This window comes from Streptomyces sp. NPDC058289 (assembly GCF_042880975.1).
In the GTDB taxonomy this organism is placed as follows: domain Bacteria; phylum Actinomycetota; class Actinomycetes; order Streptomycetales; family Streptomycetaceae; genus Streptomyces; species Streptomyces stoeckheimensis.
The window spans coordinates 1-54786 of record NZ_JBHVYI010000021.1; the positions used below are offsets into that span (position 1 = coordinate 1).

General features: G+C 73.0%; 54 protein-coding genes and 1 tRNA gene (1 of these 55 only partly in view). 24 read left to right on the top strand and 31 right to left on the bottom strand.

The annotated features are described in order from the left end of the window. Positions 1 to 55 precede the first annotated feature (55 nt). The 4 genes from mshC to ACFVX6_RS13285 all read right to left on the bottom strand — a co-directional run bounded on the left by mshC (position 56) and on the right by ACFVX6_RS13285 (position 3605). Positions 56 to 1285 (bottom strand): cysteine--1-D-myo-inosityl 2-amino-2-deoxy-alpha-D-glucopyranoside ligase, encoded by a 1230-nt coding sequence (gene mshC, locus ACFVX6_RS13270; RefSeq protein WP_389690836.1) that lies wholly within the window; start codon positions 1283 to 1285, stop codon positions 56 to 58. Between the two features lie 120 nt (positions 1286 to 1405). Then, on the bottom strand, positions 1406 to 2251 hold the full coding sequence (locus ACFVX6_RS13275; RefSeq protein WP_389690986.1) for an SCO1664 family protein: 846 nt from the start codon (positions 2249 to 2251) through the stop codon (positions 1406 to 1408). Next, positions 2215 to 2805, bottom strand: coding sequence for a DUF3090 domain-containing protein (locus ACFVX6_RS13280; RefSeq protein ID WP_243333987.1), 591 nt, complete (start codon positions 2803 to 2805; stop codon positions 2215 to 2217). Before ACFVX6_RS13280 ends, ACFVX6_RS13275 begins: the two co-directional genes overlap by 37 nt. A gap of 77 nt (positions 2806 to 2882) precedes the next feature. Further along, on the bottom strand, positions 2883 to 3605 hold the full coding sequence (locus tag ACFVX6_RS13285; RefSeq protein WP_389690838.1) for a histidine phosphatase family protein: 723 nt from the start codon (positions 3603 to 3605) through the stop codon (positions 2883 to 2885). Between the two features lie 62 nt (positions 3606 to 3667). Here ACFVX6_RS13285 and corA point away from each other — a divergent pair, with 62 nt between their 5' ends. Beyond that, entirely contained in the window at positions 3668 to 4651 is a 984-nt protein-coding gene (corA, locus tag ACFVX6_RS13290; RefSeq protein WP_389690840.1) for a magnesium/cobalt transporter CorA, read from the top strand. 58 nt (positions 4652 to 4709) lie between these two features. Here the strand turns inward: corA and ACFVX6_RS13295 are convergent, their stop codons facing one another. Then, positions 4710 to 5498, bottom strand: coding sequence for a ferritin-like domain-containing protein (locus ACFVX6_RS13295; RefSeq protein WP_389690842.1), 789 nt, complete (start codon positions 5496 to 5498; stop codon positions 4710 to 4712). A gap of 279 nt (positions 5499 to 5777) precedes the next feature. Then, positions 5778 to 6827, bottom strand: a complete 1050-nt coding sequence (locus tag ACFVX6_RS13300) for an LLM class F420-dependent oxidoreductase (RefSeq protein WP_243333982.1) — start codon at positions 6825 to 6827, stop codon at positions 5778 to 5780. 100 nt (positions 6828 to 6927) lie between these two features. Between ACFVX6_RS13300 and ACFVX6_RS13305 the strand changes: the two genes are divergently transcribed. Further along, a complete protein-coding gene (locus ACFVX6_RS13305) occupies positions 6928 to 7920 on the top strand; it encodes an aldo/keto reductase (protein ID WP_389690844.1) in 993 nt (330 codons plus the stop codon). Positions 7921 to 8084: 164 nt separating this feature from the next. Further along, on the top strand, positions 8085 to 10466 hold the full coding sequence (locus ACFVX6_RS13310) for a helix-hairpin-helix domain-containing protein (protein WP_389690988.1): 2382 nt from the start codon (positions 8085 to 8087) through the stop codon (positions 10464 to 10466). 77 nt (positions 10467 to 10543) lie between these two features. Here the strand turns inward: ACFVX6_RS13310 and ACFVX6_RS13315 are convergent, their stop codons facing one another. Further along, positions 10544 to 11248, bottom strand: a complete 705-nt coding sequence (locus ACFVX6_RS13315) for a hypothetical protein (RefSeq protein WP_389690846.1) — start codon at positions 11246 to 11248, stop codon at positions 10544 to 10546. Positions 11249 to 11357: 109 nt separating this feature from the next. Continuing rightward, positions 11358 to 11594, bottom strand: coding sequence for a hypothetical protein (locus tag ACFVX6_RS13320; RefSeq protein WP_389690848.1), 237 nt, complete (start codon positions 11592 to 11594; stop codon positions 11358 to 11360). Positions 11595 to 11835: 241 nt separating this feature from the next. Here ACFVX6_RS13320 and ACFVX6_RS13325 point away from each other — a divergent pair, with 241 nt between their 5' ends. Then, entirely contained in the window at positions 11836 to 12024 is a 189-nt protein-coding gene (locus ACFVX6_RS13325; protein WP_243333977.1) for a DUF5703 family protein, read from the top strand. 38 nt (positions 12025 to 12062) lie between these two features. On the opposite strand, the gene ACFVX6_RS13330 is transcribed toward ACFVX6_RS13325, so the two are convergent. The 3 genes from ACFVX6_RS13330 to ACFVX6_RS13340 all read right to left on the bottom strand — a co-directional run bounded on the left by ACFVX6_RS13330 (position 12063) and on the right by ACFVX6_RS13340 (position 14741). Beyond that, positions 12063 to 12836: a chaplin gene (locus ACFVX6_RS13330; RefSeq protein WP_389690850.1), complete on the bottom strand. Its 774-nt coding sequence runs from the start codon at positions 12834 to 12836 to the stop codon at positions 12063 to 12065. Between the two features lie 176 nt (positions 12837 to 13012). Next, a complete protein-coding gene (chpH, locus tag ACFVX6_RS13335; RefSeq protein WP_243333973.1) occupies positions 13013 to 13246 on the bottom strand; it encodes a chaplin ChpH in 234 nt (77 codons plus the stop codon). A gap of 169 nt (positions 13247 to 13415) precedes the next feature. Then, positions 13416 to 14741, bottom strand: a complete 1326-nt coding sequence (locus ACFVX6_RS13340) for a M20/M25/M40 family metallo-hydrolase (protein ID WP_266910084.1) — start codon at positions 14739 to 14741, stop codon at positions 13416 to 13418. A gap of 168 nt (positions 14742 to 14909) precedes the next feature. Here ACFVX6_RS13340 and ACFVX6_RS13345 point away from each other — a divergent pair. Beyond that, positions 14910 to 14997 (top strand) — tRNA-Leu (locus ACFVX6_RS13345). Between the two features lie 92 nt (positions 14998 to 15089). Next, complete coding sequence (locus ACFVX6_RS13350) at positions 15090 to 15449, top strand: zinc ribbon domain-containing protein YjdM (protein ID WP_389690853.1); 360 nt, start codon at positions 15090 to 15092, stop codon at positions 15447 to 15449. A 78-nt stretch (positions 15450 to 15527) separates the two neighbouring features. Here the strand turns inward: ACFVX6_RS13350 and ACFVX6_RS13355 are convergent, their stop codons facing one another. Together ACFVX6_RS13355 and ACFVX6_RS13360 are read right to left on the bottom strand one after the other, a co-directional pair. After that, positions 15528 to 17099: an APC family permease gene (locus ACFVX6_RS13355; RefSeq protein ID WP_389690855.1), complete on the bottom strand. Its 1572-nt coding sequence runs from the start codon at positions 17097 to 17099 to the stop codon at positions 15528 to 15530. A 119-nt stretch (positions 17100 to 17218) separates the two neighbouring features. Continuing rightward, the gene (locus ACFVX6_RS13360; RefSeq protein ID WP_389690857.1) at positions 17219 to 18166 is read right to left on the bottom strand and encodes a hypothetical protein; all 948 of its coding nucleotides are present in this window, start codon (positions 18164 to 18166) and stop codon (positions 17219 to 17221) included. Positions 18167 to 18393: 227 nt separating this feature from the next. On the opposite strand from ACFVX6_RS13360, the gene ACFVX6_RS13365 reads away from it, so the two are divergent. Further along, the gene (locus ACFVX6_RS13365; RefSeq protein WP_389690859.1) at positions 18394 to 18930 is read left to right on the top strand and encodes an ASCH domain-containing protein; all 537 of its coding nucleotides are present in this window, start codon (positions 18394 to 18396) and stop codon (positions 18928 to 18930) included. Here the strand turns inward: ACFVX6_RS13365 and ACFVX6_RS13370 are convergent. Beyond that, entirely contained in the window at positions 18843 to 20498 is a 1656-nt protein-coding gene (locus ACFVX6_RS13370; protein WP_389690861.1) for an FAD-binding dehydrogenase, read from the bottom strand. The two genes, ACFVX6_RS13365 and ACFVX6_RS13370, sit on opposite strands and share 88 nt — an antisense overlap. An 82-nt stretch (positions 20499 to 20580) precedes the next feature. Between ACFVX6_RS13370 and ACFVX6_RS13375 the strand changes: the two genes are divergently transcribed. The 8 genes from ACFVX6_RS13375 (at position 20581) to ACFVX6_RS13410 (ending at position 26512) form a co-directional block, all read left to right on the top strand. Beyond that, a complete protein-coding gene (locus ACFVX6_RS13375; protein ID WP_389690863.1) occupies positions 20581 to 21141 on the top strand; it encodes an NUDIX hydrolase in 561 nt (186 codons plus the stop codon). Between the two features lie 4 nt (positions 21142 to 21145). Continuing rightward, the gene (locus tag ACFVX6_RS13380) at positions 21146 to 21544 is read left to right on the top strand and encodes a YidH family protein (protein WP_383947544.1); all 399 of its coding nucleotides are present in this window, start codon (positions 21146 to 21148) and stop codon (positions 21542 to 21544) included. Further along, complete coding sequence (locus tag ACFVX6_RS13385) at positions 21541 to 21882, top strand: DUF202 domain-containing protein (RefSeq protein WP_389690865.1); 342 nt, start codon at positions 21541 to 21543, stop codon at positions 21880 to 21882. The genes ACFVX6_RS13380 and ACFVX6_RS13385 overlap by 4 nt, the downstream gene beginning before the upstream one ends. Before the next feature lie 92 nt (positions 21883 to 21974). Continuing rightward, positions 21975 to 22277 (top strand): hypothetical protein, encoded by a 303-nt coding sequence (locus tag ACFVX6_RS13390; RefSeq protein WP_389690867.1) that lies wholly within the window; start codon positions 21975 to 21977, stop codon positions 22275 to 22277. A 101-nt stretch (positions 22278 to 22378) separates the two neighbouring features. Then, positions 22379 to 23290 (top strand): MBL fold metallo-hydrolase, encoded by a 912-nt coding sequence (locus ACFVX6_RS13395; RefSeq protein WP_389690869.1) that lies wholly within the window; start codon positions 22379 to 22381, stop codon positions 23288 to 23290. A gap of 162 nt (positions 23291 to 23452) precedes the next feature. Continuing rightward, positions 23453 to 24529 carry a phosphotransferase family protein gene (locus ACFVX6_RS13400; protein ID WP_389690871.1) on the top strand — a complete coding sequence of 359 codons (1077 nt, stop codon included), beginning with the start codon at positions 23453 to 23455 and terminating at the stop codon, positions 24527 to 24529. Between the two features lie 10 nt (positions 24530 to 24539). After that, positions 24540 to 25760, top strand: a complete 1221-nt coding sequence (locus tag ACFVX6_RS13405) for an acyl-CoA dehydrogenase family protein (RefSeq protein ID WP_389690873.1) — start codon at positions 24540 to 24542, stop codon at positions 25758 to 25760. 116 nt (positions 25761 to 25876) lie between these two features. Further along, entirely contained in the window at positions 25877 to 26512 is a 636-nt protein-coding gene (locus tag ACFVX6_RS13410; RefSeq protein ID WP_389690875.1) for an acetate uptake transporter, read from the top strand. Here the strand turns inward: ACFVX6_RS13410 and ACFVX6_RS13415 are convergent. Next, entirely contained in the window at positions 26509 to 26907 is a 399-nt protein-coding gene (locus ACFVX6_RS13415) for a MerR family transcriptional regulator (RefSeq protein WP_389690877.1), read from the bottom strand. The genes ACFVX6_RS13410 and ACFVX6_RS13415 overlap by 4 nt on opposite strands. An 89-nt stretch (positions 26908 to 26996) precedes the next feature. On the opposite strand from ACFVX6_RS13415, the gene ACFVX6_RS13420 reads away from it, so the two are divergent. Beyond that, positions 26997 to 28178 carry an alkene reductase gene (locus ACFVX6_RS13420; RefSeq protein WP_389690879.1) on the top strand — a complete coding sequence of 394 codons (1182 nt, stop codon included), beginning with the start codon at positions 26997 to 26999 and terminating at the stop codon, positions 28176 to 28178. Here ACFVX6_RS13420 and ACFVX6_RS13425 read toward each other — a convergent pair. The 3 genes from ACFVX6_RS13425 to ACFVX6_RS13435 form a co-directional block, all read right to left on the bottom strand. After that, complete coding sequence (locus ACFVX6_RS13425) at positions 28117 to 28725, bottom strand: TetR/AcrR family transcriptional regulator (RefSeq protein WP_274552663.1); 609 nt, start codon at positions 28723 to 28725, stop codon at positions 28117 to 28119. The genes ACFVX6_RS13420 and ACFVX6_RS13425 overlap by 62 nt on opposite strands. A gap of 72 nt (positions 28726 to 28797) precedes the next feature. Continuing rightward, complete coding sequence (locus ACFVX6_RS13430; protein ID WP_389690990.1) at positions 28798 to 30420, bottom strand: class I adenylate-forming enzyme family protein; 1623 nt, start codon at positions 30418 to 30420, stop codon at positions 28798 to 28800. Between the two features lie 131 nt (positions 30421 to 30551). After that, positions 30552 to 31316 (bottom strand): SDR family oxidoreductase, encoded by a 765-nt coding sequence (locus tag ACFVX6_RS13435; RefSeq protein WP_389690881.1) that lies wholly within the window; start codon positions 31314 to 31316, stop codon positions 30552 to 30554. A gap of 124 nt (positions 31317 to 31440) precedes the next feature. On the opposite strand from ACFVX6_RS13435, the gene ACFVX6_RS13440 reads away from it, so the two are divergent. The 4 genes from ACFVX6_RS13440 to ACFVX6_RS13455 all read left to right on the top strand — a co-directional run bounded on the left by ACFVX6_RS13440 (position 31441) and on the right by ACFVX6_RS13455 (position 35875). Next, complete coding sequence (locus tag ACFVX6_RS13440; protein ID WP_389690883.1) at positions 31441 to 32727, top strand: exo-beta-N-acetylmuramidase NamZ domain-containing protein; 1287 nt, start codon at positions 31441 to 31443, stop codon at positions 32725 to 32727. A gap of 82 nt (positions 32728 to 32809) precedes the next feature. Next, on the top strand, positions 32810 to 34222 hold the full coding sequence (locus ACFVX6_RS13445; protein WP_389690885.1) for a serine-threonine protein kinase: 1413 nt from the start codon (positions 32810 to 32812) through the stop codon (positions 34220 to 34222). Between the two features lie 151 nt (positions 34223 to 34373). After that, positions 34374 to 35042, top strand: coding sequence for a hypothetical protein (locus tag ACFVX6_RS13450; RefSeq protein ID WP_389690887.1), 669 nt, complete (start codon positions 34374 to 34376; stop codon positions 35040 to 35042). Between the two features lie 77 nt (positions 35043 to 35119). Next, positions 35120 to 35875: a 3-keto-5-aminohexanoate cleavage protein gene (locus ACFVX6_RS13455; protein WP_389690889.1), complete on the top strand. Its 756-nt coding sequence runs from the start codon at positions 35120 to 35122 to the stop codon at positions 35873 to 35875. Here the strand turns inward: ACFVX6_RS13455 and soxR are convergent. Next, positions 35853 to 36299, bottom strand: coding sequence for a redox-sensitive transcriptional activator SoxR (soxR, locus tag ACFVX6_RS13460; protein WP_389690891.1), 447 nt, complete (start codon positions 36297 to 36299; stop codon positions 35853 to 35855). The two genes, ACFVX6_RS13455 and soxR, sit on opposite strands and share 23 nt — an antisense overlap. Before the next feature lie 121 nt (positions 36300 to 36420). Here soxR and ACFVX6_RS13465 point away from each other — a divergent pair, with 121 nt between their 5' ends. Then, complete coding sequence (locus ACFVX6_RS13465; RefSeq protein ID WP_389690893.1) at positions 36421 to 36882, top strand: MaoC family dehydratase; 462 nt, start codon at positions 36421 to 36423, stop codon at positions 36880 to 36882. A gap of 24 nt (positions 36883 to 36906) precedes the next feature. Here ACFVX6_RS13465 and ACFVX6_RS13470 read toward each other — a convergent pair whose 3' ends face one another. The 3 genes from ACFVX6_RS13470 to ACFVX6_RS13480 form a co-directional block, all read right to left on the bottom strand. Next, a complete protein-coding gene (locus ACFVX6_RS13470) occupies positions 36907 to 37554 on the bottom strand; it encodes a TetR/AcrR family transcriptional regulator (RefSeq protein ID WP_389690895.1) in 648 nt (215 codons plus the stop codon). Positions 37555 to 37617: 63 nt separating this feature from the next. Beyond that, the gene (locus tag ACFVX6_RS13475; protein ID WP_274552654.1) at positions 37618 to 37929 is read right to left on the bottom strand and encodes a YiaA/YiaB family inner membrane protein; all 312 of its coding nucleotides are present in this window, start codon (positions 37927 to 37929) and stop codon (positions 37618 to 37620) included. Positions 37930 to 38061: 132 nt separating this feature from the next. Then, positions 38062 to 39213 carry an acyl-CoA dehydrogenase family protein gene (locus ACFVX6_RS13480; RefSeq protein WP_389690897.1) on the bottom strand — a complete coding sequence of 384 codons (1152 nt, stop codon included), beginning with the start codon at positions 39211 to 39213 and terminating at the stop codon, positions 38062 to 38064. A gap of 81 nt (positions 39214 to 39294) precedes the next feature. Here ACFVX6_RS13480 and ACFVX6_RS13485 point away from each other — a divergent pair, with 81 nt between their 5' ends. Then, positions 39295 to 39942: a TetR/AcrR family transcriptional regulator gene (locus ACFVX6_RS13485; protein ID WP_389690899.1), complete on the top strand. Its 648-nt coding sequence runs from the start codon at positions 39295 to 39297 to the stop codon at positions 39940 to 39942. A gap of 49 nt (positions 39943 to 39991) precedes the next feature. Here the strand turns inward: ACFVX6_RS13485 and ACFVX6_RS13490 are convergent, their stop codons facing one another. From ACFVX6_RS13490 to ACFVX6_RS13505, 4 genes are all read right to left on the bottom strand, one after another. Beyond that, positions 39992 to 41071, bottom strand: a complete 1080-nt coding sequence (locus tag ACFVX6_RS13490; RefSeq protein WP_389690901.1) for a zinc-binding dehydrogenase — start codon at positions 41069 to 41071, stop codon at positions 39992 to 39994. A 53-nt stretch (positions 41072 to 41124) separates the two neighbouring features. Beyond that, positions 41125 to 42537 (bottom strand): aldehyde dehydrogenase family protein, encoded by a 1413-nt coding sequence (locus tag ACFVX6_RS13495; protein ID WP_389690903.1) that lies wholly within the window; start codon positions 42535 to 42537, stop codon positions 41125 to 41127. Between the two features lie 143 nt (positions 42538 to 42680). Beyond that, positions 42681 to 44159, bottom strand: coding sequence for a CitMHS family transporter (locus tag ACFVX6_RS13500; protein ID WP_389690905.1), 1479 nt, complete (start codon positions 44157 to 44159; stop codon positions 42681 to 42683). A 73-nt stretch (positions 44160 to 44232) separates the two neighbouring features. Further along, a complete protein-coding gene (locus ACFVX6_RS13505) occupies positions 44233 to 46560 on the bottom strand; it encodes a molybdopterin oxidoreductase family protein (protein WP_389690907.1) in 2328 nt (775 codons plus the stop codon). Between the two features lie 245 nt (positions 46561 to 46805). On the opposite strand from ACFVX6_RS13505, the gene ACFVX6_RS13510 reads away from it, so the two are divergent. After that, a complete protein-coding gene (locus ACFVX6_RS13510; RefSeq protein ID WP_389690909.1) occupies positions 46806 to 48215 on the top strand; it encodes an AMP-binding protein in 1410 nt (469 codons plus the stop codon). Between the two features lie 28 nt (positions 48216 to 48243). Here ACFVX6_RS13510 and ACFVX6_RS13515 read toward each other — a convergent pair whose 3' ends face one another. From ACFVX6_RS13515 to ACFVX6_RS13535, 5 genes are all read right to left on the bottom strand, one after another. After that, complete coding sequence (locus ACFVX6_RS13515; protein WP_389690992.1) at positions 48244 to 48864, bottom strand: TetR family transcriptional regulator; 621 nt, start codon at positions 48862 to 48864, stop codon at positions 48244 to 48246. Positions 48865 to 48913: 49 nt separating this feature from the next. Further along, on the bottom strand, positions 48914 to 50584 hold the full coding sequence (locus ACFVX6_RS13520; protein WP_389690911.1) for a hypothetical protein: 1671 nt from the start codon (positions 50582 to 50584) through the stop codon (positions 48914 to 48916). Beyond that, a complete protein-coding gene (locus ACFVX6_RS13525; protein WP_389690913.1) occupies positions 50581 to 51015 on the bottom strand; it encodes a hypothetical protein in 435 nt (144 codons plus the stop codon). The genes ACFVX6_RS13520 and ACFVX6_RS13525 overlap by 4 nt, the downstream gene beginning before the upstream one ends. Continuing rightward, the gene (locus ACFVX6_RS13530) at positions 51012 to 51854 is read right to left on the bottom strand and encodes a cupredoxin domain-containing protein (protein ID WP_389690994.1); all 843 of its coding nucleotides are present in this window, start codon (positions 51852 to 51854) and stop codon (positions 51012 to 51014) included. Before ACFVX6_RS13530 ends, ACFVX6_RS13525 begins: the two co-directional genes overlap by 4 nt. Before the next feature lie 83 nt (positions 51855 to 51937). Next, positions 51938 to 54085, bottom strand: a complete 2148-nt coding sequence (locus ACFVX6_RS13535; RefSeq protein WP_389690915.1) for a right-handed parallel beta-helix repeat-containing protein — start codon at positions 54083 to 54085, stop codon at positions 51938 to 51940. Positions 54086 to 54300: 215 nt separating this feature from the next. On the opposite strand from ACFVX6_RS13535, the gene hmgA reads away from it, so the two are divergent. Further along, a protein-coding gene (gene hmgA, locus ACFVX6_RS13540) for a homogentisate 1,2-dioxygenase (RefSeq protein ID WP_389690917.1) crosses the window boundary here: on the top strand, positions 54301 to 54786 show its beginning. The gene runs 837 nt beyond the window's last position; 486 of the gene's 1323 nt are visible here — the first part of the coding sequence; it begins with the start codon at positions 54301 to 54303; the stop codon falls past the right edge of the window.

Here is a 54786-nt window from a genome sequence, read left to right on the forward strand (position 1 = left end):
TCCGCGGGCTCCGCCCCGGACCCCCCTCCTCGAACGCCGGAGGGGCTGGATCGGCCTACAGGGCCACGCCGAGCAGTGCGTCCACCGTGCGGGAGACCACGCCCGGCGCCGATTCGTCGTCTCCGTCGGTGACGAGCTGGCGCTCGACCCAGCGGTCCACCGCTGCGAGGGCGGCAGGGGCGTTCAGGTCGTTGGAGAGGGCCTCGCGGACCTCCTCGACCAGGTCGTCGGCCGGGATGCCGTCGGGGCGGGAGACGGCCGCGCGCCAGCGCTCCAGGCGGGCCACCGCCTCGGCGAGGACCTCGTCGGTCCACTCCCAGTCCGCGCGGTAGTGGTGCGAGAGCAGGGCCAGGCGGATCGCCGCCGGGTCCACGCCGGCCCGGCGCAGCGCCGATACGAAGACCAGGTTGCCCTTGGACTTCGACATCTTCTCGCCGTGCAGGGCGACCATCCCGGCGTGTACGTACGCCTTGGCCATCGGGAACTCGCCCGTCAGGACCTGGGCGTGCGAGGCGCCCATCTCGTGGTGCGGGAAGGCCAGGTCGGAGCCGCCGCCCTGGATGTCGAAGGTCATCCCCAGGTGGTCCAGGGCGATGGCCACGCACTCGATGTGCCAGCCGGGCCGGCCGCGGCCCAGCGAGCCGCCGTCCCAGCTCGGCTCGCCCGGGCGGGCCGCCATCCACAGCATCGGGTCGAGCGGGTTCTTCTTGCCCGCCCGGTCCGGGTCGCCGCCCCGCTCGGCCGACAGCAGCCGCATGGCCTCGGCGTCCAGGTTGGACACCTTGCCGAAGTTCGGGTCGGACTCCACCGAGAAGTAGACGTCGCCGTCCAGCTCGTAGGCGGCGCCCGCGTCGCGCAGCCGCTCGACCAGCGGCACGATGCCGGGTATGGCCTCGACGGCGCCGATGTAGTGCTGCGGCGGCAGCATCCGCAGGGCGGTCATGTCCTCACGGAAGAGAGCCGTCTCGCGTTCGGCGAGCTCGGTCCAGTCCTGGTTGTCGCGCAGGGCCCGCTCCAGCAGTGGGTCGTCGACGTCCGTGACGTTCTGGACGTAGATGACCTGCCGCTTGGTGTCGAGCCACACGCGCTGCACGAGGTCGAACGCGTTGTAGGTCGCCGCGTGACCGATGTGCGTCGCGTCGTACGGGGTGATCCCGCAGACGTAGATACGGGCGACGGGACCGGGGGCGAGGGTGATCGTCCCTTGGGTCGCGGTGTCGTGGATCTGGAGGTCGCGGCCCTTGCCAGGCAGGGCGGGGACCTCAGAAGCGGGCCAGGCATGCATGTCTCGAGCCTAACCGGACGAGTGTTCCGAAAACTAACCGGACCTGCACTGTTGTCTTGATCGGCGCTCTTGCGCCATGGCCGGTTCTATGCGTGCGGGCGCGTACGGGCAGCGGCCCGGTCAGACGGGCGGCCACGGGATCGCGGGCCACTGCCCCGAGGGCTGCGGATGCTTCCCGGTGCGCAGCAGCAGGGCCACGCGGGCCCGTACGGCGGCCAGCTCGGCGGTGGTGACCAGTTCGGCCAGTCGGGTGGCGAGGGGCTGCCCGGCGGCCAGTGCGGCCTCCAGGGCGGTCAGGACGGACCCCGCTTCCTCCGTCAGCGGCTCCCCCGCCCAGCCCCAGAGCAGGGTGCGCAGTTTGTCCTCGGTGTGGAAGGTCACGCCGTGGTCGATGCCGTAGAGGCGTCCGTCGGGGGCGGGCAGCAGGTGGCCGCCCTTGCGGTCGCCGTTGTTGATCACGGCGTCGAGGACGGACATCCGGCGCAGCCGTGCGTCGTCGGCGTGTACGAGGAGCGCGGTGCGGCCCTCGCCGACCTCGGCGAAGGCGACGGGCTTCCAGCCCTCCCCCGGCTCCTCGCCGTCCACGAGCGCGAGCAGCTCCGCCTCCGGGGACTCCCCCGTCTCGATCCACTGCTGGACCATGCCCTCGCCGTACGGTCCGTCGCGCAGCACGGTCGGGGGCACCAGCCCCCAGCCGGTGGCCTCGGAGATCAGGTAGGCGGCGACTTCGCGCTGGGCGAGGTTGCCGTCGGGAAAGTCCCACAGCGGGCGTTCGCCCTTGACCGGTTTGTACACGCAGTCGCTGCTCAGGCCCCCGTGCGTGACGGTGCACAGCAGGACGGCGTTGGACGCCTCCCGGATCCGGCCGACGACGGAGAGTTCCCCGTGGGCCAGCAGCGCTTCCAATTCCGCCGTTCCCCCCGTTGCGTTCACGCCTGGCGCCGGTAGCCGTTCTGGCGCGGGCAGACGTGCCCTTCGGGGTCCAGCGGGAGGCTGCACAGGGGGCACGGCGGGCGGCCCGCGTTGACCACGTCCAGGGCCCGCTTGGTGAAGGCCCGGGCCTGGGCGCCGGTGAGGCGGACGCGGAGCATCGGCGGACCGTTCTCCTCGTCCTGGAGCAGCCGCTCCTCCGCCTCGGCGAGGTCCTCTTCCGAGTCGGCGTCGAGTTCCACCAGGGCCTGCGCCTCGACGATCATGCGCTGGTCCTCGCCGTCCCAGGCCAGGGCCATGGTGCCGACGCGGAACTCCTCCTCGACGGGGACGTCCAGGGGGGCGGTGTCGGTCGCCTCGGCGGGGGCCACGGCCGGGACGGGGGCATTGCCCCCGGTGCGCCGCACGACCTCGTCCAGCAGTTCTTCCATCCGCTCCGCGAGCGCCGCCACCTGGGTCTTCTCCAGGGAGACGGAGGTGACGCGGGGGCCGGTGGAGGCCTGCAGGAAGAACGTACGGCGTCCAGGCAGACCGACCGTGCCGGCCACGAAACGGTCCGGTGGGTCGTAGAGGAACACCTGACGGGGCACGTCCAGTCTCCAAGCGTCGGCAGCAGGGGCAGGGCTGCGCCCATGGGTTGGCCCGTCCACCCTACTGCGCCGTTCGATCACACCGCGCCCGCACCACCCCCTACGACCGCCTCGCCGCCCGCTTCCGTGTCGCCCCCGGCCGCCGCGGCGTCCGGCGAAGCGCTTTCGCGGGGTGCGAAGGAGGCGAAGTCGCCGGTGTCGCCGAGCCGGAGCAGGAAGGGCCGGGTCGGCGTGTAGCGGATCGCGGTGACCGAGCAGGGGTCGACGTGGATCCGCTGGAAGAGGTCCAGGTGCATGCCGAGGGCGTCCGCGACAAGGGACTTGATGATGTCGCCGTGCGAGCACATCAGGTACACGGCGTCGGCGCCGTGCTCCTCCTCGATCCGCGCGTTCCAGTCGCGGACGGCGTCCACGGCGCGGGCCTGCATGGCGCGCATGGACTCGCCGCCGGGGAAGGCGGCGGCCGAGGGGTGCTGCTGGACGATGCGCATCAGCGGTTCTTCGGACAGCTCGGAGAGTTTGCGGCCCGACCAGTCGCCGTAGTGGCACTCGCCGATCCGCTCGTCGGTGTGGAGCGCGAGTCCGGGCCGGGCCGCCAGCAGCGGGGCCAGGGTCTCGGCACACCGCTCCAGCGGGCTGGTGACGGCTGCGGCGAGGGGCACGGCGGCGAGCCGCCCGGGCAGCGCGGCGGCCTGTGCGGCTCCGTGCTCGTCGAGGGTCACCCCCGGGGTCCATCCGGCGAGCAGCCCTGCGGTGTTGGCGGTGGACCGCCCGTGTCGTACGAGGATCAGCGTGGCCATGGCAGAAGGGTATGCGGTGCCGCCGGCGTGCGGTCGGGGCCGGGGCAGGGAACAATGCGCGAGTGATTGTGGACTGCGCCATGTACCGCGAAGGCCGCCGCTCCGCGGCGCCCGACGACTTCTCCGATGCCCTCGACGAGGCGCGGGCCACCGGTGACGCCTTCCTCTGGGTGGGCATGCACGAGCCGACGGAGAAGGAATTCGAGCACGTCAGCCAGGAGTTCGGGCTGCACCCGCTGGCGGTGGAGGACGCGCTGACCGCGCACCAGCGGCCGAAGATGGAGGTCTACGACGATTCGCTGTTCGTGGTCCTCAAGCCGGTGATGTACGACGACTCCTCGGACACGGTGACCACGGGCGAGCTGATGGTGTTCATCGGCGACTCCTTCGTCGTCACGGTCCGGCACGGCGAGGGGGCCGCGCTGGCCGCCGTGCGCCACCGCCTGGAGCAGGATCCCGAGGTGCTCAAGCACGGCCCCACGGCGGTGCTGTACGCGGTCTCGGACGCGGTGGTGGACCACTACATCGAGGTGGCCGCCGAGCTCCAGGCTGATCTGGAGGAGCTGGAGGCGGAGGTCTTCTCGCCGAATCCCGCGGACAGCAAGAACACCGCCGCCCGGATCTACGGGTTCAAGCGGCAGGTCCTGGAGTTCCGCCGGGCCACGAGTCCGCTGCTCCAGCCGATGGACCGGCTCGCCTTCGGGAACGTGCCCTTCGTGCACGAGCACGCCCAGCCGTTCTTCCGCGACGTCGCCGACCACCTGACCAAGGCGAACGAGTACATCGAGGGCCTGGACCGGCTGCTGTCGGACGCGCTGGCGGCGCACCTGGCGCAGATGGGCGTCCGGCAGAACGACGACATGCGCAAGATCTCCGCCTGGGCGGCCATGGCGGCGGTGCCGACCATGGTGGCGGGAATCTACGGGATGAACTTCGAGCACATGCCGGAGCTCACGCACCGCTGGGGCTATCCGCTGGTGCTGCTGGTGATGGCGGTCATGTGCGTGGGCCTGCACCGGATGTTCAAGCGCCGCGGCTGGCTCTAGGACCTGTCGTCACCCGGCCGGGGCCCGAAGGGCGGCCTCGGGAGTTTGACGACAGGCCCTAGGCGAACTCGGGCGCCGCGGTCGGCGTCCCGCCCAGGGGGTTGCTCCGCTCCGGCGGGCGCAGGTCGACCATCCGGTGCCAGCCGCTGAACCGCTCGTACGCGTACATCCCGCGGATCCCGGCGGCCAGCGCGGCCGCCTTCGGCGCGGGCCAGCCCAGCAGCCGCCCCATGTGGCCCATGACGGCCAGGCCCACGTCCCGGTAGACGGCGATCTCGGCGAGCGCGCACTCGCGCAGCACCCGGTGGATGGTGCGGCCGTGGCCGGCGCGGGCCAGGCGGAGCAGTTCCTCGTGGCAGTAGGCCAGGTGGTTGTCCTCGTCCGCGCCGATCATGCGGATGGCCTTGCCGAGCTCGGGGTCGTCTCCGAAGTACCGGACGAGCATGATCATCTGGTCGGCGGCGCGCTGTTCGGTGACCCTGCTGTGCGCGAGGTAGACGACGATGTCCTCCTCGGTCAGGGACCGCTCGCCGCGCAGCTTCTCGTGGCTCAGGCCGATGCCGCGCCGCTCCAGCAGCATCGTGTAGTCGGTCTCCGGCGGGACCGGGACGGGGTCGAGGCGGCGTTTGCGGAGCAGGGCGTTGAAGATCCGGCCGTGCTTGTCCTCGTCGGCCCCGTGCCGGGTGATCTTGGGTGCGAGGTCGCGCATGGAGTCGGGCACCAGGGCCGCGATCCGGGCGTTCTCCCAGCCGCCCTGGGACTCGCCGCCGGCGGCGATGGAGCAGAACAGTTGGAAGGAGTCGTCGTGGTCGACGATCTCCCGGAACAGGCTGTGCGCAGAGAGCATGCGTCGAGTCAAGAGCCGATTCGCCGGCCGGGCAACCGGATGCGGCCCGGGGCTCGGCCGAATGAACGACTGCGACCGGTGGCTCCGGGGGCGTAACCCCACGGCCGTCCCGCGCGTTGTTGGCTGTGTCGGCCGTGGCGGGGAAGACCCCCCGAGCCCCCACCACGGCCGCAGACCTCTCTTCCCCCGCGCCGCCCGCGCACGATCCCCCAGACTCCGTCCGGGGGGGGACCCCAGGCAGGCTTCGGGCGGCTGCGCCGGACTCCGTCCGGCAGGGGGTCAGGCCAGGCCGGCGAGCTCCATGGCCTCGACGCCGGCGCGCAGGGCAGCCGTCCGCTCCTCCAGCGTGAAGCCGGCCGGGGCGAGCGTCAGGGTGGTGACCCCGGCCTCGGCGTAGGCCCGCATGCCGTCGGCGATGCGCTCCACCGGGCCCAGCAGGGTGGTGGAGTCGATCAGCGAGTGCGGGACCGCGGCGGCTGCGCCCTGCTTGTCGCCGGCCAGGTACTTGTCCTGGATCTCGGCGGCTTCCTTCTCGTAGCCCATGCGCTGGGCCAGCTGGTTGTAGAAGTTCTGCTTGCGGCTGCCCATGCCGCCCACGTACAGGGCGGTGTACGGGCGGAACATGTCCGCGAGCCCGGCCACGTCCTCGCCGAGGGCCAGCGGCACGGTCGGGCAGACGTCGAAGCCGTCCATCGTCAGCCCGGCCTTCTCGCGGCCCGCCCGGATGTGGGTGAGGGCGGTGGCCTCGAGGTGCTCGGCGGCCGGGAAGATCAGCAGGGCGCCGTCGGCGATCTCGCCGGTCTGCTCCAGGTTCTTCGGCCCGATGGCGGCGATGTAGAGCGGAATGTGCTCGCGCTCGGGATGCACGGTCAGCTTGAGCGGCTTGCCCGGCCCGCCGGGCAGCGGCAGCGTCCAGTGCTCGCCCTCGTACGACAGCCGCTCGCGGGTCATCGCCTTGCGGACGATCTCCACGTACTCGCGGGTCCGCGCGAGCGGCTTGTCGAACTTCACGCCGTACCAGCCTTCGGACACCTGCGGTCCGGAGACGCCGAGGCCGAGCCGGAAGCGGCCCTTGGTGAGGGAGTCGAGGGTGGCCGCCGTCATGGCCGTCATGGCGGGCTGACGGGCCGGGATCTGCAGGATCGCGGAGCCGACGTCGATGCGCTCGGTCTGGGCGGCGACCCAGGCGAGCACGGTCGGCGCGTCGGAGCCGTAGGCCTCCGCGGCCCAGCAGACGTCGTAGCCGAGGCGGTCGGCCTCCTGCGCGACGGCCAGGTTGTCGGCGTCCATGCCAGCGCCCCAGTAGCCGAGATTGATGCCGAGCCGCATGTGTGGTCCCCTTGCCTGTTTACCGATCAGTAACGTGGGTCTGCGGGGACTGTAGCGCGCCCGGGTGCCCCGCGTCAGCGCCGCAGTAGTCTCAGCCCTCATGGAGCAGAGGCATCTCGGCCGCACCGGACTGCGCGTCTCCCGGATCGGTCTCGGCACACTGACCTGGGGCCGGTCGGCGGACGGACCGGACGAGGCGGAAGCGGCCGCGCAGTTGAAGACGTTCTGGAACGCGGGCGGCACGCTCGTGGACACCGCCGACGTGTACGGGGGCGGTGAGGCGGAGTACCTCCTCGGGCATTTGATCGGTTCCGTCGTCCCGCGGCGGGACCTGGTGATCGCGACGAAGGCGGGCGGGGTCGCGGACCCGGACCGCCGTTTCGACGCCTCGCGCGGCCACCTCCTCGCCGCCCTGGACGATTCCCTGGCCCGTCTGGACACGGACTACGTCGACCTCTGGCAGGTCCACGCCTTCGACCCCTGGACCCCGCTGGAGGAGACCCTCCAGGCCCTGGACATCGCGGTGAGCAGCGGCCGGGCCCGGTACGCGGGCGTGTCGAACTTCAGCGGCTGGCAGCTCGCGAAGGCGGCGACCTGGCAGCTCGCGGCGCCGGGGGTACGGACCCGGCTGGCGTCGACACAGATGGAGTACTCCCTGCTCCAGCGCGGCGTGGAACGGGAGGTGGTCCCGGCGGCCCTGGACCTGGGCCTGTCCCTCCTCCCCTCCTCCCCGCTCGGCCGGGGCGTCCTGACGGGCAAGTACCGGTCGGGCACTCCGGCGGACTCCCGGGGCGCTTCGGAGACCCTGGCGGCCTTCGTGGACCCGTACCTGGACGAGCCGGCGAGCCGGATCGTGGACGCGGTGGCGACGGCCGCCCACGGCCTCGCGGTGACCCCGCTCCAAGTGGCCCTGGCCTGGGTCCGGGACCGCCCCGGGGTGGCCGCGCCGATCGTCGGCGCGCGCACGTCGGCGCAGCTCGGGCAGGCCCTGTCGGTGGAGGCCCTTAGTCTTCCGGAAGAGATCCGCCAAGCGCTGGACGACGTCTCGGCGCCCGTCCACCGCTATCCCGATCAGGACTGGAGCACCTTGTGAGCGACACCGCCGCCGCCGACGCCGCTGCCGCGGAGGCCCCGGCGCCCGCCGCTGCCACCGCCCCGGAAGCCCCGGCCGTCCCCGCCGCGGGCCCCGGGACGACACCGGACCCGACCGACCCGGAGACCGCCGTGGACACCTCCGGCGCATGGGAGCCCCCGGTGGTGGACCACGACCCGGCGGACCACGCCGACGCCTCCGGCGAAGCCGGGACCGGCGAGAGCGAAGCCGTCGCGGACGGCTCCGGCGAGGGCGCAGCCGCGGACTCGGAGGGTGGTCCGGGGGCGGAGCCGCATGGCGGCACTGCGGGAGGGGGCCGGGTGGGGGAAAGCCCCGCAGGGCCCACCACCGGCGACGCGGAGGCTGAGGCGGACCCAGACGCTGAGGCGGAGGCGGAAGCGAAGGCGGACCCAGACGCTGAAGCGGAGGCGGAAGCGAAGGCGGACCCAGATGCTGAAGCGGAGGCGGAAGCGAAGGCGGACCCAGATGCTGAAGCGGAGGCGGAGGCGGAGGCGGAGGCGGAGGCGGAGGCGGAGGCGGCCGACGGGACCGGCGGCAACGCCGGCGCGGCCGGGGCCGGGGCCGCCGAGGCCGCGCCTCAGCTCAGCGAAGCCGCGGCGGAACTGGCCGCCCAGAAGATCGAGCGGGAGCGCATCGCCCGCCGCAAGGCGGAGCGCGAAGCCCCCGTGGAGGCCGGCGCCAAGCTCAGCGGCACGGCCGCCGACCTGCTGGCCGCCGTACGGGCCGTGGAGAGCGGCGGCAAACCCCCCGCCGCGTTCGACGCGCCCCCGGCGCCCCGCCGGCCGGAGCCCGCGCCCGCCCCGGCGCGCACCCCGGCACCCGCACCCGTCCCTGCGCCGCAGGCCCCCGCAGCCCCCTCCCCCGACGCCGTCCAGGCGATCCGCGCCGTCCTGGCCAGGGGCGGAGCCCCCGAGGCCCTCGCCCCGCAGACCGCCGTCGCCCTCGGCGAGGACGCCGCCGCGCAGCTCGCCGAGTCGCCCTGGCGGCTGCTGGCCGTCGCCGGGGTCCGGCCGACCCAGGCCGACGGGTTCGCCCGCGCCCTGCTCGGCGCCGAGGAGACCGGCCCCGGGGACGAGCGGCGGGCCGCCGCCCTGGTGAGCTGGCTGCTGGCACAGGCCGCCGCCAAGGGCCACACCGTGCTGGAGGCCCCCACCCTGGAGTCGGCCCTCGCCCAGTACGGCGTTCCGGACCCCGCGCAGGCCTTGGAGGCGGCCGTCGGCGAGGGCGCCGCGCTGGCCTTCGAGGAGCCGGTCGGACCGCCCGTCGGTGAGGACGAAGAGCAGCCCGTACGGATCCTGGTGGGCCTGGAGGGCTCCGCCATGGCCGAGGAGAGCCTCGCCGAGGGCCTGGCCCGGCTCGCCAACACCTTCACGGACCCCGCTGACTGGGACAAGGCCGCGACCGGCCCCGGCGCCGAGCTGATCCGCGCCGCCGCCGGGCACGGCCTGGTCACGCACACCGGCGGGGAGGCGGCCCGCGCCGAGCCCCGCGCCCTGTTCGCGGCCGCCCGGGAGTTCGGCCTGCGGGTCTGTCTGGCCGCGCACGCCCCGGCCGAGGGGGCCGTCACCGTGGCGGGCCTGGTGTCCGGCGCCGAGGGCCCGGGCCGGGACGCGGACGGGCAGTTCGCGCTGGACCTGCTCATCGTCCTGGACGCCCCGCAGTTGGACGTGGAGACGGCCGCGATGCTGGTGGAGTCCGTCCCCGACGGGGCCCGCCTGGTGCTGTCCGGCGACCCCGCGGTGCTCGGTTCCGCCGGTCCCGGCCGGGTCTTCGCCGATGTGCTCGCGGCCCGTGCCTGCCCGCAGCTCGTCTCCCGGATCCCGGACCCGGGCCCGATCGGCGAGCTGGTCTCCGGAGTCGCGGTCGGCGAGCTGAACCAGGTCGACGCCCCCGGCAAGGAGGTCGTCATCGTCCCGGTCCGTGACGCCGGGGAAGCGGTGCACCGCACCGTGCAGTTGGTCGCCGAGTCGGTGCCCCGCGCCTTCGGGATCCCGGCGGACGCCGTCCAGGTGATCACCCCGGGCCACGGCGGCCCGGCGGGCACCCGCGCGCTCAACGCGGCCCTCAAGGAGCGGCTGAACCCGGGCCCCGGCCGGTTCGGCGGCTTCGACCCCGGTGACCGGGTGGTCCACGTGCCCTCCGCCGGGCGGGCGCTGCCGGCCCGGGTGGTGTCGGCCGACGCGCAGGGGCTGCACCTGGCCGGAGCCGCGGGCGCGCGGATCGTCGTACCGAAGGAGCGGGTGGAGTCGCAGGTGCGGCACGGCTGGGCCGTGACGGCGCACCAGGCCGTCGGTTCGCGCTGGCCCGCGGCGGTCGTCGTCCTGCCCGGGGACGCGGCGCAGGCCCTGTCCCGGGACTGGGTGTACACGGCCTTCGGCCGGGCCGAGCGGCACCTGTCGGTGGTGCACGGGGTGGACCAGGCACTGCCGCGCGCGGTCGCCGAAGTACCGGCGAAGCCCCGTACGACGCGGCTGGCGGGTCTGCTGCGGGCGCTCGTGGAGTCTGCGTCGGCGCAGCCCGAGTAGCGGACGCGCCGCGGCCCCCGTCCCGGGTGGGACGGGGGCCGCGGTGCGTTCCGTACGAGGTGTCGCGCGGGGCGGGGTCAGGCCGTGGTCAGGCCCCGCTCGGCCGGCTCGGCGTGCCCGGCCCGCTCCTCGTCGCCTTCGTCGCCTTCGTCGCCCTCGGCATCCTCGGCATCCTCGTCATCGTCTTCCTCGTCGAAGACCGAGCTGACGTCGAACCGGTGCATCACGTCCTGCGGATCGATGTGCGCGAACGGCGCACCGAGCCACTCGCCCGGTTCCGCGACCTCCTCCGAAGCGGCGATCCACAGCGTGGAATCGCCCTCCTCCAGGCCGAAGTCCTTGGCGCGGGAGGCGATTTCATCCGGCTCGTACTCGCCGAAGAGCACGCCGAGCGCGTCGGCGGTGCCGCCGTCCTGGGCGAGTTCGGCCTCGCGGTCGTGCGCGACGACGCGTTCGGCCTGGGCGATCAGCCGAGCCGGTTCGACGACGGCGTAGTCGCGGCGGATGAGCACGCTGAAGGCGGCGGGCTCGGCGGGGCCGGTGTACGGGAGCCCGTCCTCGGGAGAGGGGATCTCGAACGGGGTGACCTCGTCGTAACGGTCGTAGAGGAGCTCGTCGTACTCCTCGGCGGCGGCGGCGAGTTCGTTGAACGCGGCGTAGACGTCCGGATCATCGTCCCCGATCCTGCTCTCGACCGCGGCGAGGTGACGGTCGAGCGCGGCCTTGACCGCCTCGGCGGCGGCGCGTACCTCGGCAACACTGGGCAGAGCGGCATCAGACATAGTGCAGACGCTATCCGTAGCGGGGCTCTGCCCGCACGCAGAATCCGAGTGAGTTCCCGGACACCGGCCCTGGTCCGGGCTCACCGCCGTCGGGGGCCAAGTGGGCCGCTCAGGAGCGGAGCGCCGCCTGCGGGTCCGTGTTCAGGCCATCGGCGCATCCCACCATGAGGGAGTCCATGCGGGGCTGGTCGGGGTAGAGGTCCCGCAGGACGTCGGCCTTCCTGCACTGCGCCAGGTCGTCCACGTAGTCGTTGGTGGTCTTCACGTAGTGGCGCTGCCCCCAGTTCCACCCGCGCCGGTACGCGTCCACAAGCGGTCCCGCCTCGACGGCGTGAGTCACGGTCACGGTGGGAATCGGCTGAGGAGTACCGGTGGAGCATCCGGTGGCTAGGGCAGCTATGCAGACGAAGGCGGCGGCTTGGGTTCTCAACGGGGTCCCGTTCGTGATCGTGGTCCTGCGGTCGGCGGCCAGTTCAGCACGTCTGGACCCGGTGCCGCGCTCGGTGTTCAGCCTGTGAACAAGGGGCCGCCGCCCGGTGCACGCGCTTCACGGGCGAGCCCTTGACACCCCGAGCAGAATGGATGCGATGCCGGAATACGAATTTGTCGACCTGTACGTGCCCCGCGGGGTTCCACGTCAGGAAACGACCCGCCTGCTGACCGAACACGCCGAGTACGGGCATTGGGAGCTCGACCGGCTGACCCTGCTTCGGGACGGCAGTCGCCGCGTGCGACTGCGCCGCCGGATCATCCGTCAGGTCCGCGCGACCTGGTGACGCGGGTCCCCGGGCGGGACCCGCGTCTTGAGGAACCGTCAGGCGGCGTTGCGCGCCCGGCGGTAGAGCACGGTGCCGGCCAACAACATGCCTGCGGCCAGGGGCAGTCCGGCGGTGAGGACATCACCGGAGCCCGTGGCGGCGAGTCCCCCGGCCGGGGTTGAACCGGTACCAGTGGCGGTGGCGGTGCCGGTGCCGGTCCCCTGGGCGGGGTGCGTCACCGGGGTCACCGATCCGGTGCCGGGACCCGCACCGGTACCCGCGCCGGGGCCGGTGGGAGTTCCGGGCTGCTGCCCGGCGCCCGGACCGCCGGGGGTGCCGTTGCCGCCGGGACCCCCCGGATTGCCGTTGCCGTCGGGCCCATTCGGATTCCCGGTCCCGCCGGGACCACCCGGGGTCTCGTTGCCGCCGGGACCACCCGGGTGCCCCGGGTGCTCCGGATGCTCCGGAGCACCCGGGCCGGTGTCCTCGTCGCACGGTTCGTGCGGGTTGCCCGGGTGTTCGGGGTGGTTCGGGTGCTGGGGGTGGTTCGGGTGCTGCGGGTGTCCCGGGCGGCCCGGGAGGTTCGTGCAGTGGTTTCCGAAGGCCGGGTTCAGGGCCCCCACCACCGTCACCGTGTTCCCGCAGGCGGTCAGTGGTGCGTCCACGGGTGCCTCGAGGGCGTTCCCGGACAGCAGTCCCGGTGAGTGCGCGGCACGGCCGGACGCGCCGGAGTCCGCGTGTGCGTAGCCCCCTCCGAGCGCGAGCAGACCCCCCGCGGCCGCCATGGTGATCAAGGTCTTCCTGCCGGTGACCTGTACCTGTCGTCGCATCTGTACTTCGTCCCCTGGTGTGTGCGTCGTGCACGCGCACGCACGTGCACGCCCGGTCGGCGCACTGGCCGCACAGGCTCCCCCGCCCGGTACGCCGAAAGATCGTCATCGGGCCCGTAAAGCCCGGCAGCCCCGGAGCGCTGGAATGCGCTCCGGGGCCGAGAACTTCAGATACGTCAGGCGTTGACGCAGGTGTTGCCGAAAGCCGGGTTCAGCAGGCCGATCACGGAGATCGTGTTACCGCAGACGTTCACGGGAACGTGGACCGGAACCTGGACGACGTTGCCGGACAGGACACCGGGCGAGCCGATGGCCGCACCCTGAGCACCAGCGTCGGCGACAGCCAGACCCGCACCCGCGAGAACCAGACCACCGGTGACAGCCGCAGCGGCGGCAACCTTCTTGAACATTGTTCCTCCTAGTAGGCAAGCGCGGTCCCAGCCGCGGACCGCACCACCTGTAACGAGGAGGGATCACCGGGGCTACGAGCGTATGAGTGCATTCACTCTTCTCAGTGGTTTCCGCACACCTTCCCGATTCCCGGGCGTTAGCTACGCCCCGCTCGGTCGCCCACGCGCCTCAGGACTCGTCGATGAACCGGTCGAGCACCCGCACGCCGAACTTCAGACCCTCCACCGGCACCCGTTCGTCCACTCCGTGGAACATCCCGGCGAAGTCGAGCTCCGGCGGAAGCTGGAGCGGGGCGAAGCCGAAGCAGCGGATGCCGAGGTCGTCGAAGGACTTGGCGTCCGTACCGCCGGAGAGCATGTACGGGACCGCGCGGGCGATCGGGTCGTGCGCCTTCAGGGCGGTCTGCATGGCGTCCACGAGCTTGCCGTCGAAGGCCGTCTCCAGCGCCTTGTCCGCGTGGACGTCCTCGCGCTTCACGCGCGGCCCGAGGATCCGGTCGAGGTCGGCGAAGAACTCGTCCTCGTAGCCCGGCAGGAAGCGGCCGTCCACGTGGGCGGTGGCCTGGCCGGGGATGACGTTGACCTTGTAGCCGGCGCCGAGCATGGTCGGGGCGGCGGAGTTGCGCAGGGTCGCGCCGACCATCTTGGCGATGCCGCCGAGCTTGGCGAGCGTGGCGTCCATGTCGTCCGGGTCGAGCGGGGTGCCCAGCGCGTCCGAGAGCTCGTCCAGGAAGTGCCGGACGGTCTTGGTGACCCGCACCGGCCAGGTGTGGCGGCCCAGGCGCCCGACGGCCTCGCAGAGCTCGGTGATGGCGTTGTCGTTGTTGGTCATGGACCCGTGCCCGGCGGTGCCCTCCACCGTCAGGCGCATCCAGTGCATGCCCTTCTGGGCGGTCTCCACCAGGTACAGCCGCAGGTTCTCGTTCACGGTGAAGGAGAAGCCGCCGACCTCGCCGATCGCCTCGGTCACCCCTTCGAAGAGGTCGGGGTGCTTGTCGACGAGGTACCGGGCGCCGTACGTGCCGCCCGCCTCCTCGTCGGCGAGGAAGGCCAGCACGATGTCGCGCGGGGGCTTGCGGCCGCTGCGCATGCGGTCGCGTACGACGGCCAGCGTCATCGCGTCCATGTCCTTCATGTCGACCGCGCCGCGGCCCCACACGCAGCCGTCGGCGATCTCGCCCGCGAAGGGGTCGTAGGTCCAGTCGGCGGCGTTGGCCGGGACCACGTCGGTGTGCCCGTGGATCAGCAGCGCCGGCCGCGAGGGGTCCTCGCCCTCGATCCGCGCCACGGTCGAGGCGCGCCCCTTGTGCGATTCGAAGATCTGCGGCTCCAGCCCGACCTCGGCGAGCTGCTCGGCGACCCACTCGGCCGCCTTGCGCTCGCCGGGCCCCGAGTGGTCCCCGTAGTTGCTGGTGTCGATCCGGATGAGGTCCCGGCAGAGGTCGACGACCTCGTCCTCGCCGGAGACGGTCCTGCCCGCGCCCGATTCGCTCACGCTGCTTCCTCCCACTGATCAGTACCGAACTGACTCCATCCTCGCGCCCCGGGCCGCTTCCCCCAAGGGCGATCCCCGGCCGCCGGGGGGTGTGATCGAGGACCCCGGAATGTTTGGTAATGTTTTCCACGTCGGAACGGCCCGCGAGGGACGCGAGACAGACACCTTGTCCGGGTGGCGGAATGGCAGACGCGCTAGCTTGAGGTGCTAGTGCCCTTTATCGGGCGTGGGGGTTCAAGTCCCCCCTCGGACACCAAGCGAAAACCCCACTTCACGTGGGGTTTTCTGCGTTGGGCGACAACTTCGACACAGAGAGTCCCGGTGGGTGGTTCGGGATATTCTGTCCGGGTGAACGAGAATCTTCCCCCTTGCCCGAAATGTTCCTGTGAGTACACCTACGAGATGAACGCGCTCGTGGTGTGCCCCGAGTGCGGTCACGAGTGGGTGCCCGCCGAGAGCGGTGCCGAGGGCGGCGGGGACGTCGGTGAGTCGGTCGTGAAGGACGCCGTCGGGAACGTGCTGTCCGACGGCGACACCGTGACCGTCGTCAAGGCGCTCAAGGTCAAGGGCAGCCCCTCGGGGATCAAGGCCGGTACCAAGGTGCGCAACATCCGGCTCATCGACGGGGTCGACGGGCACGACATCGACTGCAAGATCGACGGCTTCGGGGCCATGCAGTTGAAGTCCAGCGTGGTCAAGAAGGCCTGAGCCGCGCTCCGTGTACGAAGAGGAAGAGGGGCCCCTCCGTGGCGGGGCCCCTCTTCCTCTTCGTGCGTCCGGTACGGGTCAGCCGCGCGGGGCCGGGATCGCGGCCTCGGCCGACTCCGCGGCCTGGTCGAGGCGGAAGGCCTCGTTGCCCAGGCCGATGCGGGCGTGCACCGCGGGGCGGCCGGAGCGCAGGAAGAGGCCGTACGCCAGGCCCACGAGGGCTGCGGCGGCGATGATGCCGGGCAGGGCCCAGCTCAGCGCGGAGCCCTCCTGGGCGCCGACCAGGACGCCGAAGTCCTTGACCGTGTAGACGGCGATGGCGAGCAGCGCGAGGCCGGCGAGGCCCGCCGCGCCGAGCCGCCAGAGCTGGGCGCCGGCGGTGCCGCGGCGGACGAAGAAGGCGATGACCGCGAAGGAGGCGGTGGCCATCAGGAGGGTCACGCCGAGGGCTCCGACGCTGCCCATCCAGGTGAACAGGTGCAGGACGGGCACGGTGGGGTCGCCGGCCGGCGTGTCGTCGGTGAACGCGAAGGCCAGGACGACCACGACGGAGATCACGGTCTGCAGGAGCGAGCCGGTGGCGGGGGCGCCGGTGCCCGCGTTGGTGCGGCCGAAGGCCGCCGGGAGCAGGCCCTCGCGGCCCATGGCGAAGGCGTAGCGGGCGACGACGTTGTGGAAGCTGAGCATGGCCGCGAACATGCCGGTCACGAACAGGACGTGCAGGACGTCGGTGAAGGTGGCGCCCAGGCGGCTCTCGGTGAGCTGGAAGAGCAGGCCGGGGCCGGCCTCGGCGGAGGCCTTGACCACCTCGCCGGGGCCGGTGGCGACGGAGAGGGCCCAGGCGCTGAGGGCGAAGAAGAGGGCGACGAAGCCGACGGCGAGGAACATCACCCGGGAGACGACGATGTGCGGCTTGCTGGTCTCCTCGGCGTAGACCGGGGACTGCTCGAAGCCGACGAAGGCGGCGATGCAGAAGCACAGGGCGGTGCCGAGGCCCGCGCCGGTGAGGGTCTCGGGGTTGAAGGCGTGCAGCGAGAGGCCTTCGGGGCCGGGCTTGCCGATGGCGGCGACGTCGAAGACGACGACGAGGAGCACCTCGATGAGCAGGAGGACGCCGAGGACCTTGGCGTTGAGGTCGATCTTCAGCCAGCCGAGCGCGCCGGTGAGGGCGACGGCGGCCAGGGCCGGTATCCACCAGGCGAGTTCGGTGTCGAGGTAGGTGGCGAAGAGGCCGGAGATCTCGAAGCCGAGGATGCCGTAGACGCCGACCTGCATGGCGCTGTAGGCGACGAGGGCGACGAACGAGGCGCCGGCGCCGGCGGTGGGGCCGAGTCCGCGCGCGATGTAGGCGTAGAAGGCGCCGGCGTTGTGGACGTGCCGGCTCATCTCGGCGTATCCGACGCTGAAGAGGGCGAGGACGGCGCCGAGGATCACGAACAGCAGGGGCTGTCCGACGATGCCCATGACCCCGAAGGTGGTGGGCATGACGCCCGCGACGACCATCAGGGGCGCGCTCGCGGCGAGCACGGAGAGCAGCAGGCCCGCGGTGCCGAGGCGGTCGGCGCGCAGGGCGCGGTCCTGGCCCTTGTACGTACGGATCTCGGCCTGGCCGGCCGGGTCGCTGAGCGTGGTGGATCTGCCCGTCGGCATGGCGGGTGTCCTTTCAGGTGGGGACTGAGCGGCACTTGCTGAGCGGTACGTGCTGCGTGGTGCTGGCTGAGCGGTACTGACGGGGCGCTTCGTGCTGAGCGGTACCGGCCGGGCTGAGGTCAGGCGGTGCCGAGCGCGGCGCTGCGTGCGGCGAGGAAGGCCTTGTGCGGGTCGCGGTCCGGGTAGGACCAGGGGGCCTGGGTGGCGTGGCTGCCGATGCGCTGGAAGAGCGCGGCGGCCTCGGCGGGGCGGCCCTCGCAGAGCTTGGCGTGGGCGAGGAAGTTGAGGTCCACGCGGTTGCGGGGGTGGTCCTCGCGCTCCCACTCCAGCCACCAGTCGAAGGCGGAGCGCAGCACCTGGCGGGCGCGGCGGCCGGACCAGTGCTCGGCTCCGGCGTCGGGGCCGTGGCCCTGCCCGGCGGCGAGGACGCGGTAGCGCTCGGCGTGGGCGATGACGGGGAGGACGGCGAGCGGGGAGTCGGCCGGGGACTCCTCGGCGGCCCAGGCGGCGAAGTCGTAGACCTCGTGGAGCGGGTCGCTGCCGGCGGCGGGGGCCCGTTCGGCCAGCCGGGAGACCATCAGGTGGTGGGCGTGGTGGTGTTCGCGGTGGCGGGCCCGGACCTGGTCGAAGTGGCGGCTGAACTCCTCTTCGGTGCCGAAGGCGCGGGTGAGCAGCAGCAGGCCGAGCCAGGGGGTGGGGTCGGTCGGGAGCAGGGCCGCGGCGCGGCGGCAGGCCTCCTCGGCGGCCTCGGGGGTGCCCTTGCGGCGCAGGGCGCCGAAGACGGCCGCGCAGGCGAGGAGGGTGACGGCGTCGGCGCTCTCCGGTTCGGCGAGGAGCCATTCGCGCGCCCACGCGGTGGCGGCCGGGGTTTCGGCGAGGACCACGAGACGGTGCCCCCGGCGGTCCCAGTCGTCCCCCGTGGCGACGAGGAGGGAGCGGGCCTTGGCCCAGCGGCCCTGGGTGAACTGCGCGCGCACGTCGACGAGTTCCGTGTCGCAGAGGGCGGGGTCGAAGAGCTGGGCGTCCCGCTTGCGGGCGCGGCCGAGGGGCGGCGGAGGGGGCGACATCCGCGGGTTTCCCTCCAGGACGCGGGCGGTTGGGCGGTGTGGCTGGATGATCACGCACAGCAAAGCGGTACGCGCAGCTCCGCGTCAAGGTCCAGTCCACCGGGTGGCTCGTTTCAACTGGTCTTTCGAGCGTACGAGTTGGCGCGCTTGTTCCGGTTCGCGGCATGTTTCCGGCAGGATGCGTCCGGTTCGGACCGGGTCGCCCGCAGGATCGTGGGCCGGGGTCCATGGCGGCCTGCGCAGACCTCCCGCCCGTCGAGTTCGCCCTCCCCGGTCCGCTGCGCGACCAGCTGGTGGCGGCCGTCCTGAGCGGCGCCGAGACCACGACCACGGGCGTCCTGGCCGATTTCGAGGCGGCTGGGGACCCGCTGCCCGTGGCGGGCGGGCGGATGGTGATCGCGGACTCCGCCGGGTGTCCGGCGGGTGTCCTGGAGGTGACGGACGTACGGGTCCTGCGGCCGGCGGACGTGGACCTCCGGCACGCGCTGGACGAGGGCGAGGGTTTCGCGTCAGTGGCCGAATGGCGCTCGGGCCACGAGGAGTTCTGGCACGGACCGCAGATGCGGGAGGCCGGCGGCGACCCGCACTTCACGGTCGACGACGACACCCCGGTCGTGGCGGAGCGGTTCCGCCCGGTGACCCGCCCGCCCCTGCCCCAGAGGGGCAGCGACAGCGCTCAGGAGACGGCCTCGGCCGCCGCCCGGCCGGCCGCGCGGCCCGAGAAGATGCAGCCGCCGAGGAAGGTGCCTTCCAGGGCCCGGTAGCCGTGGACGCCGCCGCCGCCGAAGCCGGCGGCCTCGCCCGCCGCGTAGAGGCCCGGGAGGGGTTCTCCCGTGGCGGTCAGGACGCGGGAGGAGAGGTCGGTCTCCAGGCCGCCGAGGGACTTGCGGGTCAGGATCGAGAGCCTGACGGCGATCAGCGGGCCGGCCGCGGGGTCCAGGATCCGGTGCGGGGCGGCGGTGCGGATCAGTTTGTCGCCGAGGTACTTGCGGGCGCCGTGGATCGCCGTGACCTGGAGGTCCTTGGTGAAGGGGTTGGCGATCTCCCGGTCGCGGGAAACGATTTCGCGCCGGACCGTCTCTTCGTCGAGGAGTCCGTCCTTGGTGATCGCGTTCATGCCGCGCACCAGCGCGGAGAGGTCCTTCTCGACCACGAAGTCGGCGCCGTTGTCCATGAAGGCCTGCACCGGTCCGGGGACGGCCTGGCGCGCCCGGTCGATGACCCCGCGGACCGACTTGCCCGTCAGGTCCGGGTTCTGTTCGGACCCGGAGAGTCCGAACTCCTTGCCGATGATGCGCTGGTTGAGGACGAACCACGTGTGGTCGTGCCCGGTCTTCATGATGTGGTCGAGCGTGCCGAGGGTGTCGAAGCCCGGGAACAGCGGTACGGGCAGCCGCTTGCCGGTGGCGTCCAGCCAGAGCGAGGACGGGCCGGGCAGGATGCGGATGCCGTGCTGGGCCCAGATCGGGTTCCAGTTCTCGATGCCCTCGGTGTAGTGCCACATCCGGTCCTTGTTGATGTGGCTGGCGCCCGCCCCTTCCGCGATGCCGAGCATCAGGCCGTCCACGTGGGCCGGGACCCCGGAGAGCATCCGCGCGGGCGGGGTGCCGAGGCGGGCGGGCCACTGGGCCCGCACGAGGTCGTGGTTGCCGCCGATGCCGCCGGTGGTCACGATCACGGCCTGGGCGCGCAGGGAGAACTCCCCGGTGGCCTCGCGGCCGCTCGCGGTGCCGCGTACGGCGTCGGAGGGGGCCAGGACCTCGCCGGTCACGGTGTCCAGGGTGCCCGCCGTACGGGAGAGCCCGGTGACCCGGTGGCGGAACTTCAGCTGGACCAGCCCGCGGGCCACCCCGGCCCGTACGCGGCGCTCGAAGGGCTCCACGAGGCCGGGGCCGGTGCCCCAGGTGATGTGGAAGCGGGGGACGGAGTTGCCGTGGCCGTTCGCGTCGTAGCCGCCGCGCTCCGCCCAGCCGACGACGGGGAAGAAGCGGACGCCCTGGGCGTGCAGCCAGGGGCGCTTCTCGCCGGCCGCGAAGTCCACGTAGGCCTCGGCCCAGCGGCGGGGCCAGGCGTCCTCCTCGCGGTCGAAGCCGGCGGTGCCGGACCAGTCCTGGAGGGCCAGCTCGCGGGTGTCCTTGATCCGCATGCGGCGCTGTTCGGGCGAGTCGACGAAGAACAGGCCGCCGAAGGACCAGTGGGCCTGACCGCCGATGGACTGTTCGGGCTCCTGGTCGAGCAGGATGACCTTGCGGCCGGCGTCGACGAGCTCGGCGGTGGCCACGAGGCCCGCGAGCCCGGCCCCGATCACGATCACGTCTGCGTCGTACGTCATGTGGAACCCGTCCTCCGTCGATGGTGGGGCGATCCTTTGCTACGGAGCGGTAACCAGTCAACAGGAGCGGAGAGATCACGGCATGAGCGCGGCCGACGAGGTACTGGACGTGGTGGACCGCGAGGACCGGGTGACGGGGCGCGCTCCGCGGGGCGAGGTGTACGCGGCCGGCCTGATCCACCGCTGTGTCTTCGTGCTCGCCCGGGACGGGCAGGGGCGGATCTTCACGCACCGGCGGACGGATTCGAAGCTGGTCTTCCCCTCGTTCTACGACATGTTCGTGGGCGGGGTGGTCGGCGCCGGCGAGAGCTACGCGGATGCGGCCCTGCGGGAGGCCGAGGAGGAGCTGGGGGTGACCGGGCTGGGACAGCCCGAGCCGCTGTTCAAGTTTTTGTACGAGGGGCCGGCCCTGTACGAGGGCCCGGGCGGTGCCTGGTGGAGCTACGTGCACGAGGTCCGCTGCGAGCTGCCGGTCCGGCCGCAGGCCTCGGAGGTGGCCTGGCACGCGTGGCTGCCCGAGGAGGAGGTGGCGCGGCGGGTCGCGGACGGCTCCTGGCCGTGGGTGCCGGACGGGCTGGAGGCGTACCGCAGGCTGCTGGAGTTCCGCTCGGAGCGCAGGTGGACCGGGGCGCCAGTAGATTGACCTGGTGATCGACTTCGTCAAGGACGTGCGGCTGTGGTTCGCGCCGGCTCGGGTGAGGGACGAGGGCGAGACCCCCGACTACCGCTTCTCGCTGGCCAACGAACGGACCTTCCTGGCCTGGATCAGGACCGCCCTGGCCCTGATCGGCGGCGGGTTCGCCGTGGACCAGTTCCTGCCCGACCTGCGGTGGGCGGTGCGCGTGGCGATGGCCTTCGCGTTGCTCGCGGTGGGCGCGGCCTGCGCCCTGCGCGCGGTGAACCACTGGGTGCGGTGCGAGCGGGCCATGCGGCGCGGCGAGGACCTGCCGATGTCCCGGTTCCCGGTGGTGCTGAGCCTGGGGGTCGGGCTGGTCGCGGTGGCGATGGTGGTGGTCGTGCTGCTCGGCTGGACGAAGGGGCGGTGAGCGCCTCGGCCGACGCCGCCGACCGCGAGGGCCCCGGCGGCCGTGACGCGGGGCTGCAGCCCGAGCGGACCCGGCTCGCGTGGCGGCGTACGACCCTGTCCTGCGCGGTGGTGGCCGTACTGGCGCTGCGCCAGGCCCTGCACGGGTCCGGCTCCCTTGTGGCGGTCGCCGGGTGCGCGGTGATCGCGCTGCTCTGGCTGGCCTTCATGGGGGTGGCGCACCGGCGGGTGCGGGAGCTGGCGGCGGCGCGGCCGGCCGGGCTCGCGATGGGTGCGGCGCTGGCCGCGACGGCGTGCACGGTGGGCCTGGCCGTGTTCGCGATGGCGCTCATCGTGTGAGCCGACGAACCGATGGTCCGCCTTGTGACGCCACTCCGTCGCGTGGCGGACACAAGGGGCGAACCCGGTTTTTCCGCACTAGCGTCGGCGTCATGACGACTCTGCACCAGGAACACCCCGCGCAGGAGCACGCCCACGCCCACGGGCCCGACTGCGGCCACCAGGCGGTCGAGCACGGCGACCACGTCGACTACGCGCACGACGGCCATCTGCACCGCGAGCACTCCGGACACTGGGACGAATGCGAGCCCGCCGGGCACGCCCCGCACAGCGCGCACGAGCACGCCCACGGCTCGGACTGCGGTCACGACTCGGTGCGGCACGGGGACCACGTCGACTACCTGCACGACGGACACCGGCACGCGGAGCACGACGGACACTACGACGACCACTGACGACCACTGACGGACGCTGACGTCCGAACTCCCCCTCCCCCCGGGCCGCCGTGACTGGCAGGATGCCGAAGACCCGTCACAGCGACCCGGGGAGAGCGCCGATGCGCGCCGAAGAGCCGTACGTCGTCCAGCCCGCGCCGGGGGTCTACGCCTACGTGCAGCCGGACGGCGGCTGGTGCCTCAACAACGCCGGCTTCGTGACCGGCGGCGGCCGGACGCTGCTCGTCGACACGGCGGCCACCGAGCGCCGGGCGCTGGCCCTGCGCGCGGCGGTGCTGGCCGCGGGGGCGCCGCTCCCCCGCACGGTGGTCAACACCCACCACCACGGCGACCACACCTACGGCAACGGCGTGTTCGCGCCGGAGGCGCTGGTCCTGGGGCACGAGAACGCGCGTTCCGAGCAGCTCGCCGCCGGGCGTCAGCTGGAGCTGATCTGGCCGGCGACCGACTTCGGCGCGCTGGACATCACCGCGCCCGATCTGACGTACGGCGACCGGATGACCCTGCACGTCGGTGAGACCGAGGTGCGGGTCCTCCACCCGGGCGTCGCGCACACCACGGGCGATTCCATCGTGTGGCTGCCCGAGCAGCGGATCGTCTTCACCGGTGACCTGGTCTTCGCGGAGGGCACGCCGTTCCTGGCGATGGGCTCGCTGGCCGGTTCGCTGCGGGCGCTGGAGCTGCTGCGCTCACTGGGTGCGGAGACGGTCGTACCGGGCCACGGTCCGCTGACGGATCCCGGCGCGTACGAGGCCACCGAGCGCTATCTGCGGTACGTGGCCGAGCTGGCCCAGGAGGGCCGCGCGAAGGGGCTGACCCCGCTGGAGGCGGCTCGGGAGGCCGACCTCGGGGAGTTCGCCGGCTGGAGGGAGAGCGAGCGGCTGGTGGCCAACCTGCACCGGGCGTACGCGGAACTGGCCGGGGAGCCCGAGGGGGTGCCGCTGGACATCCTGGCGGTGCTGCGGGACATGACGGTGATGAACGGCGGGACGCCGATCCTCTGCCACGCCTGACCGGACGGGTTGGAGGGGCCTGGTCGGAGGGGCCGGGGGAGAACGGGCCGGAGGGGACGGCCGGAGGTCGCTTCGGCTCGGGCACTGGACGGCATACCGACTGGTCGGCATCATGGGTCGCGATCGTTCCGTCGTCGTCAACCCCCTACGGAGGCGCGCACCATGACCTCAGCCCCCGGCCCGACACCCTCCCCCGACCCCTCCGCGGCCCCCTCCGGCCCCCGGGGCCTCGATCTGGAACGGCTGCGCGGTCATCTCGACCGGGCGCTGCCGGGCCTCGCGGCCGGGCCGCTGACCGGCCGGCTGATCGAAGGCGGCCGCTCGAACCTCACGTACGAGGTGGGTGACGGGAGCTCCCGGTGGGTGGTGCGCCGGCCGCCGCTGGGGCACGTACTGGCCACCGCGCACGACATGCGGCGCGAGCACCGGGTCATCGCGGCGCTGCACGGCACCGCGGTGCCGGTGCCCGAGCCACTGCTGCTGTGCGAGGACGAGGCCGTGCTGGGCGCGCCGTTCTACGTGATGGAGTACGTGGACGGGGTGCCGTTCCGGACCGCCGCCCAGCTCTCCGCACTCGGCCCCGAGCGGACCCGGCGGGCGGTGCTGGGCCTGGTGGACACCCTGGTCGACCTGCACGCCGTGGACCCGGAGGCGGTGGGCCTGGGCGATTTCGGGCGGCCCGAGGGCTTCCTGGACCGGCAGCTGCGCCGCTGGGGCAAGCAGCTCGCGGCCTCCCGGGGGCGGGAGCTCGCCGGCATCGACGAACTGCACGGCTCACTCGGGCGGGCCCTGCCCGACTCCCCCGCGCCCACGGTGGTGCACGGGGACTTCCGGCTCGACAACGTGCTGATCGGCGGCTCCGACGACCGGATCCGGGCGGTGCTGGACTGGGAGATGTCCACGCTCGGCGATCCGCTGACGGACCTCGGGCTGCTGGTGATGTACAGCTCCGACCTGGGGCTGACCGACTCCCCGGTCAGCACGACCAGCGCGGCCCCCGGCCATCCGACGCCCGCCGAACTGATCGAGCGGTACGCGGCCCGCTCGGGCCGGGACACCTCGCAGGTCGCCTGGTACACGGCCTTCGCCTGGTTCAAGCTCGCGGTGATCCTCGAAGGCATCCACTACCGCTTCACGCTCGGGCAGACCGTCGGCTCGGGCTTCGACCGGATCGGCGAGCTGGTCCCGGTCTTCATCGAGCACGGTCTGACCACACTCCGGCAACCGCACGAAGGCTGAGGAAACCCCGATGGACTTCGCATTCGACGCCCGCACCGAGGAACTCCGCGGACGGCTCCTCTCGTTCATGGACGAGTACGTCTACCCGGCGGAAGCCGTCGCCGCCGAGCAGCGCGCGCGGCTGGCCTCACCCTGGGACACCCCGGCCGTGTTCGGTGAACTGAAGGCCGAGGCGCGCCGCCAGGGACTCTGGAACCTCTTCTTGCCCGATGCCGAGTACGGCGCCGGGCTGACCAACCTGCAGTACGCCCCGCTCGCCGAGATCACCGGCCGCAGCCCGCACCTGGCGCCGACCGCGACGAACTGCGCGGCTCCGGACACCGGGAACATGGAGCTGCTCTCGCAGTTCGGGAACGAGGAGCAGAAGAAGCAGTGGCTGGAGCCGCTGCTGGCCGGGGAGATCCGGTCCGCGTTCGCGATGACCGAGCCGGAGGTGGCCTCCTCGGACGCCACGAACATCGAGACGCGGATCGAGCGTTCCGCGAGCGGCGACGAGTACGTGATCACGGGCCGCAAGTGGTTCATCTCCGGGGCCATGAACCCGGACTGCAAGATCTTCATCGTCATGGGCAAGACCGACCCCGGGGGCGCCGACCCGCGCCGCCAGCAGTCCATGATCCTGGTCCCCCGGGACACTCCGGGGGTCGAGATCCGGCGGGCGATGACCGTGTACGGGTACGAGGACCACGACCACGGCGGCCACGCCGAGGTGGTCTTCGACGGGGCCCGGGTCCCGGCGGAGAACCTGATCGGCGAGGAGGGCGGCGGCTTCGCCATCGCCCAGGCCCGCCTCGGGCCGGGCCGGATCCACCACTGCATGCGGCTCATCGGCATGGCGGAGCGGGCCATCGAGCTGATGTGCCGGCGCGCGGTGGGACGTACCGCCTTCGGCAAGGAGCTGGCCGCGCAGGGCGTCGTACAGAACTGGATCGCGGACGCCCGGGTCACCGTGGAGCAGCTGCGGCTGCTGGTGCTGAAGACGGCCTGGCTGATGGACACGGCCGGGAACCGGGGCGCGCACACCGAGATCCAGGCCATCAAGATCGCGACCCCGCGGGCGGTGGTGCGGATCCTGGACGACGCGGTGCAGCTGCACGGTGCGGGCGGGGTGAGCCAGGACTTCCCGCTGGCCGAGCTGTGGGCGGCGGCGCGGACGCTGCGGCTGGCGGACGGGCCGGACGAGGTGCACCAGCGCTCGCTGGCGCACCGGGAGCTGAAGCGGTACCGGTAGCCTCCGGCCGGCTTGGCGGAGGGACTTCGGTCCCGCGGGAGTGGACCTTTAATGGTCCAGACCACCAGGGAAGTCCGATATATTCGGTATTTCCCCCACCGAAAGTGCCCTTCGCCATGCCCAGCTCCACCCTGGCCCCCGCCGCCGCGCCGCACGCCACGGCCTCCCCCGTCGCAGCGCCCGCGGCTCCGGCGATCAAGGTCGCCAACCCCGGCCCGCTCGGCCTGGCGGCGTTCGCCCTCACCAGCTTCGTGCTCAGCCTCTTCAACTCGGGGCTGATCTCGAACGCCGCGCTCAGCGCCGTCGTCCTGCCGCTGGCGCTGTTCTACGGCGGTCTCGCGCAGTTCGTCGCGGGCGTGCTGGAGTTCCGCCGCGGCAACACCTTCGGGACCACGGCGTTCGTCTCGTACGGCGCGTTCTGGATGTCCTTCGCCGGCTACGTGAAGTTCGTCGTCCCGACGCTGCCGGCCGACCAGGCGCACGTGGCGACCGGCTGGTTCCTCGTGGCCTGGTTCATCTTCACCGCGTACATGTCGATCGCCGCCATGAAGCTGGACGTCGCGCACCGCGTGCTGTTCGTCTCGCTGGCGCTGACCTTCCTGTTCCTCGCCCTCGGCGACCTGGCGCAGAGCACGGCGCTGGGCCACACCGGCGGCTTCCTCGGCCTCTTCACCGCGGGCGTCGCCTGGTACATCTCCTTCGCCGTGGTCGCCAAGGAGACCTGGGGCCGCGAGGTCGCACCGCTCGGCTAGGACGTCTCCACGGCCGGCGGCTCGGGGGCGGTCACGGTCCGGCCCGCCGCCGCGCCGATGACCTCGTCCAGCACCTCACGGGACCGGAGCAGATCGGCGATCAGCCGGTCGATCCGGTCCCGTTCCGTCGTCAGCTCGGCGACGAGCGCGGGCGTGGCCCGTACGTTCGGCCCGCCGTCCGCATCGCGCATGCAGGGCAGGATCTGCCCGATCTTCGCGCTGTGCAGTCCGGCCGCGTAGAGCTCCTGGATCCGGATGACCCGGTCCACCGCCCGTTCCGTGTAGTCGCGGTGGCCGCCGGGCGTCCGGTCGCAGACCAGCAGCCCCTGCTCCTCGTAGTAGCGCAGCGAACGCTCGCTGACCCCGGTGCGCGCCGCCAGTTCGCCGATCCGCATGCCGTGCCCCCGTCGTCTCCGTCGTCTCCGTCGTCTCCGTCGTCTCCGGACTTGAATCTGACATCAATGTCAGGTTTTAGGTTACGGCCATGACGCACTCACAGCAGGTCCTTCCCACCGTTTCCCGCCTCTTCGAGCCCGCCGCCCTCGGCGGACTCGAACTCCCCAACCGCCTGGTGATGGCGCCCCTGACCCGCAACCGGGCGGGCGCCGACGGAGTCCCCGGGCAGCTGATGGCCGTCCACTACGCCCAGCGCGCCTCGGCCGGTCTGATCATCGCCGAGGGCACCGCGCCGAGCGCCGTGGGGCAGGCCTACCCGAACATCCCCGGCATCCACACCGCGGACCAGATCGCCGGCTGGCGCCGTGTCACCGACGCGGTGCGGGCGGGCGCCGACGGCACGGGCGGCGGCGCGGCGATGTTCCTCCAGCTCGAACACGGCGGCCGCGTCGGTCACCCCGACACCAGCGGGCACGTCCCGCTCGCGCCCTCCGTCGTACGGCTCCCCGAGCAGCTGCACACCCCCGGCGGGCTGCGGGACGCCGCCGCTCCGCGCGCCATGACGGCCGAGGACATCCGTGCCACCGTCGCCGACTTCCGGGCCGCGGCCCGCAATGCCGTGGAGGCCGGTTTCGCGGGGGTGGAGGTGCACGCCGCCAACGGTTTCCTGCCCCACCAGTTCCTGGCGAAGGGCACCAACCTGCGGACCGACGCGTGGGGCGGCCCGGTGGAGAACCGGATCCGGTTCGCCGTCGAGGTGGTCCGGGCCGTCGCCGGGGCCGTCGGCCGGGACCGCGTCGGCATACGGATCTCGCCCGGAGCGACGGTCAACGGCATCGAGGAAGGCGATACCGAGGAGATCTACCCGGCGCTGCTGGCGGCCCTGGCGGAGATCGACCCGGTCTATCTCCACGTCCTCTACACCGACCAGGAGCGGCCCCGGTTCCAGGAGCACCGCAAGGCCTGGCCGGGCACGCTCATCGCCAACCAGCTGCTCTCCCGGGAGCAGTTCACGGCCGATGGCGGCAAGAGCGTCGCCGAACGGTTCCTGGCCGAGGGCGCCGACCTGGTCTCGCTGGGCCGGGGCTTCCTCGCCAACCCCGACTTCGTGGAGCGGCTGCGCGTGAACGCCCCGCTCAACGAGATCCGCTCCGAGTTCCTGATGCACGTACAGGGGGCGCAGGGGTACAACGACTACCCCGTGCTCACTACGGGCGCAGCGCCCGCATCAGCAGGTCCGCGAGGTGGTCGGCGACCTGCTGCGGCGTGAGCGGGCCGTCCTCGTGGTACCAGGTCGACAGGTGGTGGACGGAGCCGAAGTGGTAGTCCACCACCAGGTCGGCCGGGGTGGCGTCGGAGAAGACCCCGGCGCGCTGGCCCTCCTCGACCAGCGCGCGGAAGCGCTCGTGGTAGCGCCGGCGCTCCGCCCGGACCTGCTTGGACTTCTCCGGGCTCAGCTGGTGCATGGAGCGGAAGAAGATCGCCGCGTCGTCCAGGTTCTCGATCGTGGTGACCACCACGTCGGCGGCCGCGGCGCGCAGCCGCTCCTCCACCGGCGCGTCGGAATCGGCCACCGCGTCGAGCCGCTGCTGCTGGAGCCGCAGCATGCGCGCGTACACCTCGTGCAGCAGATCGTCCTTGGATCCGAAGTAGTGGTAGAGCGCACCCTTGGTGACCCCGGCCGCCTCGACGATCTCCTGGACCGAGGTCCGGTCGTAGCCGCGCTCGGCGAACAGCCTGGTCGCGACGGCGAGCAGCCGGCGCGGTACCGGGGCCTCGTGCGCCCCGACGGTCTCCGTCGTGGTCTTGGCGGCCATGGCTGTCGCCTCCCTTTCGTGGTCCTTGCGTATGCGGTCTTGCGGGTCAGGGCGGACGCGGTCCGGCCGTTTTCAGCCGTGGTCGCGTGTCCGAAGTTCCCGTCGCAGGATCTTGCCACTGGTCGTCTTCGGAAGAACAGGCAGGATCTCCACCCGGCGCGGATATTTGTACGCGGCGAGGCGCTCGGCGCAGTACGCGGACAGTTCCGCCGGGTCCGCCCCGGCCCCGGGGCGCAGGCTGACGTAGGCCATCACGCTCTCCCCGCGGTAGGGGTCGGGGATGCCGACGACGGCCGCTTCGCGCACGGCGGGGTGGGTGTAGAGCACGTCCTCCACCTCGCGCGGCCAGACCTTGAAACCGGAGGCGTTGATCATGTCCTTCTTGCGGTCGACCACGTAGAGCCAGCCCTCCGGGTCCATGAACCCGACGTCTCCGGTGCGCAGTTCGCCGTCCGGGAAGGCCTTGGCGGTGTCGGCGGGCAGGCCCCAGTAGCCGGGGACGACCTGGGGTCCGCGTACGGCTATCTCCCCGGTCTCGCCGAAGGGGACCTCGGCGCCGCTCTCGTCGAGGATCCGTACGAGGGTGTCGGCGCCGGGCACGCCCACGGAGAGGGTGCCCGAGGCCGGGTCCACGGGGGCTTCGAGGTGGACGGGTACGGAGGCGCAGGGGGCGGTGCATTCGGTGAGGCCGTAGCCGTTGCGCAGGTAGAAGCCGTAGCCGGCGCGCAGGCGTTCGACCAGGGCCGGCGGCAGCGGGGCGCCGCCGGAGGAGACCACCCGGAACGAGGCGAAGTGGTCCGGGGTGGCCCCGGGGTGCGCGGCGAGCGCCATGAAGGCGGTGGCCGGGCCCACGGTGTAGGCGGGGCGGTGTTCGAGGAAGGCGTCGAGGACGGCTCCGGCGTCGAAGCGGTGGGCGAGGACCAGGGTGCCGGCGTTGGTGAAGCAGGCGGCGAGCTCGCACACCATGCCGGTGATGTGGAAGAGCGGGGCGAGCGCGAAGTAGCCGGACCCCTCGGGGAGGGGGTGGCCGGTGACCTGGCGGACGGCGTTGTGGGTGAGCGCGCCGTGCGGGTTCATGGCGCCCTTGGGGGTGCCGCTGGTGCCGGAGGTGTAGCTGATCAGGGCGGTGTCGGCGGCCGTGAGGTCCGGGTCGGTCGGGGCCCGGTGGCCCCGGCGGGCCACGGCGTGGAGATCGGCGGCGTCGGCCGCCTGCTCCGGGCGGCCCGGCGCGAGGACCCGTACGTCGTCGCGGGTCTGGAAGTCCAGGTCGCAGGCGGTCAGGACGGTGCGTACGGCGGTGCCCTGCGCCGCCCCGCGCAGGTACGCGGACCAGGCGCGGGCCTCGCAGACCAGGGCGGTGGCCCCGGAGTCGCGCAGGATGTGGCCGACCTCGCCGGACTTGTACATGGGGTTGAGCGGGACCACGACCGCTCCGGCCTTCCAGGCGGCCAGGACGGCGAGCACGAAGTGCGGGGTGTTCTGGAGCATGACCGCGACCCGGTCCCCGCGGCGGGTGCCGTGGGCGGCGAGGTGGCCGGCGAGGGAGTCGGAGAGCGCGTCGGCCTCGGCGTAGGTCAGGCGGCCGTCGAAGTAGGCGAGGGCGGTGCGTTCCGGGGCCCGGGCGACGGCTTCCCGGAAGGCGTGCAGCACGCTGGGCGGGGGCGCGATCGGGGCCCGCTGGACCGGGCTGAGCAGGCCGAGCCAGGGCTTGGCGGCGTAGCGGGAGGCCGGGGCGGACGGCGCCGGGGACGACGGGTGCCGGGCCGGGACGGACGGGTCCGGGGTGGACGGGTCCGGCGACGGGGCGGGGGGCGGGGCTGCTGCGGTCACCGGGTCTCCCACTTGCGCTGGAGGTGGTTCATGCCGCTCAGCCAGCGGTCCGGCTCGGTGGCCCGGGCCGCGTAGAAGTCCGCGACCTCGGGGTGCGGGAGGATCAAGAACCGGCCCTTCTCCATGCCGTCGAACAGTGCGTCCGCGACCGCTTCCGGCTCGATCGCGGTCGGCGCGAGGACCAGCTCGCCCGCCGATCCGGCGGCGGTGAGCATGTCGGTCCGGACCCCCTGCGGGCAGATGGCGTGGACCTGGAGCCCGCGGTGGCGGTAGGTCAGCGAGAGCCATTCCGCGAAGGCGAGCGCGCCGTGCTTGGTGACACTGTACGGGGCCGCTCCGATCATGGTCAGCAGCCCTGCGGCCGAGACGGTGGACACGAACCGGCCGCTCCCGCGCTCCAGCCAGTCGGGCAGCAGCACTCGGGCGGCGCGGACGTGGGCCATGACGTTGGTGTCCCAGGCCGCCTCCCAAACGGCCTCCTCGGCGAAGGCGTCGCCGCCGGAGGCGAGGCCCGCGTTGGCGCAGTAGACGTCCACGGTGCCGCCGAGCGCCTCGCGGGCCTGCGCGGCCACGGCCGAGGCGTCGCCGGGCACCGCGACGGCGCGGGCGCCGATCGCGTCCGCGACCGAGGCGGCCTTGGCGGGGTCGAGGTCGTTGACCGCGACGGTCGCCCCCTCCGCGGCGAAGCGGTGGGCGAGGGCGGCTCCGATGCCGCCGCCCGCGCCGGTGACGACGACTCGCTGGTCCTGGAACGCGTTCACGGGTCCGCCCTTCGTGTGGTGGCGCCTCGGCGTCTGCACGGCGTGCTGACGCCTGGCCGGATCACGGGCAGACTAACCAGTCGGTATGTCCGGGCGGAAGGGTGCGGAGCCCTACTTTGGCTCGATGACACTGTCGCGACGCGGGTTGCTCGGTCTGGCCGGGGCGGCGGGCGCCGCGGGCGCCCTGGGGGCGGGGGCCTCGGGGGCCGGGGCGGCGGGCGCCTCGGGGGCCGGGGCGACGGGAGCCGTTACCGGGCGGGTGCGGACGGGGTTCGAGCGGCTCGCCGCGGACGGGTACGCCCTACTGGCCGGGCAGCGGGTCGGGGTGGTCACCAACCCGACGGGGATCACGGCGGACGCCCGGCACCTGGTCGACGTCCTGCACGTGGACGAACGCGTGGATCTGGTCGCGGTGTTCGGCCCCGAGCACGGTTTCCGGGGCACGGCCCAGGCGGGCGGTTCGGAGGGGGCCGGGCGGGATCCGGCGACCGGGCTTCCCGTGTACGACACGTACGACAAGAGCGGGCAGCGGCTCGCGGACGTCTTCACGGCGGCCGGAGTCGACACCGTCGTCTTCGACATCCAGGACGTCGGCGCCCGCTTCTACACCTACATCTGGACCCTCTACGACTGCATGCGCGCGGCCGCCCTCGCCGGCAAGGCGGTGGTCGTGCTGGACCGCCCCAACCCGGTCGGCGCCCGGCGGGCGGCCGGGCCCGTCCTGCAGCGCCCGTACGCGAGCTTCGTGGGCCGGGAGCCGATCGCGCTGGCGCACGGGATGACGGCGGGCGAATTGGCCGGCCTCTTCGCGGGCGAGTTCCTCCGGGGAGCCGGCGCCGCCCCGCGGCTGGAGGTGGTGCGGATGGCCGGGTGGCGGCGGGAGTCCTTCTTCGAGGAGACCGGGCTGCCCTGGGTGCCGCCGAGCCCGAACGTGCCGACGCCGGGAACGGCCCTGGCGTACGCCGGGACCTGCCTGTTCGAGGGGACGAACCTGTCGGAGGGGCGCGGTACCACCACCCCCTTCGAGCTGGTCGGCGCGGAGGGCGTGGACCGGCGGTGGGCAGAGGCGGCGAACGCCCTGGAGCTGCCCGGGGTCTGGTTCCGGGAGGCCTATTTCACGCCTTCCTTTTCCAAGTACGCCGGGAAGACCTGCGGCGGGGTCCGGCTGCTCGTCCACGACCGGGAGGCCTTCGACCCGGTACGGGCCGGCATCGGGCTGCTGGTCACCGCTCGACGGGTGTGGAGCGGCTTCGCCTGGCGCTCCGACCAGTGGATCGACCGACTGACGGGCTCGGACCGGGTCCGGAAGATGGTCGACGCGGGGGCGGGCATGGAGGAGATCGAGGGCGACTGGGCGGCGGGGCTGGCGGGGTTCGCGGCGGTACGGGAGGAGTACCTGCTGTATCCGTGAACCGGCGGGTGCACAGGGGCTGGCCGGGCGGCCCGTTCCGCAGGATGCTGCGGGCAGGGACACGGCGTGGAGGGGGGGCGTCATGGTGCACATCGGCGGGGCGGTGCCCGCGAGGGCGACGGGGACGGCGGTGGGGATCGGGGCCCGGCCGTACGTGGAGCTGACTTTCGACGCGCAGGGCGACGCGGGCCCGGGCGCGCGGGAGGCGGTCTTCGGGATCGAGGCCACGGACCTGCTGGTCTTCGCCCACGGATGGAACTCCGACCGGTCCACTGCGATCCGGCTCTTCGACCGGTTCTACGCCCCCTTCGCGGATCTGGTGGGGACGGGGGTGCGGCTGGGGTACGTGGGGGTGGTGTGGCCCTCGATCAGGTTCTCGGACGAGCCGATTCCCGACTTCGACGCCCGGGGCGCCGTGGGCGGAGCGTGGGGATCGGGGGCGTCCGGGGAATCCGGGGAATCTGTGGAATCGGACCGACGGGGCCACGGAACGGCCCTGGACCCGGTCACCCGGCGGGCCCTCGGCGCGTTCTGGCCGGGACGGGCGGCGGAGCTGGACCGGATCGCCGAGCTGCTGGAGGAACGGCCCACCCGGGAAGGGGACTTCACCGAGTTCGGTGCGCTCGTACGGGAGCTGGCCGGGGTGGACGGGGTGGGCACGGGCGACGATCTGGCGGCTGCCTTCGCCCCGCGCGAGGTGCCGGACTTCCTCAGCGGGGACGTCCTGCGGGTGTGCCGGGAGTTCACCGAAGCCCTGGCCGAGGCGGGCGCCACGTTCCCCGGGGACCGGCCCGACGCCGGGGACTCCCCCGGCTTCTCGGCCGGCGGCGGGACGCGGACGCTGTGGAACGGCGCCAAGGAGGTGCTGCGCCAGGCCACGTACTACCAGATGAAGGCCCGGGCCGGGGTGGTCGGCGAGCACGGCCTCGGGCCGCTGCTGGCGGAGCTGGCGGGCCGCCGCCCGGCCCTGCGGGTGCACCTCATCGGTCACAGCTTCGGCGGCCGGGTGGTCTCCTTCGCGCTGCGCGCGCTGCCGTCCGGGGCGCGGAACGTGAAGTCCCTGACCGTCCTCCAAGGGGCCTTCTCCCACTACGCGTTCGCCGAGAGCCTGCCGCACGACCGGGGGCGCGGGGGCGCCCTGCGCGGGTTGCAGGGCAGGGTCGACGGGCCGCTGACGGCCTGCCATTCCCCGTACGACTCCTCCCTCAAGGTGTTCTACCCGCTGGCCTCCCGGATGGCCGGCGATTCGGCCGGTCTGCTCGGTTTCGACGAGCGGTGGGGCGCGATCGGGCACGACGGAGTGCGGGGGGTGCCGGGGACCCCGCGACTGACGCTGGACGCGGCGCTGCAGGGCGGCCTGCCCGCCGCGGGCTGCGTGAGCGTGGACGCGGGCTCCGTGGTCCGGCGCGGCGGGGCTCCTTCGGGGGCGCACAGCGACATCTGCCACGAGGAGCTGGCCCGGCTGGTGGTGGTCGCGGGACGCATGGGGCGCTGAGTTCCGGCCATGTGCCACCCGTACGCCTCGACCGCCCCCGCATGCGCCCGCACCGGGCCGGGCATGTTGGCACACGGCGCCGGTCCTGTGGGGCACGCAGCGCGGCGGGCACGGCGCCCGGTGCTGGGCGCTCGGCGGAGGTGAAGGTGTGATGGCGGGATTCCGGAGTCTGGCCCATCAGGTGCGCGACGCGCGCAACGACAGGGCCCTGCGGCGCCATTCGCTGCGCCGCTGCCTGGAGCGGTTCGCCCCGTACGGGCACCGCGCGACCTGGTGGCACCTGTGCGACCGGCACGGGATCGGCCCCGAGGACCGGGCGGCCGACCCCTCGCGGCTGGTGGCCGCGCTGGAGGAGCTGGAGGAGGCACGGGCGGTCTGGCTGGAGTACGAACGGCAGTTCGCGGCGCGTCGGCGGCGCGAGAAGCACGACGGGCTGCGGCGGCCCGAGTGGGCGTGGAGCGGCAGCGGGGACGCGGTGGTGCGGTGCGCCGATCCGGGCGTGCGGCCGCAGGGGGCGCTGGGCGAGGTGCTGAGACGGCTGGTGGAGGCGCTGGAGTCGGAGCCGGGTACGGGGTGTCCGGTGTGCGGGGCGCGGGAGTTGCACTGGCCGGTGCGGGTGCCTCCGGCGGTGGCGGCGAAGGCCGTAGCCCGGGCGTCGGGCCCCGCCACGGCCGACGGGCCCGCCGAGCCCGCCTGCGCCCAGTCCAACGCCGGATGGGCGTGGGACGGGCCGGTGTGCGCGGGCTGCGGAATCGTGGTGCCCAGACCGGCGCTCGCGCAAACGGCGTTGCATGGTGCCGACCTGGCGGGGGCGGCGTGAGCCGGGCAGGGGCGGGAGCTGGAGCGGGACCCGGGGCCGGAGCTCGGGCGGGGGCGGGAGCAGAGCCGACTCTGGTGGTGTCGCTGAACGGCTCCCGGAGCGCCGCCGACGGTGCGGCCGTCCCGATGAGCCCCGAGGGCCTGGTGGAGGCCGCACGGGCGGCGGTGGCCGCCGGAGGCCGGGAGGTGCTGGTCCATGCGCGCACCCCGTGCGGCCGCGAGAGCCTGTCGCCCCGGGTGGTCGGGCCGCTGCTGGAGTCCCTGCGCGACGCGGGCCTCGGGGCCGGGACCCGGCGGCGGGACGGTTCGGGGCCCGGCGGCGGGGTGGCCGTCTGCGTGGCCGTGAGCGTGGGGTCCGAGCCCGATCACGCGGAGCGGCTGGCACGGGTGCGGAGCTGGACGGTGCTGCCCGACCGGGCGGTGGTGCGGTTCGCGGAGCCGGGAGCCCGGGAGCTCGCCGAAGCGCTGCTGGAGCGCGGGGTGGCGGTGGACGCGGAGGTCCCGGTGGGCGGGTCGCCGGAGCCGCTGGCGCGGTTCCTCGCCTGGCCGGTACGGGACCCAGCGCGGGTCCGCCTCGTCGCCGAGCCGGCCTCCGCCGACCCGGGGCCGGTGGCCGAGCTGCTGCGCCGGCTGCCGCCGGTGCCGGTGCTGCTGTTCGGGCGGGGGGCTGCGGCCTGGCCGGTGCTGCGGCTGGCCGCGCGGTACGGCACCGGGGCGCGGATCGGCGTAGGAGACGTGCTGCACCTGCCGGACGGGCGGCCGGCGCGGTCCAACGCCGAGCTGGTCGCGGCGGCGGCCCGCGCACGGGAGGTCACAACAGCCGGGAACCGGTGAGGCGTTCGCCGAAGACGTCGTCGGGGTTGGAGAGCGCGCAGTTCTCCAGGGAGAGGCATCCGCAGCCGATGCAGTCGGTCAAATGGTCGCGCAGGCGGCCTAGTTGAGCTATCCGCTGGTCGAGCTCGGCGCGCCAGCTCTCGGAAAGCCGGGCCCAGTCCTCGCGGTTGGGCGTGCGGCCTTCGGGGAGCTGGGCGAGTGCGTCGCGGATGCTGGCGAGGGGGATGCCGACGCGCTGGGCGGCCCGCACGAACGCCACGCGGCGCAGGGCGTCACGGGTGTAGCGGCGCTGGTTGCCGGAGGTGCGGCGGCTGCTGATCAGGCCCTTGGCCTCGTAGAAGTGCAGCGCGGAGACGGCCGCGCCGCTGCGGGCGGACAGCTGGCCGACGGTGAGTTCATGGACCTTTTCGGGAATCTGCGGCACACCGCCGAGGGTAATGGGCCGGGCCGGGATTCGGAGCCCGGTACCCCGGTACCTCGTTGACAGATCCACGACGATCCCAGCATGCTGAGCAAGCGCTTATTCGCCAGGGAGAGGTACGGGTATGTCCGAGCCGAGGATCTTCACGTCCGCCGAGGAGCTCACCGCCGGGATCGGCGCACCGCTCGGCCCGAGCGACTGGCTGGAGGTGGACCAGAAGCGGATCGACCTCTTCGCGGACGCCACCGGCGACCACCAGTGGATCCACGTGGACCCGGAGCGCGCGGCGTCCGGGCCCTTCGGCTCCACGATCGCGCACGGGTACCTCACCCTGTCGCTGCTCCCGAGCCTGGTCCCGCAGATCATGCGGGTCGAGGGCATGCGGATGGGCATCAACTACGGGGTCAACAAGGTGCGCTTCCCGGCGCCGGTGCCGGTCGGTTCGCGCCTGCGCGCGATCGCGCTGATCACCGAGGTCGTGGAAGCGGGAGGCGGCGTCCAGGTGTCGGCCACCGTGACCGTCGAGCGCGAGGGCGGCGACAAGCCCGTGTGCGTGGCCGAGTCGGTGTCCCGCTACTACTTCTGAACCACCCCCTGAACTGCCCCTGAACTACTTCCGAGACGCGGCGCCTGCCTCGCCGGGGCCCGCACCCACCATGCGGAGCACGAGGTCGGCGTAGAGCGCGCCGACCTCGTCGGGCGTGCGGCGGCCGTCCGCGCTGAACCAGCGGGCGACGTCGATGCAGAGCGACAGCACGGCGAGGGTGGTTCCGGGGACGTCCGGGACGAAGAACTCACCGGCCGCGACGCCGTCGGCGAGGATGCGGCGGATGGCCGCGTCGCTCTGCCGGCGCAGGGCCACGATCTCGGAGCGGTGCTCCGGAGCGAGAGCATCAAGCTCGTACTGGACCACGCGCGCGGTGGTGTGATGGGCCGCGTGCCATCGCACGAAGGACCGTACGGCCGCGTCGAGCCGCTCGGCGGCGCTGCCCGGGCCGTCGGCCGCGGTGTCGAGGATCTGCAGGGCCTTGTCGTGGCCGATCCGGCTGATCCGGTGGAGCAGCTCTTCCTTGGTCTTGTAGTGGATGTAGAGCGCGGCCGGGCTCATGCCGGCCCGCCCCGCGATGTCCCGCGTGGTGGTGGCGTGGTACCCGCGCTCCGCGAAGGCCTCCACGGCGGCGACGAGCAGTCGCCGCGCGGCGTCGGGAGTGACCTCCGACCACGGCCGGTAGCCGCCGATCTCCTCCACGCTGTCCATCGCTCGCTCACCCTCTTCGGCCTGTAGGAATGAGCAGCTTACCGGAGGGTGGTGAGCAAGCGCTTAGCGATCCTGGGGAGCGGGCTGCTTCGGGACGGCGAAGGGGTCGTAGCCCGTCATGATCTTCTCCATCCTGGCCTGGTCGACCCGGGTGACGATCTGGGTGACCTCCTGGCGGTCGCGGATCACCTTGGCGAGGGTGAAGGCCGAGGTGGTGAGGTAGAGGACCGCGATGCCGAGGAAGGCGCGGACCCAGCCGTTCGCCTCCAGGTTGTAGATCCCCAGGGCGACCGCGCCGATGGCGATGCCGAAGGAGGCGACGGCCTGGCCGTAGTAGGCGCCCGTGTTCTGCTGCTTGACCGGTGTCTCGTTCATGGGTCCAGCATCGGGCGGGCCGGGCCGCGGCACATCCGCGCGCGTACTCACGTACGTACTCAGGAACTTCGGGCGCCCTCGGGAACTTCGGGCGCCCCGCGGACTTCAGGGGCTCTCGGGAACTTCAGGGGATCAGAAGGCGGAAACTCCCGTGCGGGCGCGGCCGATGAGGAGCTTCTGGATCTGGCTGGTGCCCTCGTACAGGGTCATCACGCGGGCGTCGCGCAGCAGCTTGCCGGCCGGGTACTCGTCGATGTAGCCGTAACCGCCGTGCACCTGGAGGGCGTTGCTCGCGGCGCGGACGGCGGCCTCGGAGGCGAAGAGCTTGGCGGTCGAGGACTCGGTGGTGAAGGGCAGCCCGCGGTCGATCAGATCGGCGACCCGCCAGGTCAGCAGCCGGGCGGCGTCCACGTCCACGGAGATGTCGGCGATCAGCTCCTGGACCAGCTGGTGGTGGGCGATCGGCTTGCCGAACTGCTCGCGCTGGGCCGCGTAGGAGACGGCGGCGTCCAGCGCGGCCTGGGCGATGCCGACACAGCCCGCGGCCACGGACATCCGGCCCTTGGCGAGGGCCGACATGGCGACGGAGAAGCCCTTCCCCTCGGGTCCGAGCATCGCGGAGGCGGGCACGCGCACGCCGTCGAGGGCGAGTTCGGCGGTGGCCTGGCCGCGCAGGCCCAGCTTGCCGTGGATCTCGCGGCGGGTCAGGCCCGGGGTGTCGGTGGGCACGAGGAAGGCGGAGATTCCGCGGTGGCCGGGCTCCTCGTTCGTGCGGGCGAAGAGCAGGACCACGTCGGCCCAGGTGCCGTTGGTGATGAACATCTTGCTGCCGCTGATCACGTACGCGTCGCCCTCGCGCCGGGCGCGCGTGGTGAGGGCGGCGGCGTCGGAGCCGGTGCCGGGCTCCGTGAGCCCGAAGCAGCCGAGGGCTTCGCCCGAGCACAGGCGGGGCAGCCAGGCGTGCTTCTGGTCATCGCTCCCCCAGGCGGCAATGGTCTTGGCGACCAGGCCCAGGGAGACGGAGACGATGCCGCGCACGGCGGAGTCCCCGCGGCCGAGTTCCTCGGTGACCAGGACGTAGGAGAGGTGGTCACCGCCGGAGCCGCCGTACTCCTCGGGGACGGTCAGGCCGAGGAAGCCGACGGAGCCGAGCTTCTTCACGATGGCCCGGTCCACGCTCTCGGCGCGGTCCCACTCGGCGGCGTAGGGGGAGATTTCGCGGTCGCTGAACGCGCGGGCGAGATCACGGACCGCGGACTGCTCCTCGCTGAGCTCCAGATTCACCGGGCACCTCCGGGTGGGACGGGATCGGATGGGTTAATTACCACTGCTAGTTTAAATGCGGCAGGCCTTACTATGTGGCGCATGGCCAGACCGCGCAAGCCCCTCCTCAGCAGATCCCGCATCATCGAGGCGGCCGGCGCCCTGGTGGACGGCGAGGGGCTGGAGGCCGTCTCGACGCGGCGGCTGGCGGCGGCGCTGGGAGTCAGCGGGCCGTCGTTGTACAACCACTTCCGCACGAAGGACGAGATCCTGGACGCGGTCGCGGACGCGGTGAGCGCGCGGGTCGACCTGTCGATGTTCGACGCCGGGGACGGCCGGGAGTGGCAGGTCGCGCTGCGCGACTGGGCGCACTCGTACCGGGCCGCCCTGTCCGACCATCCGAACATCGTGCCGGTGCTGGCGCGCGGGCCGGGCCGCAGGCCGGCCGGACTGCGGGTGGCGGACGCCGTCTTCGGGGCCATGACCGCGGCCGGCTGGCCGCCGGCGCAGGCGACCCGGATCGGTGCGCTGATGCGGTACTTCATCCTCGGCTCGGCCGTGGGTTCCTTCGCCCGGGGTTTCGTGGACGACGAGACGGCATACGACCCGTCGGACTATCCGCACCTGGGCCAGGCCCACCTGCTGGCGGAGCGCCAGCACGAGGTGGACGAGGGCGCCTTCGAGACGGGCCTGGCGGCGCTGCTGGACGGCCTGGCCCTCCAGTACGCAGCGCTGCGGGAGACCGCCTGACACTGCCCCGTACGGGAGGCCCGCCCGGGCCTCCCGTACGGGGCAGCTGCTAGAAGATCACCAGCGAGCGGCCGCCCTTGCCCGCCAGCATCGCGTCGAAGGCCGCCGGGATGTCGTCGAGGGTGATCCGGTCGGTGACCAGCGCGCCGAGGTCGAGCCGGCCCGCCCGGACGTGGTCGGCGATCACCGGGAGGTCGCGGGCGGGGTCGCTGTTGCCGTAGACGCAGCCGGTGAGGGTGCGGGCGAAGTGGAAGATCTCCAGGGCGTGGAAGGTGAGCTGCTCCTCCTTGCCGCCGATGCCGACGACCGTCGTACGGCCGCCGCGCCGGGTGGATCCCCAGGCGCCCCGGATGCTCGCGGCCCGGCCGACGCACTCGATGGCCACGTCCGCGCCGTGGCCGCCGGTGAGTGCGCGGATGTCCTTGGCGGTGTTCTCCGAGGCGAGCAGGAACTCCGTGGCCCCGGCCGCCCGGGCCAGCTCCTCCTTGTCCGGGGAGACGTCCACGGCCACGATCGGGCCGGCCTTCGCGATGCGGGCCGACTGGAGGGCGACCAGCCCCACGCCGCCGACTCCGAAGACGGCCACCGACTCGCCGGGCCGGACCTGGGCGCTGTGGTGGACGGCTCCGTAGCCGGTGAGGACCGCGCAGCCGAGCAGTGCGGCCTCGGCGAGCGGGATCCCGGCGGGGGCGGGCAGGACGCAGTTGGCCGCGACGACCGTCTCCTCGGCGAAGGCGGCCACGTTCAGCCCGGGGTGCAGGTCGGCGCCCAGGGCGTCGTGGGCGTACACCGCCCCGATCCCGGCGAGCGCGTTGGCGCAGAGCCACACCTCGCCGATCGAGCAGTGGTGGCACTGCCCGCAGGACGGGGCCCAGTTGAGCACCACCCCGTCGCCGGGCGCGACATGGGTGACCCCTTCGCCGACGGCCAGGACCGTGCCCGCGCCCTCGTGTCCGAGGACGGCGGGTACGGGGACCTTCATGGTGCCGTTGGTGAGGGAGAGGTCGGAGTGGCAGACCCCGGCGGCGGTGAGCCGCACCCGGACCTGGCCCGGGCCGGGATCGGGCAGCACGATCTCCCGTATCTCCAGAGGGGCTCCGACGGCGGGCAGGATGGCGGCGCGGACCATGATCGTCGTCTCCGTGTGTGCGGTTGCGGGGCGGGAAGCGTGCGGTTGCGGGGCTAGAACTGCAGGGACTTGGTCTGGAGGTACTCGGCGAGGCCGTGCGGGCCCAGCTCGCGTCCCACGCCCGACTTCTTGTACCCGCCGAAGGGTGCGAGCGGGTTGAAGCGGCCGCCGTTGATGTCCACCTGGCCGGTGTCCATCAGGCGGGCGAAGGCCACGGCCGTCGCCTCGTCCGCCGCCCAGACCGCCCCGCCCAGCCCGTAGTCGGTTCCGTTCGCGATGGCCAGCGCCTCGTCCTGGTCCGCGTAGGGCAGGATCGACAGCACGGGACCGAAGATCTCCTCCTGGGCGATGGTCATCTCGGGCGTGACGTCGGCGAACACGGTCGGGGCGATGAAGTACCCCTGCTCGTGCGGCGCCTCGGGCCCGCCCGCGACGAGGCGCGCACCCTCCTCCACGCCCTGAGTGATGAAGCCGCGGACGCGGTCACGCTGCCTGGCGCTGACGACCGGGCCGAGGCGGGTGCCCGGGTCGAGGGGGTCGCCGGAGGCGTACTTGGCCGCGGCGGCGGCCGCGAGGGAGACCGCCTCCTCGTACTCGTCGCGGTGGACGAGCATGCGGGTGAGCGCGTTGCAGCTCTGGCCGGCGTTGTTCATGACGTGGCCCACGCCCGCGGCGACGGCCTTGGCGAGGTCGGCGCCGGGCAGGATGACATTGGCCGATTTGCCGCCCAGTTCCAGGGCGACCCGCTTGACGGCGGCGCCGGCCGTGGCGCCGATCTGCTTGCCGACGGCGGTGGAACCGGTGAAGGAGACGAGGTCGACGCCCTCGTGCGCGGCGACGGCCTGGCCGGCGATCGGGCCGGTGCCGGTCACCAGGTTGAAGACGCCGGCCGGGATCCCCGCCTCGTGCACGGCCTCGGCGAAGAGCTGTGCGGTCAGCGGGGTGTCCTCGGCGGGCTTGAGGACGATGGTGCAGCCTGCGGCGAGAGCGGGTGCCACCTTGGCCACGATCTGGTGCAGCGGGTAGTTCCAGGGAGTGATCGCCCCGACGACGCCGACCGGCTCCAGCAGGACGGTCGAGTTCCCGATCCGCTCCTCGAAGGCGTACGAGGCCCCGAGCTCGGCGTAGGAGGAGGCCACGGCGATCGGCGCCCCGACGTGGACCATCTCCGAGAACCCCAGCGGCGAGCCGAGCTCGGCGGTGATGGTCTCGGCGATCTCCCCCTTGCGGGCGACCAGCACGTCGCGCAGGGCCCCGATGAGGGCCGCCCGCTCGGTCGGAGGCGTGGCCGCCCAGGCCGGGAAGGCCGCGCGGGCCGCGCGTACGGCCGCGTCCACGTCCTCGGGCGTTCCGGCCGGGACCGAGGCGATGAGCCGCTCGTCGGCCGGGTTCAGGACCTCTATGCGGCCGTGGCCGAGGGCGGCCCGCCACTCGCCGCCGATGTACATCCCGTCATGGGCCTTCATGGCAATCCTCCCGAGCACGCGCGGGCGCGTGGACCTGTAGACCTGTTGGACCTGTTGGACCTGTTGGACCTTCTGTGGACCCGACGTCGCCAACACCCTACAAACTAGCGCCGGTAGTTTTGTGTGGCCAGGGGCGGACGGGGTCAGATGATGCCGAAAAGCATCCCTGCCGCCAGGACCACCAGGGAGGTCAGGGCCGCCCATTTCACGGTGAACCGGGTGTGATCGCCGAACTCGACCTTGGCCATGCCCACGAGGACGTAGACGGCCGGAACGAGCGGGCTCGACATGTGCAGGGCCTGCCCGACCAGGGAGGCGCGGGCGATTTCGAGCGGGGAGACCCCGTGGGCGGCGCCGGCCTCGGCGAGGACCGGCAGGACGCCGAAGTAGAAGCCGTCGTTGGACATGAAGTAGGTGAGGGGGAGGCTGAGCAGGCCGGTGACCAGGGCCATGTGCGGGCCCATGCCTTCGGGGATCGCGCCGACGAGCCAGTCGGCCATGTGCTTGACCATGCCGGTGCCGGTGAGGACGCCGGTGAAGACGGCGGCGGCGAAGACCATGCCGGCGACGTTCAGGACGTTCTCGGCGTGGGCCGCGATCCGGGCCTTCTGGTCGGGCATGTGGGGGAAGTTGACGGTGAGGGCGAGGGCGGCCCCGAGGAGGAAGAGCACCGGGATCGGGAGCAGTTCCATGATCATGGCGGCGAGCAGGGCGACGGTGAGACCCGCGTTGAACCAGTAGAGGCGGGGACGCAGGGTCGGGCGGTGCGGGTCGAGGCCCTGGAAGCCGTCCTCGGCGGGGGTGCCGCCTTCGGTGGTGCCGCCTTCGGTGGTGACGCCTTCGGTGGGGGTGGCGCCCTCGGCAGGGGTGTGCGGGGCGGGTCCCGCGGACCGGGCGGACGGGACGGACGTCTCGGGACTCCCGGCAGCGGCCGGGCCCGTACCGGCCGTGACCAGGGCTTCCTCGACCGGATCCGCCGACCGCTCGGTGCCGGCGGGGAGGGTCAGCAGGCCGAGGCGGCGGCGTTCCTTGAGGCCGAGGACGTAGGCCAGGACGAAGACGAAGAGCAGGCCCACCGCGAGCGCGGGGATCATCGGTACGAAGATGTCGGCGGCGTCGAGCTTGAGCGCGGTGGCGGCGCGGGCCGTGGGGCCGCCCCAGGGCAGGGTGTTCATGACGCCGTTGGCGGTGGCCGCGACTCCGGTCATGACCACCAGGCTCATCCCGAGGCGCTTGTAGAGCGGGTACATCGCCGAAACGGTGATCATGAAGGTGGTCGAGCCGTCGCCGTCGAGCGAGACGATGGCGGCGAGCACGGCGGTGCCGACCACGATGCGCATCGGGTCGGCCCTGCAGAAGCGCAGGATGCCGCGCACGATCGGGTCGAAGAGCCCGACGTCGATCATCACGCCGAAGTAGACGATGGCGAACATCAGCATGGCGGCGGTCGGCGCGAGCTTGCCGACTCCGTCGATGACGTAGCCGCCGAGCTGCGCGCCCTGTCCGGCGAACACGCAGAAGAGCGCGGGGATGAGGACGAGCGCCGCGATGGGCGACATTTTCTTCAGCATGATCAGGACCAGGAAGGTCGCGATCATGGCGAAGCCGAGGAAGGTCAGCATGGGGGGAACCTAGGTGCCTCCTCCTGGGGCCAACAAGACGTCTACGCGTGAGCAATACGAGCAAAACCCCAGCTCAGGGGATGGGTGTCAGTTCGACGGGGAAGCCGTTGAGCACGGCCGTACCGGAGAGCGGGTCGAGTCGGCTGCCGTCGAGGAGCTGGTTGACGTTGACTCCGGGCACCGCCGCGGCCACCGACATGCGGGTGCCGGGGCGGTCGTGGCCCCAGCCGTGCGGGAGGCTCACGACTCCCGTACGGACGGTGTCGGTGACCTCCACGGGAACCTCCAGGCTGCCGCCGTCGGCGGTGATCCGGGCCGGGTGGCCGTCGGTGAGGCCGAGCCGGGCGGCATCGTCCGGGTGGACCTGCAGGGTGCAGCGGTTGGAACCTCCGGCGAGGGCCGGAACGTTGTGCAGCCAGCTGTTGTTGGACCGCAGGTGGCGGCGGCCCACGAGCACCAGGGCGGCGGGGCGGTCGGTGAGCGTCCCGCGCAGCCTGGGGAGTTCGGCCGCGATCGGGTCCGGGAGGAGCTCGATCCTGCCGCTGCGCGTCTTCAGCAGACCGGGCAGCCGGGGGCGCAGTGGGCCCAGGTCGATTCCGTGCGGGTGCGCGCGGAGCCGGTCCAGTCCGAGACCGCCGCCGGAGGTCGCGGGCGCTGCGGGGGCGGGGACCGGGACGGGGTCGGCCGCACCGTCCGGGGCGCCCGCGCGGGTTTCCGTAGCGGCGCTCCCGGGCAGGTCCGCGGCCGCGGCGAACCGGTCTCCGTAGGGTCCGAGCCGGAGCATCAGGTCGAGGCGGCGCTCGGGGCCGCTGCCGCCCGCGAGCAGCCCGGCGAGGCGCGCCGGATCCTGTCCGCGCAGCGGAGAGTCCGGGTCTGCGCACTCCCGGGCGAGCGTGGCCCCGATGGCCAGGTCGTCCACGGCGACCGGGTCGGTTCCGTGCATGCCGGAGACGGCGAGTACGAGACGGGCGTGGATCTCGCACTCGTCCATGCGCCCGTCTTCGAGCGGGACGGCGGGCGGCGAATAGCGGACCTGGTTGCGGATCGCGAAGGTGTTGAAGGAGAAGTCGAAGTGGGCGCTCTGCGAGGGCGGCGCGGGAGGCAGGACCACGTGGGCGTGGCGTGAGGTCTCGTTGAGGTAGGGATCGATGCTGACCATGAAGTCGAGCCCGGCCAGGGCCGCGTCGAGGCGTCGGCCGTCGGGGGCGGACAGCACGGGGTTCGCCGCGATGGAGACGAGGGCCCGGATCCGCCCCTCTCCGGGGGTGTCGATCTCCTCCGCCAGTGCGGACAGCGGGAGTTCGGCCTTGGCCTCGGGGTGGCCGCTGACCCGGCTGTGCCAGCGCCCGAGGCTGAAGCCCTTGCCGGGTCCGGCCGGCCGGGGTGCGCGGTCGGTCGCGGACAACGGGAACAGGGCTCCGCCCGGCCGGTCGAGATTGCCGGTCAGGACGTTCAGCACGTCGACCAGCCAGCTCGCGAGCGTGCCGTACTCCACGGTGCAGCTGCCGATCCGCCCGTAGACGGCGGCGGTCGGCGCGGCCGCGAGATCGCGGGCGAGCACGCGGATCTCCTCGGCCGTGAGGTCGCAGGCGGGGGCGACGGCCTCGGGGGTGAAACCGTCGAGCGCTTCGGCGAGTTCCCCGAGTCCCTGTGTGTGTTCCGCGAGGACGCCCGGATCGGTCAGCCCCTCGGTGAGCAGGGTGTGGGCCAGGGCGGCGAGCAGCAGCGCGTCGCTGCCGGGGCGCGGCGCGAGGTGGCGGTCGGCGAGCTTGGCGGTGCGGGTGCGGCGCGGGTCGACGACGACGAGGGTGCCGCCCCTCGCGCGCAGCGCCTTGAGCCGGCCGGGGAAGTCGGGTGCGGTGCACAGGGAGCCGTTGGACTCGACCGGGTTCGCCCCCAGGAGCAGGAGGAAGTCCGTGCGGTCGAGGTCCGGTACGGGAATGGCGAAGGGATCCCCGAAGAGCAGGCCGCTGGAGACGTGTTTGGGCATCTGGTCGAGGGTGCTGGCGGTGAAGAGGTTGCGGGTGCCGAGGGCTTTGAGGAGGAGGGTCGGGTAGAGCTGGCCGGCCATGGTGTGGACGTTCGGGTTGCCGAGGACCACGCCGACGGACTGGGGCCCATGCGCCTGTACGAGGGCGGGGACCGCGTCGGCGATGGCCTGGAAGGCCTCCTCCCAGGTGGCCTCGCGGAGTCGGCCGTCGCGTCGTACGAGGGGGGTGCGCAGCCGGTCGGGGTCGGCGTCGAGGCCACCGAAGGCGGCCCCCTTGGGGCAGATGAAACCGCGGCTGAACACGTCGTCACGGTCTCCTCTGGCCCCGGTGACGGTGGTGCCTTCGATGGTGAGCGTGAGGCCGCAAGTGGCCTCGCAGAGGGGGCAGATGCGCAGGGCGGTGCGGGGCATGGGCCCTCCAGGGGCAGCAGGCTGCGGCATGGGGCACGGGCGCCGGACCCGCGCGAGCGGCACCGAGCATACCGACCGGTAGGCACGGTGGGGAGGGTCCGCGCCACACGGAATCCGGGGACGGGGCTGCGCGGGACCGTTCTCCCTGGTCAGCGTCGCCCATTGGTCATTCTGCTGACGCATTTCGGCGCCCTTGGTCGGGAAAGCGCATTGCCCCTGTGGGGAGCGGCGGATTGGATTGCCGCATGACATCCACGCTCGACGGCTGTACGCCCTGGCCCGAGGAATTCGTCGACTACTACTGGGCGTCCGGCCACTGGCGGGGCAATACGCTGGACAATCTGCTGCGCGGCTGGGCCGTGCAGTACGGGCCGCGGACCGCGCTCGCCCACGGCGACACCCGCATGACGTACGCGGCCCTGAACCGCCGCGCGGGCCGGATGGCCGCCGGGTTCCGGCTGCGCGGCCTGCGGCCCGGGCAGCGGGTCATCGTCCAGCTGCCCGCCATTCCCGAGCTCGTCGTCACCGTGTTCGCCCTGATGCGCGCCGGCGCGGTCCCCGTGCTCTGCCCGATCTCGCACCGCGCGCCCGAGGTGTCCCACGCGATCCAGGTCTCCGAGGCCACCGGCTACGTCGGCCCCGCGACGTACCGGGGCTTCGACCACACGGCGATGGCCGCCGACATCGCGGCCCGAGGCCCCTTCCTGCGCCGGGTGTTCACCTTCGAGCCGCCGGGCACCTCGGACCCGTACGGCGGTTTCACGACCGACACGGCGGGGTGCCACTACTTCCCGCTGAACTCCCTCGACTCGCCGCCCGAACCGGCGCTCGCGCTGACCGCCGGCCAGGTGGCGTTCTTCCTGCTCTCCGGCGGTCCCGGCGAGGCGCCCGCGCTGGTTCCGCGCACCCACAACGACCACGCCTACCAGGCGCGGGCCGCGGCCGAGCTGGTGTCGCTCACCCAGGACGACGTGTACCTCTCCGCGCTGCCCTCCGACCTCAACCTCGCCTTCGGCGGCCCCGGCATCATCGGCACGCTGACCGTCGGCGGCAGCGTCGTCCTGGTCGAGGACCAGGAACCCGCCGCGTGCCTGGCGGCCGTCGAGCGCGAGCGGGTCACCGTCGCCGCAGTGACTCCGGCCGTGGCCCGTCTCTGGCTCGACGCGCGTCCCGCAGGCGGGGCCGGGGCCGGGGCCGACGTGAGCAGCCTGCGCCTCGTACAGATCGGCGGCAGCACCCCGCCCCTGGACCGCGCGACCGCCGAACGGGTGGCCGCCGAGTGGGACTGCCGCCTCCAGCAAGTCTTCGCCGCGTCCGCGGGGTTGCTCACCCTCACCCGGCTCGACGATCCGGACGAGACCGTGCTCACGACACAGGGCCGTCCGCTCTCCCCCGACGATCAGATCCGTGTCGTCGACGCCGACGGCAAGGAACTCCCGGACGGAGAGCCGGGCGAACTCCTGGCCCGCGGCCCCTACACCGCCCGCGGCTACTACCGGGCCCCCGGCCTCAACGCGCGCTCCTTCACCGCCGACGGCTACCTGCGCACCGGCGTCCTCGCGCGGCGCACGCCGGACGGCAACCTGGTGGTGGCCGGCCGCCTCGAAGGCACCGCGCGGCCGCTCGACCAGGGGGAGGCCCTGTCCGGGCGGTGACGGGCGGGGCGGGGCCGGGCTCCGGCCGTCAGTCCAGGACGCGCGCGAGGTACGCGTGCATCATCGCGCGTGTTTCGGCGACGATGTCGGGGTCGCCGGCCGGGTCGTTGCGGAAGGCCAGCTGGATCAGGGCGTCGGTGGCCTCGACCGCGACCAGGACGGCCCGTTCCAGGGCGGCGTCCGGAGTGAGGGCGAGGTGGGCGCCGAGGAGTTCGGTGAGGCGGACGGCGACCTGGTGGTTGGGGTCGGAGGCCGGCCCCTCGGACGGTGGCGCCGGCACCCCGAAGTCGACGAGCGCGAAGCCGGGCACGCTGCGCTTCATGACCAGGTACTCGTCCAGCACCGCATCGACGACCGGGCGCCAGTCGGTGTCCGGGAGGTCCTCGAGACGCTGCTCGATGCCGTCGGCGTAACGGTCCAGGTTGCGGTGGGCCAGGGCGATGGCCATGGCCCGCTTGTTGCCGAAGAACCGGTAGACCGAACCGATCGGCACGCCGGCCCGCAGGGCCACGGCCCGGGTGCTGAGGTTCTCGTACCCGGTCTCGTCAAGGAGCTCCGCACAGGCGTCGAGGATCCGGGCGAGGCGGTCGGCGCTGCGCTGCTGGATCGGCGTCCGGCGCAGGGGGTGGGCTGGGGGCACGGGGTCCATCATGCCGCTCCTGGGTTCACGGGTGGGCGGCGGTACCGGTTCGGCCGCCTCAGTTCAGCAGCAGGCTGAGACCGCCCACGGTGTACGTGATCATCAGCGCGAGCAGCGGGAGTTGCCCGGCGACGGCTTTCGCGGGTGGGAAGAGGCGTACGGAGCGGTCGTGCGCGGCGATCACTCCGAGGACGTGGCCGGTGACGACGGCGATCACCTGGAGGGCGGCGAGGCCGCCGGGACCCAAGGGGGACAAGGGTTCCGGGGCGTTGTCAGTGCCCAATGCCATGGTTACTGTGCGTGGTCCTTCGGTGACCAGGAGGGAGAAGTAGTGGGCGACGAGATAGCCGAGGGCGATCGGTACGAGTGAGTGCGCGAAGGCGGTCAGCGGGCCGGGGTGCGGGCCGCAGACGAGGCGGGTGACCGCCGCGCAGAGGCAGTAGAGGGCGGCGACGAGGGCGACGGCGCCGACGAGTCCGAGGGTGGCGGCCGGGGTGCGGCCGAGGGGGGAGGTCTGGATGGCGTTGATCCACGAGGGGTTGTCGGAGAAGCCGTCGTAGGCGGTGGATCCGAGCAGGACGCAGACGGTGGCGACGAGTCCGGGCCGCTCGGGTGTCGCGTCGAGTCCGTGGAAGGGGTTGCGGAGCACGAGGCGGCCGTCGCTGCGACGGCCGAGGGGGGAGAGCCGGGCCAGGAGGGCGGAGTACACCTCGAAGGCGTCTCCGTCGGCGAACCAGCGTTCGCCGTAGCGGGCGGCGAGCAGGAGCTGGACGACGGCGTAGCCGGCCAGGGCGATCAGGAGGGTGGTGGTGGAGGCGGGATCGGGAGAGACGAGTTCGAGCCAGGTGAAGGCGAAGAGCCCGGCGGCGGCCGGCCATTGCCCTAGCCGGGCGGGGAGCGGGCGGTGCGGTCGGGGCTCCGGGCTGGAGGAATGCGGGCGCGGGGGCTCCGAGGTGGGGAGCTCCGGGCGCGGAGGCTCCGAACTGGGGAGCTCAGGGCTGGGGGGATGCGGGCTCAGGAGCTCAGGGCTGGGGGGATGCGGGCTCAGGAGCTCAGGGCTGGGGGGATGCGGGCTCAGGAGCTCAGGGCTGGGGAGCTCCGGGCTGCGGGGATGCGGCGCCACGGCGAGGGGCGGTGACGGGGGGCGTGGGCTCCGGGAGGAGCGTGCGGCTGTCGCGGTGGCGCCGGCGGCAACTGCGGTTGCGGGGCGGGCCGTACGGAACCCCCCCGAGAGCCGGGCGAGCAGCCGGTACACGGTGCGGAGCGGGCTGAGGAGGCGCCAGACGGGACCGAGGAGGAGGGAGGCGGGGACGAGGCCGACCCAGAGCAGGACGTAGACGGCGCCGGGAGCGGGGTTGCGGTCGGGGTCGTCGGGGCCGAGGAGGAGGTACAGGAGGACGGCGAGCGCGGCCGCGAGGCCGAGCCCGCGCAGGGCGGTGCGGGTGGCCGGCGCGTCGGCCACCCACTGGAGCCCGGCGGGCAGGGCCAGACCGGAGCGGTCGCCGCGGAAGCGGGAGGCCGACCAGAGGAGGCCCAGCGCGAGGAAGGAGACGAAGAGGGCGGTGAAGGCGCCGGCGAAGGCGTAGAAGGGAGAGATCGGCAGATCGTGCTGCGAGCCGATGCCGTGCGCGAGCACGGTGAGCGGATCGGCCGGGTGAAGGACCACGCCCGGGCCGGACCCGCCACCGAATGCCGCGTAGGAGACCGCCTCCGGCCCGTACCCGGTCACCACCGGACCGCCGGTGCCGACGTCAGGGCCGGGACCTGGGCCAAGGCCAGCGTCTGGGCCAGGGTCTGGGCCGGGGTCAGGGCCCGGGCCGAGGTCACGGCCCGGACCTGGGCCAGGGCCGAGGCCAGAGCCGGGACCTGGGCCAGAGCCAGAGCCAGGGCCAGGGCCAGAGCCAGAGCCAGGGCCGGGACCTGGGCCAGAGCCAGGGCCAGAGCCAGAGCCGGGACCTGGGCCAGAGCCAGGACCTGGGCCAGAGCCAGGGCCAGAGCCAGAGCCGGGACCTGGGCCAGAGCCAGGACCTGGGCCAGAGCCAGGACCTGGGCCAGAGCCGGGACCTGGGCCAGGGACGGCGCCCGGGTCGGAGCCGGGGCGCCGGTCGGGATCCGGGGCGGGATCCAGGGCGGGTTCGTGAGGCGGGGTGCTTGGGTCATCGGACTGCGAGTTGGGTCAGGACGAGGTCGGAGTCGTGGGTCTCGACCTCGAAGAGGCCCGTGCGGTCGGCCGTCAGGGTCAGGGTGGCCTCCTGGCCTGCCGGCAGGGTGAGTTCCTTGTCGAAGCCGTGGACGTGCAGGGTGTCGGCGCGGTCGCTGGTGACCCGTAGGGCTACGCGTTCGCCGCGCGTCACCTCCACCCGGCCCGGGGCCGGGCTGACCTTGCCGTCCCGCACGGTGATGGTCACCGTACGGTCGGCCTTCACCGCCTCCGGTGATGTGGGAGACGCTGCGGCCGGAGAGTGCGGGTGGGTGGACTGGCCGTATCCGGCGGCGAGTTCGAGGGTCGCTTCGACCGGCTTGCCCGCCACCGCCCAGGCCGTGTGGTCGTCCGCGTAGAGGCGGACGGTCAGGGTGTGCGGGCCGCCCGCCGGTACCTGCGCGGCGGGCAGGTGGAACCAAGGGCCGTACAGGCGCGCCAGTTTGCGGCCGTCCAGCTCAAGGTGCGCGTGGCCGGCACCCGGGAGGGCGGCGCCGCCGGTGCTGTCGGGGGTGAACTGGAAGTTCGCCAGCGTCAGTTGGAGGTTCCAGCCGTCCTCGGAGTCCGGCCGGGCGGCGAGCCGGACCTCCGGCGCACCCTCGGCCGGGACCTCGCGGAGCCGGTGGCCCGCGCCGTCGTCGGCGGTGAGCAGGGTGCCGACCTTGCCGGAAGCCTGCTCGTGGGTGGTGCCGGGCTTGTGGTGGGTGGTGGCCCGTCCCCCGCAGCCCGTCGCCGCGCCGCCGGCCAGGAGCAGGGCCAGGGCGAGCAGCGCCGCCGCGCGGCCCGTCCGGCTGGACAGGCGGGACCGGCGTGGCGGCGTACCGCAGACGTCGCACCAGGTCCGCCGTTCGGGGCGGTCTCCCGGGTGGCCCGGGTGGCCCGTCACGGCTGGTCTCCCCGGGTAGTGGCGCCGCCTTCGGCTTCGGCTTCGGCGCTGCGGGTCGGGGCCGGGCCTGCGGGGACGGGTACCCGGTCGCCGGCCGGGTCTCCGCCCGGGCCTGCCGGGCGGGCCGGGGTGCCGCCCGGGCGGGCGGCGGCGATGACGGCCCAGAGGATCCAGACCACCGCGACGAGGGACCGGATCCAGGCGGGGCCGAGCGGGATCCAGGGGATCATCAGGACGGCCTTGTCGAAGGCGTCGAGGAGGGTGAGCGCACCCAGCAGCAGGGTCAGGCGGGCCAGCCAGGGCCGGGTGGGGCGCAGGGCGAGGCCGGTGCCGGTCCACCACAGGCCGAGGCAGAGCAGGGCCAGCGCCGGGACGAAGGTGCCGACCAGGCCCATCGTGGAGCCGGCCACGTCCAGGGCCAGGCCCGCGAGGCCGAGCAGCGCGGCCACCCCGGCCGGGCGTGAGGCGCGCAGGCGGCGCCACCACAGGAGGCCGCCGACGAGGAGGAGCACCGCCGCGACGGCGAGGGCGAGCTGGGTCTCCACCCGCTGGAGGCCCCGGGATCCGTACCAGTCGCAGCCGGCCGGAAGCTTGCGCGCCTGGACGCTGTAGTCGGCGCAGACCAGGAGCTGGGCCAGTTTCACCGGTTCGCCGGCGAGCCGGGCCGAGCCGCCGGAGACCGCGCCGCGGCGCTCACCGCACTGCGGGAGCGTGCCCGGGGTGGAGCCGTCCGGGCCCTGCTGCCAGCAGTTGCCCCGACCCTGGCCGTCCCACCACACGTCCATGCCGTTGGGGCGGGAGGCGCCGGACTTGTCCTTGCCCAGGATGTTGCCGGCGTAGCGGTTGTGGTGCGAGGTGTCGGTCTGCTTGGACAGCTCCTCCTCGCCGCGGATGAAGGCGGGCACGGCCGAGAGGAAGAAGCCCGCGCGCTGGTGCCCGTACACCCAGTTGTTCTCGTAGAGGTTCCAGTTGCCGCCGGCGGTGATGATGCCGGTGCCGGGGGGCATGGAGATCTGCGGGCAGACGACCCCCTGCTCGTAGCCTCGCTCGGCGGGCGGTTTGGCGCAGGTGCCGTCCGCGACGTAGTGGTAGTAGTCGGCGTTGTTGTCGTGGATCAGGTTGCGTTCGAAGCGGGCGTGGTTCTGCGGGAGTCCGGGGTGGCCGGGGAAGGCGCTGTCCATCGAGGCCCCGCCCATGTTCTGGTCGAACTCGTTGTCGTGCACGTACACCGAGTCGCCCGCGGTGCCGGAGTAGCCGACCATGTTGTGGTGGCTGCGGCAGCCGGTGATCTCGATGGAGTAGCGGGGGACGTCGTAGCCGCGGCCGTCGTTGATGTCGGATGCGCTGCCGGGGTAGATGCCGGAGTCGCCGTTGCCGTAGGACTCGCAGTTCTTGTACAGCCCGTGGTCACTGGCGAAGGTCAGGAAGCCGTACTCGTCGTTCCAGCGGGTCAGCACGTCGTCGATGACGAAGCCGTCGCCCGCGAGGACGTACAGCGAGTTGAAGGTGGTGCGCTGGGCGGTGAAGTTGCGGAAGTAGATGCCGTTGGACTTGTCCGCGCGGATCGCGTTCAGCTTGCGGTACTTGGCGTCGATGACCACGTCCTGGCGGGAGGCTCCCGTGCCTTCGATCTGGAGGTCGGTCTTGCCGAGGATGGCGACGAGGTTCTGGTTGTGGCGGCAGGCCACCTGCTGCTCGTACGTCAGGATCTGGTATCCGAGCGAGGAGTTGGGCGCCTTGAGCGAGGCACACTCCCCGGCCGGCTCGGAGAGCGAGGGCTCCTCCTCGTAGAGCCCGGGGAGGATCGCGATGTTCATGCCCGGGCGGTCCACGGCGTCGACCGCCGCCTGGAGGTCGCGGAATCCGTTCTTCTCGCAGCGTTCGTAGAGGACGAGGTTGCGTTGCTCGAGGGCGTCGGGGAAGGCGGATATCCGGCGTTCGAAGGCGGGCCGGTCGGTCTTGCAGACGATCAGGTCCGGCTCGCCCGTGCGGTAGGCGGGGACCGAGCCGGTGCCGTCGGGGAGCTCGACGGGGCGCTCCTCGTGCGCGCTCGCGACGGGCGCGGCGACGAGGAGTGACAGAAGCGCTAGGAGGGCGGCGAGGAGCACCGCCGGCACGGCAGGAAACCTGCGGGTCCACGACATGCGCGTGAGAGTAGAGGAATGTTCACCTTTTCGGATCCCCTCGCGCAGGAATAGGACCCCGACGAGCCAAGTCGTGACCCGGGGCCCGCTCCGCGCCCGACGATCGGCCGCTATCGCCCGACTATCGGCCGACCGATCGGAATCCCCCGTTGACGCAGAAGCCCAGGAATCCTACTGTCAGGCATAGGATTCCTTCGGCAGACCGGGAGCGTGCAATGAGCGGCGGCAGCGAGCAGGCCAGGAAGACGGCGGAGGGGCTGGAGTACCTCACCGGCTTCGGCAATGAGCACAGCTCGGAGGCCGTGCCCGGCGCACTGCCGATCGGGCGCAACTCGCCCCAGCGCTCCCCCCTCGGCCTCTACGCGGAGCAGCTCAGCGGCAGCGCGTTCACCGAGCCGCGTTCGCACAACCGCCGCTCCTGGCTCTACCGGATCCGCCCCTCGGCCGCGCACCCGCCCTTCACCCGGACCGACAACGGCGCCCTGCGCACCGCGCCCTTCACGGAGGCCCCGGCCGACCCGAACCGGCTCCGCTGGAACCCGCTGCCGGACCCGGCCCCCGGTACGGATTTCCTGGCGGGCCTGTGGACCCTCGGGGGCAACGGCGACGCCACCCAGCGCTCCGGGATGGCCATCCACCTCTACTCCGCGAACACCTCCATGACCGACCGGGTGTTCAGCGACTCCGACGGCGAGCTGCTG

Bases quoted from the DNA above. Each gene is read 5' to 3' on its own strand.
- ACFVX6_RS13515 (WP_389690992.1), bottom strand. From the start codon at position 48,864: ATGGACCCCGTGCCCCCAGCCCACCCCCTGCGCCGGACGCCGATCCAG.
- ACFVX6_RS13410 (WP_389690875.1), top strand. From the start codon at position 25,877: ATGCCCAGCTCCACCCTGGCCCCCGCCGCCGCGCCGCACGCCACGGCC.
- ACFVX6_RS13495 (WP_389690903.1), bottom strand. From the start codon at position 42,537: ATGAAGGCCCATGACGGGATGTACATCGGCGGCGAGTGGCGGGCCGCC.
- ACFVX6_RS13390 (WP_389690867.1), top strand. From the start codon at position 21,975: ATGACGACTCTGCACCAGGAACACCCCGCGCAGGAGCACGCCCACGCC.
- ACFVX6_RS13470 (WP_389690895.1), bottom strand. From the start codon at position 37,554: ATGGACAGCGTGGAGGAGATCGGCGGCTACCGGCCGTGGTCGGAGGTC.
- ACFVX6_RS13420 (WP_389690879.1), top strand. From the start codon at position 26,997: ATGACGCACTCACAGCAGGTCCTTCCCACCGTTTCCCGCCTCTTCGAG.
- ACFVX6_RS13355 (WP_389690855.1), bottom strand. From the start codon at position 17,099: ATGCCGACGGGCAGATCCACCACGCTCAGCGACCCGGCCGGCCAGGCC.
- ACFVX6_RS13485 (WP_389690899.1), top strand. From the start codon at position 39,295: ATGGCCAGACCGCGCAAGCCCCTCCTCAGCAGATCCCGCATCATCGAG.
- ACFVX6_RS13405 (WP_389690873.1), top strand. From the start codon at position 24,540: ATGGACTTCGCATTCGACGCCCGCACCGAGGAACTCCGCGGACGGCTC.
- ACFVX6_RS13315 (WP_389690846.1), bottom strand. From the start codon at position 11,248: ATGTCTGATGCCGCTCTGCCCAGTGTTGCCGAGGTACGCGCCGCCGCC.
- ACFVX6_RS13295 (WP_389690842.1), bottom strand. From the start codon at position 5,498: ATGCTCTCTGCGCACAGCCTGTTCCGGGAGATCGTCGACCACGACGAC.
- ACFVX6_RS13415 (WP_389690877.1), bottom strand. From the start codon at position 26,907: ATGCGGATCGGCGAACTGGCGGCGCGCACCGGGGTCAGCGAGCGTTCG.
- ACFVX6_RS13400 (WP_389690871.1), top strand. From the start codon at position 23,453: ATGACCTCAGCCCCCGGCCCGACACCCTCCCCCGACCCCTCCGCGGCC.
- ACFVX6_RS13440 (WP_389690883.1), top strand. From the start codon at position 31,441: ATGACACTGTCGCGACGCGGGTTGCTCGGTCTGGCCGGGGCGGCGGGC.
- ACFVX6_RS13425 (WP_274552663.1), bottom strand. From the start codon at position 28,725: ATGGCCGCCAAGACCACGACGGAGACCGTCGGGGCGCACGAGGCCCCG.
- ACFVX6_RS13535 (WP_389690915.1), bottom strand. From the start codon at position 54,085: ATGTCGTGGACCCGCAGGTTTCCTGCCGTGCCGGCGGTGCTCCTCGCC.
- ACFVX6_RS13525 (WP_389690913.1), bottom strand. From the start codon at position 51,015: ATGACCCAAGCACCCCGCCTCACGAACCCGCCCTGGATCCCGCCCCGG.
- ACFVX6_RS13300 (WP_243333982.1), bottom strand. From the start codon at position 6,827: ATGCGGCTCGGCATCAATCTCGGCTACTGGGGCGCTGGCATGGACGCC.
- ACFVX6_RS13375 (WP_389690863.1), top strand. From the start codon at position 20,581: ATGAGCGCGGCCGACGAGGTACTGGACGTGGTGGACCGCGAGGACCGG.
- ACFVX6_RS13475 (WP_274552654.1), bottom strand. From the start codon at position 37,929: ATGAACGAGACACCGGTCAAGCAGCAGAACACGGGCGCCTACTACGGC.
- ACFVX6_RS13285 (WP_389690838.1), bottom strand. From the start codon at position 3,605: ATGGCCACGCTGATCCTCGTACGACACGGGCGGTCCACCGCCAACACC.
- ACFVX6_RS13305 (WP_389690844.1), top strand. From the start codon at position 6,928: ATGGAGCAGAGGCATCTCGGCCGCACCGGACTGCGCGTCTCCCGGATC.
- ACFVX6_RS13360 (WP_389690857.1), bottom strand. From the start codon at position 18,166: ATGTCGCCCCCTCCGCCGCCCCTCGGCCGCGCCCGCAAGCGGGACGCC.
- ACFVX6_RS13505 (WP_389690907.1), bottom strand. From the start codon at position 46,560: ATGCCCCGCACCGCCCTGCGCATCTGCCCCCTCTGCGAGGCCACTTGC.
- chpH (WP_243333973.1), bottom strand. From the start codon at position 13,246: ATGTTCAAGAAGGTTGCCGCCGCTGCGGCTGTCACCGGTGGTCTGGTT.
- ACFVX6_RS13510 (WP_389690909.1), top strand. From the start codon at position 46,806: ATGACATCCACGCTCGACGGCTGTACGCCCTGGCCCGAGGAATTCGTC.
- mshC (WP_389690836.1), bottom strand. From the start codon at position 1,285: ATGCATGCCTGGCCCGCTTCTGAGGTCCCCGCCCTGCCTGGCAAGGGC.
- ACFVX6_RS13445 (WP_389690885.1), top strand. From the start codon at position 32,810: ATGGTGCACATCGGCGGGGCGGTGCCCGCGAGGGCGACGGGGACGGCG.
- ACFVX6_RS13465 (WP_389690893.1), top strand. From the start codon at position 36,421: ATGTCCGAGCCGAGGATCTTCACGTCCGCCGAGGAGCTCACCGCCGGG.
- ACFVX6_RS13325 (WP_243333977.1), top strand. From the start codon at position 11,836: ATGCCGGAATACGAATTTGTCGACCTGTACGTGCCCCGCGGGGTTCCA.
- ACFVX6_RS13395 (WP_389690869.1), top strand. From the start codon at position 22,379: ATGCGCGCCGAAGAGCCGTACGTCGTCCAGCCCGCGCCGGGGGTCTAC.
- ACFVX6_RS13500 (WP_389690905.1), bottom strand. From the start codon at position 44,159: ATGCTGACCTTCCTCGGCTTCGCCATGATCGCGACCTTCCTGGTCCTG.
- ACFVX6_RS13490 (WP_389690901.1), bottom strand. From the start codon at position 41,071: ATGGTCCGCGCCGCCATCCTGCCCGCCGTCGGAGCCCCTCTGGAGATA.
- ACFVX6_RS13330 (WP_389690850.1), bottom strand. From the start codon at position 12,836: ATGCGACGACAGGTACAGGTCACCGGCAGGAAGACCTTGATCACCATG.
- ACFVX6_RS13370 (WP_389690861.1), bottom strand. From the start codon at position 20,498: ATGACGTACGACGCAGACGTGATCGTGATCGGGGCCGGGCTCGCGGGC.
- ACFVX6_RS13365 (WP_389690859.1), top strand. From the start codon at position 18,394: ATGGCGGCCTGCGCAGACCTCCCGCCCGTCGAGTTCGCCCTCCCCGGT.
- ACFVX6_RS13450 (WP_389690887.1), top strand. From the start codon at position 34,374: ATGGCGGGATTCCGGAGTCTGGCCCATCAGGTGCGCGACGCGCGCAAC.